A 57,353-nucleotide genomic window follows, 5' to 3' on the forward strand; every position below is an offset into this window, starting at 1 on the left:
TCCTGGTAGGTGTCCTGGTCATGGTCTTCATCGACTCGCCCCTGACCATGATGGTCACAGCCATCGCCTCAGTCCTGATGGTCTTCGGCTGGTACGCCTGCCGCAAACGCATCCACGAAATCGCCGAAACCCGCGAAGGCCACACCGGCGTCGCGCCGGTGGTTGCCAATCCTCCGGCAGGCACTTTCAAGAAGTAGCGCTTCTTAACGTCCGACGGCGGCACCTGGGTTCTGGAACTACAGAACCCGGGTGCCGCCGTCGGGGTTTAGGGGCAGCTGCCTGGCGGCAGCCGCGATCACCTGGCGGGTTTGACCACCATGGCCGATCCGCCACCGCGCCTTTCCGGTTCGGCGACCGCTGTCACGCGGCCGTCCCCATGGAACTCGATGGCCGTTGCGGCGCCGATTTCAGCCGCCGACGTGCCGGGAGTTCCGGCGGCGGTGAAGGTGTGCCCATACTGGGACTTAAGATCTGTCCCGTATTGGTCGATAAACGCCTGTTCCGCGATGACGCTGGCCGTATTGCGCTGCGTAGCTCTCGGTGCCGCGACGGCCTCTTCAACACTCATGCCGAAATCGATTCTGTTGATCAGCGTCTGCAGCACCGTGGTGATGATGGTCGATCCACCCGGGGAGCCGAGGGCCAGGAACGGGTCACCATCCTTCAGTACGATGGTGGGCGACATCGAGGAACGTGGCCGCTTGCCGGGCTGGATGCGGTTGGGGTCGGCTTCGTCGTACACCGTGGAGAAGTCAGTGAGTTCGTTGTTCAGGATGAAGCCACGGCCGGGAACCACGATGCCCGAGCCACCGGTCTGCTCGATAGTTAGCGTGTACTCCACCACGTTGCCCCACTTGTCCGAGACGGTGAGGTTGGTGGTGTTGATGTTCTCGGTGTCCGGCCCTTCGCTGGCCGCTGCCGGTGCCACATCGCAGGTGCCGTCGTAGTTTTCCACGTCACCGGCTTTAACAGGCTTTGACGCTGCCTTCAGGGGATCGATTTTGCAGGCGCGTTCCTTGCCGAAGACGTCATCAAGGAGGGCTTCGGTGGGAACGTCCACAAATTTCGGATCGCCCACATACTTGGCACGGTCAGCGAACGCCAGGGCGGTGGCTTCAAGATAGTGGTGCAAGGCCGCGGGCCGGTCAGTGGCGGCCAAATCGGGCAGTTCGAACGGGGCCAGGATGTTCAGGGCCTCGCCCACCGTGGTGCCGCCACTGCTGGACGGTGCCATGCCGTAGACGTCGTAACCGCGGTAGCTGACGTGGGTGGGATCCTGGTTCAGGACTTTGTACTTGGCCAGGTCCTTAGTCGTCATGAAACCCTTGGGCACCGGAAGCGCAGTGTCAGCCGTCTTCGGTGGTTGCTGGACGGTGGCGGCAATCTCCTCGGCGAGGGGCCCCTTGTAGAAGGCGTCAGTGCCCTCGTCGCCGAGCAACCGGTAGGTGTCGGCGAGGTCGGGGTTCTTCAGGACCGACCCCACGGCGGGGGCTGCCCCTCCCGGAAGATAGAGCTCGCTGGTGGACGGGAAAGCTGAGAAGCGCACCCTGTTTTCTTCGGTCTGGAGGTTGAAGGTGCTGTCCACGGTGAACCCGTTGTCCGCCACCTCAGTGGCAGGCTTCAGGGCATCGCCCAGGCTCAGGCTGCCCCAGCGCTTCAGTGCCCGCTCCCACGTGGCCGCCGTGCCGGGGACGCCGACGGAAACGCCGCTGGTGACGAGTTCCGGGGAGAAGTTGTACGGCTTCCCTGTGGCGGGATCGATGAACGCATCGTTCGGCACCGCCGCGGGTGCGGTCTCGCGGCCGTCGAGCGTGTGCACCTCGCCGCTCTTCGCGTCGTAATACACGAAGTATCCGCCTCCGCCGATGCCGGCAGAGTAGGGCTCCGTTACCCCCAGGGTTGCCGCTGCTGCGACGGCGGCGTCAACGGCGTTGCCGCCCTTGCGGAGCACCGTGATGGCGGCAGCGGAAGCATCGGCGTCCACCGTGCTGACCGCTCCCCCGTATCCGGTGGCGGTGGCTTTCTTCTCGGGTTCGTCGTCCCACTTGTGGGCCGAGGCCGGACTCATGATGGCTCCGGACGTCACGCTCATCGCCAGCGCAGCCGTTATGGCTCCTACCCGGCGTCCCAGATGTGGCATGGTTGCTCCTAGGGGTTTGGGTGATGTCCATCACACGCTACTCTTCGGGCCACACAGGCTCAACGCCCCCGGCTACCCTGCGGAGCACCCTGGAGCTGCTTGGCGCCAAGCAACCGCTGCCGGCAGCACGTCATGCAACGGGACCGCAACGGGCAACATCCATCCCATCGCTTATGCTCGCTGCAGTAGAGACCATGGGCAGTTCAACGGGGAACCAACGGGAGTGACGGCATGACCAACTGGCGGATCAGGGATTTCCATTCGGCGGACCTGGACGGGATCCTGCACCTGTGGGAGACGCTGAAGGCAACCAACGTGGAACCGGTGTACGCGCTGTCCGAGGTCCTTGCCTCCTGCGAAAAGGACCACGCCGTGGTGGCGGTGCTGGGTGACCAGGTGGTGGGCGCCGCCGTGGGGCGTGCCGCGCACGACCAGGGCTGGATCGTCTTCCTGGCCACCCTGCCGGAGTACCGCGGCCGGGGCATCGGCACCTCACTGCTGGCCGCCGTCGAAACCCGGATGGCACCGCACGGGCTGAACAAGCTCTCGGCCCTGATGCCTGAATCCGAAACCCGGGTGGAAGCGTTCCTGGGCCGCGGCTTCGCGCTGAAGAAGAACCTGCGCTACTTCGAACGCACCATCCCCGTGCAGCGGCAGGAACTCGGTGCGCTCGGCCAGCTCGGCGGCCGCGTCCTCGCCCGCGACCTCTGGGAAAACGTCGCCGGCATGCGGAAGGAAAAGGAACTCCTGGAACGGCGCCTGGTGCTGCCGCTGGCCGAGGCGGACCTCGCGGATGAATTCGGCGTGGTGCCGCCGCGCGCCGTCGTACTTTTTGGCCCTCCCGGCACCGGCAAGACCACCTTCGCCAAGGCCATCGCCTCCCGCCTGGAATGGCCGTTCGTGGAGGTGTTCCCGTCCCGCCTCGCCGCGGATCCCCAGGGCCTGGCAGGGGCACTGCGGGAAACGTTCCTGGAGATCGCCGAACTCGAGCACGCGGTGGTCTTCATCGACGAGGTGGAGGAGATCGCCTCCCAGCGCGCCGGCGACCCGCCCTCACCCCTGCAGGGCGTCACCAACGAACTGCTCAAGATCATTCCGGCGTTCCGGGAACAGCCCGGCCGGCTCCTGGTCTGCGCCACCAACTTCATCCGCGCCCTGGACACCGCGTTCCTGCGGCACGGCCGGTTCGACTACGTCATCCCCATCGGCCTCCCGGACCGGCAGGCCCGCGAGGCTATGTGGCAGCGCTTCATCCCCGCCCCCGTGGTGGATGACGTGGACGTGGAACTCCTCGTGGAGCGGACCGAGGGCTTCTCCCCGGCGGATATCGAATACGCGGCTCGGAGCGCCTCCCAGCGTGCGCTGGAAAAAGCGGTGTACGACGACGGCGGGCTGGCCTCCGATGCGCGGCCGTCCGTCCGGGAGGCGGTCCGGAAGGGGCCCTCCACAGAGGACTACCTCGCCGCGATCGCCGAAACCCGCACCACCGTCAGCGCTGAAGTGCACCAGGACTTCCTCGAAGACATCGACGCCTTGGGAAGGGTCTGAGCGGGTCCCATCCGGTTATCTTTGAGGCATGTCCTCAAACCCCCTCCGGCATGCGTTCGCGCGCATGGGCGGCCGCGATCCGCATGAGAAACACCGGGCAGCCACCCCGCTGGAGCTCTTCTTCGACCTGACCTTCGTGATTGCCTTCGGCGTCGCGGGAAGCCAGTTCGCCCATGAAATCGCGGAGGCCCACGTGCTGCCCGGGCTGATCGGGTTCGCCTTCGCGATGTTCGCCGTGATCTGGGCCTGGATCAATTTCACCTGGTTCGCCAGCGCCTACGACACGGACGATTGGGTGTTCCGCGTGGTCACCATGGTCCAGATCGTGGGCGTCCTGATCCTCACCATGGGAATCGAACCGATGTTCCACTCGATCGTCGAGGGGCAGCATGTGGACAACCGGGTCATTGTGGGCGGCTACATCCTGATGCGCCTGGCCCTGGTGGCGCAGTGGATGCGGGCTGCGCGCCAGGATCCTGCCCGCCGCGAGACCTGCCTGCGTTACGCCCGGTACCTGGCCATCGTCCAGCTGGGCTGGGTGGCGGTGCTGATCCTCGACACCGGCGTCGCAGCCACGCTCCTGATGGTGGTTCCGCTCGTGGCGCTGGAAATGGCCACGCCTTATTTTGCCGAGCGCAGGGCAACAACGCCGTGGCATGCCCACCACATCGCCGAACGGTACGGGCTGCTCGCCATCATTGCCCTGGGCGAGTGCCTGATCGGTGCCATCGAGACGTTGCGCGCGTTTGTAGCCAACAGCGGCTGGACCATGGACGCGGCCCTGGTGGGATTCGGTGGAACGGCACTGGCCTTCGGAATGTGGTGGGTGTACTTCATGCTGCCTGCCGGGCGGGCCCTGCACCTGCGGCGGCACCGGTCCTACCTGTTCGGCTACGGCCACATCCCCATCTTCGCGGCCATCGCCGCCACCGGTGCCGGCCTCCATGTGGCCGCCTACTACATCGACCACGAGGCCCACATCAGCGCCGCGGCGGCCGTGGCGAGCATCGCTATTCCGGTGGCAGTCTTCAAGGCAACCCTCACCTGGCTGTACAGCGTGATGATGGGAACCGACCGCATGGTCGTCGCGGTCGCAGCGGGCGTCATCGCTGTCCAGGGCGGCGCGGTAGCCCTCGCGGCAGCAGGCGCCTCCGTCCCCGTGTGCCTGCTGGTCATTGTGGCCGCCCTGGCCGCCTCGATCGTCATCGACGAGAAGCGCGGCAGCGACCGGGTGCACGCGGCCCTGTCGAAGCTGGAGACAGCGGAGCCTGAACTGCCTGCCTAAGGCTTACTGTTTGCCGTACTTCCGGTGCACGGCCTGCTTGGTGACGCCCAGGCACAGCGCAATGGCTTCCCAGGACAAGCCGGCCTGCCTGGCGCCGCGCACCAGGGCCGCCTCCGCCCGGCCGACTTCCTTCTGCAGCTCGGCAACGGCATACAGGGCCTCGGCAGGGCCCTTGCCGTCCATTGATCCAACGAGGGTCTTCATCCGTTCCACCTCCATGGCGTCAACATTAGTTGACACCATGAAGGCCGTCAATGATTGTTGACGATGCCTTTCCAGGCCCAGGGCGCGGTGGGCAGTCCGGCGGGATGGAAGGCCGCCAGCGCCTCGCTTAGCGTCCCGGGCGGCAGTCCGAGCGATGCCAGCAGCAGGTTCCGAACCTCACCCGCCGGAATACCCGCAGCGTCAAGGTCACCGAGCGTCACGGCGCCGTCCCGCTTGGCCAGCCGGACGCCGTCGGAATTCACCACCAGCGGGACGTGGGCATATTCCGGAACCGGAATATTCAAGAGGGAGGCAAGATATGCCTGCCGGGGTGTCGAGGAAAGCAGGTCGTCGCCGCGGACCACCTGGTCAACCCCCTGCTCGGCATCGTCCACCACCACTGCCAGGTTGTATGCGGTGACACCGTCGTTGCGGCGGAGCACAAAGTCATCCACGATGCCGGTGTAGGCGCCGTGCAGGACATCCCGGACCGTGAACTTTGCAACGTCGGCGCGCAGCCGGATGGCCGCCGGCCGGGTGGATCGCTTGTACTCCAGTTCCGCCAGTCCAAGGTTCCGGCAGGTGCCCGGATAGGCGCCCTGTGGAGCATGCGGGGCGGAGGGGGCTTCCTGGATTTCACGCCGGGTGCAGAAGCACTCGTAGGTCAGGCCTGCGGACTGCAGGCGCCCGATGGCCTCCTCATACAAGGCTCCGCGGGCGGTCTGCCGGACCACCGCACCGTCCCAGTCCACCCCTATCGCGGCGAGGTCACGCAACTGGACGGCCTCGGCTCCGGCGCGGGCCCTGTCCAGGTCCTCAACGCGCAGGAGGAAGCTGCGGCCGGTGGAGCGGGCGAAGAGCCAGGCGAGGATGGCGGTACGGAGGTTGCCCACGTGCAGTTCGCCGGAGGGGCTGGGGGCGAAGCGTCCGGCCGAAGTCATGCCTCCAGCCTATGCGGAACAGCACAAGAGCCCCTCAGCCACCGATATGACCGGATATCCGGCGGATCGGTAGCCCAGGGGCTCTCGTCAGTGGGTGCGGAAAGACGATGCGTGAACAAGAGTCAATCAGCGGCGGCCTCCTTGCGGGAAGCTGTGCGCGGCGCCCGGGTGGTGTGCCGGAGGCCGGTGGCCTGAGGGCAGTGGCGGTAGCCGCTGCCGTGTTGCCAACATTTCAGCACCAGCCATACAGTTGGTGCAACCGGCTCCCCATCCTTTAGTCAATCTGACTAATCCATGTGCGCCGTGTCAGCAGAAAGTAGGCAAATTGCAGGAACTCGACGCCACGGACCGGCGGATACTCCGCGCGCTGGACGAGGACCCCCGGGTGCCCATCATGGTGCTGGCGCAGCGGCTGGGGCTGGCGCGCGGCACGGTGCAGTCGCGCCTGGAGCGGATGACGGCGGCCGGCGCGCTCCGGCCCAACAGCAGCAGGGTCCTTCCCGCGGCATTGGGCCGCGGTGTGGCAGCGTCGGTGAGCGCAGAACTGGACCAAAGCCACCTCAATGAAGCCATCGCCGCCCTGCGGAACATTCCGGAGGTCCTCGAATGCCACGCACCCGCCGGCGACACGGACCTCCTGATCCGGGTGGTGGCCACCAGTCCGGATGACCTCTACCGGGTATCGGAGGAAATCCGGCTGTGCCCGGGAATCGTCCGAACCTCCACCAGCATGTTCCTGCGCGAAGTCATTCCCTACCGCACCACGGGGCTGCTGGACGGATAGCCCTCCCCATCGCCCGGCCTTACCTTCCCGGCTAGGCTGGCACGGTACATCCACACAGGGGGAATCATCATGGCGGGTACCTTTTACGGCGGCGACGTGGCCCAGCTCCGGCGGCTCGCCAAGGACCTCGCCGGCGGCGCCAACCGGCTCAACGCCCTGGGCCAGCAGCTCAACAGCACCATCAGCTCCGGCCTGTGGAAGGGGCATGACGGCGACAGGTTCCGCAGCGAATGGACCTCCTCCCACATCAAGCTGCTGAGGTCCGCCACGGCCGGGCTCGAAACGGCGTCCAAGGCGTTGCTGGCCAACGCGGACGAACAGGAACGGGCCAGCAACGGCGGCGGCGGTGGCGGCGGGGGCGCAGGCCAATCAGGCGGAGGCGGCGGAACGGCCCAGGACCTGACCGACACCCTGAACTCGATGACGCCGGACGAGCGCCGGGACTACCTGCAGAGCGAAGAGTTCCGGCAGTGGGCCCTGGCCAACCCGGAAGCCGCCAAGGCCGCCATGGACGCTGCCGCAGACTCCGGCCTGATCGACAAGAACTCCCCGGAGTACGCCGATTTCCTCAGCGATTACTGGAACAACCAGGCCATGCTGGACATGGGCATCGATCCGGCTACCTGGGACACCGCCAACGGCACCGAAGCCAACTGGGACACCATCCGCAGCGTCTATGACTTCTACGGCCAGGCCTACCTCGCCAACCCGGACCTGCAATGGGCCGGCATGGCCAACATGATCGGACCGTCCTTCGCGGGCGGCTTCCGCGACATGGCCATGATGCGGGACCTCGCGCAGCAGATCGCCAACAATCCGGCATCCAACATCCCGCTGCCCATCCTGGACCAGATCGAACAGCTGGCCGGAATGACCGATGACGAGATCCGCTTCTACGAAACCAGCATGCTGGACATGAACAAGGAGATCTTCCTGGACCAGGCGCGCCAGCACCAGGCGTACCTCAACGGCGGCCTGGACGAGATCAACCGGCTCCATGATTCCGGTGCCATCGATGCCGGAACGGCGGAGGCCTGGGCCAATATTGATTCCGGCGACCCGGACCGCGTCCAGGAAGGCAACACAGCCCTCCTGTACCGCGAGCAGAACGAAATCATCGCCGACGATTACGACAACATGCGCAGCCACCCCGGCGGCGAAGCCGTGACCTACATGGTGACCCTGGCCGGCGAGCCCTCCATTCCCGGGGCCAGGAGCTACGCCGAGGTGTTTCCCTACACCTTCAGCGTGGAAAGCCCCGGGCCGCAGAACGTGCCGTTCACCAACTGGGACAACCCCACGCAGTTCCGCACCGACTTCACCACAGGTTTCCCGGACGGCAACATTGCCAACGCGGACCAGCGCTGGGAACTCATCCGGCAGGACACCCTGCCCGCCTACCAGGACCTGCTGGCCTCAGACCCGGACCGGGCGGCCCAGATCATCGGCTCCGACTTTGACACTCGGGTGGACCAGTACCGGCCCACCAACAACATCCCCCAGATCATGGACCGCTTCCTGGACGGCTTCGACGCGGAGGTCCACCAGTGACGACCACCCGCACGGCCGCAGCCGGGAAGCGAAGGCGCGCATCCGGCGTCGTACTCCTCCTGCCGGTCCTGGCCGCCAGCCTGGCCCTGGGCGGCTGCCAGCTGTCCGCACCCGATCCCGCCACTCCGTCCTCCGCCACATCACCTTCTGCAGGGAGCACCGTGAAAACCTCTGAATTTTCCACCCTTGATGCCGCCGGCGTAGAGACCATCCGCAGCACCGGTGCCGCACGGCTGGACATGAGCTCCGGCACGCTGGACAAGGCAGCCGTCCAGGTGACGCCGGACAGCTACGGACCCGAGATCAACACCCGCGGCGCCGGAAAGATCAACCTGACCATCGTGGCACCGAGCGGCGAAATCACGGGCGAATCGGACCGCATCCGGTTCAACACCACTGACAAGCGCACGGACTTCAGCGAGGTCACCTACTTCCTCACCGCACAATCCGCCGAGGAGTACTTCGCCCTGATCCGTGAGGGCGTGCAGCGTTACGGCATCGACGGGGACTCCGCCGAGCGGTGGATCAGCAGCACCGAAAGCGCCCCGGAGGGAAAGAGCGATTTCTCCATCACCTCCGGAACGGCCACCGGCCTGGACGTGAACTACGACCTGAGGTACGACGGCGGCAAGGACACCCAGGTGATCATCGTCCACGTCCGCCCGGTCGCCTAAGGCAACGGGCGGCCGCTACACCGGCGGCCCGGCGTTGGATTTGAGGTTCTTCATCACCAGGGTGGAGGTCAGCCGTTCCACGCCCGGCAGGGATGTCAGCTCCGCGTCGTAAAAGCGCTGGTACGCGGGCAGGTCCTCCGCGATGACCTTCAGCAGGTAGTCCGGCGAACCGAAGAGCCGTTGCGCCTCCACGATGTTCGGGTTGTCCGCCACCCGGCTCTCGAAAATCTCCATGGTGGGCCGGTCCACCTGGCGCAGGGTGACGAAGACGATTGCCTCAAACCCGAGTCCCACCGCCCCGGGATCGATGTCCGCCTTGTAGCCGCGTATCACCCCTGACTGCTCCAGGTCGCGCAGCCGGCGGTGGCACGGTGCCACCGTCAGCCCCACCTTGGCGGCAAGCGCCGTAGCGGTCATCCGCCCATCCTCTTTCAGGTGGCGCAAGATATTCCTGTCAATAGCGTCTATCACGCAAAAATCCTACTGCCTGCCGAGCGTGCCGCGCGAAAACCGGACAGCACTTCCGGCCTGAAAGTTCCTACAGTTACTCCTGAAAGATCCCCTGACAGGAGGAACCATGAATCCGGAGCTGTTCCTGGCCTTTGTGCTGGTGGCCGCGGCCCTCGCCTGCACCCCCGGCGTGGACTGGGCCTACTCCATCACGGCAGGGCTTGGACAGCGCAGTTTCGTGCCAGCCGTGGCCGGGCTGTGCGGCGGCTACGTCCTGCACACCGCGTTGCTGGTGGCTGGCCTCGCCGCGGTGCTGACCGGCATGCCCGGCGTTCTGGGCTGGCTGACGCTTGTGGGCGCCGGCTACCTGATGTGGCTGGGCATCAGCACGCTCCGCTCGTGGCGCGGGGCGTCCTTCAGTGCGGCAGGCGCCGTCGGACGTCCCGGCGCAACGCGGCTGCGGACCTTCCTGCAAGGCATGGGCACCAGCGGCATCAACCCGAAGGGCCTGCTGTTCTACGTCGCCCTGATCCCGCAGTTCGTCAGCGCGGACGCCTCACTGCCGGTTCCGGTGCAATCCGGACTGCTGGGCATGACCTTCGTGGCGCTGGCCGGGCTGGTCTACACGGCCGTGGCACTGCTGTCCCGCACGCTGCTGCAGAGCAGGCCCGGGGCAGCGCGGGCCGTGACCCTGGCCAGCGGGATCATCATGGTCCTGCTGGGGACAGTGCTGCTCGGCGAACAGCTTGTTCCCTTTGTGGCGGGCCGCGCCTAGTCCTCGCTGAGGTTCTTCCAGTCCTGTTCCCAGATGCGGCGCATCTCTTCGTCCTTGCGGATGGGGACCGGAGCGGCGATTTCACGCAGCGGCACGGGATCCTCGTGCCGCCGGCCCCAGTCGCGCGGATTGAGCGAGCGCCGGCTGGAGTCCAGCAGGAGCAGCGCCTTATCCGTCAGGGCATCGTTCCGGAGCGCGAGGTGCGTCTTGCGGCGCCGCAGCACTTCGGTGATGGCCTGCTGCGCGGCGTCGAGCCGGCCTTCCCGGCGAAGGGCGCGGGCGCGGACCAGGAGCAGCGCGGCGGACAGGTCATCGGCGTTCAGGAGCCCCTCGGTCCAGTCGATCACGGTGCGGCTCCGGCCCAGGCTGAGCGCCAGGGAGCACCGGGCAAGGGCCATGGGGAGCGACGGCGGCAGCCCGGTGAGGGCGTCCAGCGCCGCCTCGGTCCGGCCGGTCTCGCGCAGCGCGTGGGCCAGTGCCAGGAACACCGATTCCTCGCTGAACAGGACTGGAACCTCCACCCGTTCGGCCAGTTCGATCCGGGTGACGATGCGCCGCAGGTACGTGGCGGAGTAGCGGTTCGCGTCCTCATCGTTCCGGGTGGTGAGCCCGCGCTGCAGCAGCTCCGAGGCGCGGAGGTACCCGCCGTGCTGGTACACCAGCAGCCCGGACATCAGGTAGCACAGGCCTGCCCAGCCCGGGTAGGTGCGGGCCAGGGCGATGAGCCGTTCGGGTTCACGGCTGGAGAAGACGGCGTCGTGCACCTCTTTGGCCGGCCGGGGCATCCGCCGGAGCCGCGGCACCTCGCCGTTGATCGCGAGCAGCGACGGGTTGCGGGCGCCCAGCACTCCGGTCAGCAGGCCGCCCACTCCCCCGGCAAGGTCGTGGACAGGCGTGCGCAGGTGCGCCTGGCCGAACGGCGTCAGGTCACGGCTGTCCCAGTAGATCGGTGCGCTGTCCCCGGCAGTCATCTTTCCATGCTAACGAACGCCGGGCCGCGGCCGGACGGGGGAAGGAAACCTACCCATTCACCGCGGCAATCCATACCCCGATGACCCAGGCGCTGGCGGCCAGGCACGCCAGTCCGAATTCGGCGAGCATCCCGATGCCGGTGGCTTTGAGGGCGGCCCAGCTGGACCGGGCCGCGGTGGGCAGGTTGCGGGTGCGCAGGACTTCGCTGAGCAGCAGGCCTGCGGCGAACCCAACGAACAGGCCCACCACCGGGATGATGAACATGCCGGCCACACCGGCCACCAGGCCCACCACGATGCTGCGGCTGGGAATGGCATGCTCCTTGAGCTTCCGCCCGGTGAGCACGGCGCCGGCGGCCATCCCGGCGGCCACGAAGATGATGCCGATGGCGAACACCACCCATCCGGCGGGACCTGCGCCGCCCCAGATGGCCCACGCCAGCAGGCTGGCCCCGATCAGGATGCTGCCCGGCAGGACGGGGATGATGGTCCCCGCCACACCCACCAGGATCGCAAGGCCGCACAGGATGGTCACCACGGTCTCGGAAGTCATGGCACCCAGTCTAGGGTGGCGCGGAGGCCGGTCCGGACCGCGTTAACGCCCGACGGCGGTGCCTCCTTTCGGGGAAGGAGGCACCGCCGTCGGGCGTAATCAAGGGGTGGACTACTCCGCTTCCACCGCCGCGGCGACGGCCGCGGTCACCGCGGGGGCAACCCGGGGATCGAGCGGGCTGGGCACGATGTAGTCGGCGGCCAGGTCCTCGGCGGCGAGCTCGGCGATGGCGTTGGCCGCCGCCAGCTTCATGGCCGGGGTGATCCGGCGTGCGCCGGCGTCCAGGGCGCCCCGGAAGATGCCGGGGAACGCCAGGACGTTGTTGATCTGGTTGGGGAAGTCGCTGCGGCCGGTGGCCACCACGGCGGCGTACTTGGCGGCGACCTCAGGAAGGACCTCGGGGTCCGGGTTGGAGAGGGCGAACACGATGGCGTCCTGGTTCATCAGGGCAAGGTGTGCCTCGTCCAGCTTGGAGGAGGAAACTCCGATGAAGACGTCGGCTCCGGCGAGGGCCTCGGCCGGGCCGCCTTCCACACCGCGGGGGTTGCTGCGGCCCGCGATGTCGGCCTTCTTGCTGGACGTGTCAGCGGCGAGGTCGGCGCGGGTGCTGTTGATGACACCGCGGGAATCCAGCAGGACGACATCCGGGATGCCGGCAGCAAGGAGGATTTCGGCGACGGCGATGCCCGCGGCACCGGCACCGGAAACCACAACCTTCAGGCTGTCCAGGCTGCGGCCGGTCACCTTGGCGGCGTTGGTCAGGGCGGCCAGCGCCACCACTGCGGTGCCGTGCTGGTCATCATGCATGACCGGGCAGTCCAGGGCCTCGATCAGCTTTTCCTCGAGCTCGAAGCAGCGCGGAGCGGCGATGTCCTCGAGGTTGACGGCGCCGAAACTGGGACGCAGGCGGACCAGGGTCTCCACGATTTCGTCGACGTCGCTGGTGTTCAGGACCAGGGGGATGGAATCAAGGTCGCCGAAGCTCTTGAACAGTGCGGACTTGCCCTCCATTACGGGCAGGGAGGCGCTGGCGCCGATGTTGCCCAGGCCCAGGACTGCTGTGCCGTCGCTGACCACGACCACCAGGCGCTCGGCCCAGGTCAGGGTGCGGGCGAGCTCCGGCTGCTTGTGGATGGCGCGGCTGACCTCGGCCACACCGGGGGTGTAGGCGATGGACAGGTCGCGCTTGTTGGACAGCGGGACGGTGCTGGCGATGGAGAGCTTTCCGCCCTGGTGGGCGTCGAAGATCTCGGCTTCGGTCAGAGCGGTGGCTGCGGAATTGTCAGTGGCTGTAGCTGCGTCAATGGACACGTCGTTGTCTCCTGGTGCTCGCCGTGCACGCACGGCACATGGGGCCGGACCCGTGCGGGCTCCGGCAGGGAAAATGGTGCGACAGGAAACCCAGGGGTGGCGGGTCCGTAGGAGCCCCCGGGGATGTTCACTCCCTGCTGCTCCGCTGGATCCATCGTAGGCAAGCTCCGGAGCCCGCAACGGCGGTCTTGACAGCGAAAATGGCTGCCAAATCGTTTATTCAGCGCTCCTTGTGACTCACGCCACGCTATAAAGGCGTATTTAATGCCAGATTGGTCTAGACCGGTTACGCCGACTGGTGGAGTGTGAACCGGGCATCCGCGGCTGGAGAGAGCCGGGCGCAGGCCTTTTTGAGGTCTTCTTCGGCCTCGAAGAGGGACAGGCGGCGGTTCCGGACGGACTGGACCAGACCAGTGACAGACAGCAGCAGGACCCTGGCCGCCACGGCATCACCGGCGGCGGCCTCCACGGCCTTCTCGCCCAGGGCGTCAATGTCGCGCAGCAGGGACGTGGTGTCCCGGTCCGGAAGATAGACGCCGCGGCTCAGGCACTGTTCCACGGCAGGCTGCATGACCCGCATGTGGAAGATTTCCATCACGACACCGGGGAGGGCGCGGCCGCGGAACCGGTCAGACTCGCGCCGCGAAGCAGCCTCCAGCTCTTCCAGCTGGTGGCGGTACAGCGCCAGGACCAGGTGCGTCGGCGACGGAAAATAGCGGTACACCGTGCCCAGCGGAACGTCTGCCTTCTCGGCGATCTCGGACAGGTCCACGGAGTCCAGGCCCTTCCGGGCAAAGGAAGCAGCGGCTTCTAGCATGCGTGCGTAGCGAAGGCGCTGGCGTGGTGCAGTGGGCCGGGGGGCCATGGGCGGATGGTCTGAAACAGTCTCGGTCATCAGCATTTTCCGGGGTTGTGTTCTGGGGTTACTGCTGCCGGAGCTCCCCCATCCATACAGCCCCGCAGCCGGCTCAACTATACGTCACCAGCCGGCGCTGCAACTCGTCAGTGGCCTTACCAACGGCCGCCGGAAGGGTCAGTCCACGCCCTTGATCTTGACGACGAACACAGCGCCCAGCAGCCCGATAACGGCCGCCGTGGTGAAGAGGGTGCCGTACCCGCCGAAGAACTTCAGGGAGAGGAACGCGAGCAGGGGCGCGATCACCTGCGGCAGGGAGCTGGCGATGTTGATGACACCGAGGTCCTTGCCCCGGTCCGCGGCCTTCGGGAGTACCTGGGTCAGCAGGGCAAAGTCCACTGCAAGGTAGGCCCCGAAGCCGATGCCCAGGACGGCAGCGCCGGCCAGGGCGCCCTGCCAGACCGGGAAGAAGGCCATGATCAGTGCCGCCATGGCGATCGTGGCCGAGGAACCGATGACAAACGGCTTCCGTTTTCCCACCCTGTCGCTCCATGGCCCGGCGATCACAGCGGTGATCATCACCATCACCGCATAGATTCCGGTGAGTACCAGTACCCCGAATGCCGGGTCCTCGTGCTTGATGATGTCCCGGAGGAAGAAGAGCAGGTAGACGATGGTGAGCTGGTTGCCCACGTTGACCAGCAGGCGGGTAAGCCATGCCCAGCCGAAGTCCGGATACCGGACAGGGCTGATGTAGAAACCCTTGGCAAAGGCCCGCAGGTTGAAAGCACCCAGTTCGGACTTGGGCAGGGCGGGGTCGTTGCGGTGGAACAGGTAGGGCAGCACAGAGACCAGAAGAGCGGCCGCACACAGCCAGTACCCCACCATGAAGTTGCCGGACACCACCGCGCCGAAGACGGCGCCGGTGAGGACGCCCAGGGTCTGGCCCATGGCCGCCAGCCCGCCCACGCCGCCGCGCTGCGGCACCGGAACCCGGTCCGGGACGGCGGCGAAAATGGCTGCGTAGGCCGCGTTGGCCCCCAGCTGTACCAGGCACCAGAACAGCACCATAAGGGCCACCGACGCCGAGAAGGACATCGCCAGCAGAGCAACTGTCGCCAGGACCGCTCCCGCCAGCACCCAGGGGGCTCGGCGGCCAAAGCGCGACGTGGTGCGGTCAGACAAGGCACCGAACAGCGGGTTGGCCACCAGGGAGACTGCGGCGCCGCAGGCCGTGACCAGGGACAGGATGGCTTCCTTGCTGGGCGAATCAATACTGATGGCCTGCTGGCCGATGAAGACATTGATGGGTCCAAAGAACGCGGCGTTGATGCCCACGTTGACCAGCACCAGCCCGGTGACCCAGCGCGCGGTGACCTTCTGCGTCGGCTCGGCGAGCGCCGCGGCCGTGGTCCGCGGAACGTCCGGCGGGACCGGTGTGTTGGACATGCTCATTGCTGGTTCCCCCCGGGGCAGGTGCTGATGCTGGAAATCAGACTATCGTGGGCCTTGCCCGGCGTCTGTGCCGCACGCCGGGGCAGTTGCGAGCGCGCGGCACCCCGAGGCTCGAAGGAGAACCACATGAACGCTGCTACCACCCCTGCCATCAACACGGCGGACCTCTATGACGAGCGCGGCGATGAGCTGGCGTCCGTGGCGCTGCAGTTCCAGTCCCTGGGCGGCCGCACGCACTTCTCCGGGCAGGCCCGGACCATCCGCTGCTTCCAGGACAACGCCCTGGTGAAGTCCACGCTGGCAACCCCCGGTAACGGCAGCGTGCTGGTGGTGGACGGCGGCGGCTCGCTGGGGACCGCCCTGATGGGGGACATGATCGCCGAAAGCGCCGTGGCGAACGGCTGGGCCGGCGTCGTGATCAATGGCGCAATCCGTGACCGCGAAGCCATCGCCAAGCTCGACCTCGGCGTGAAGGCGCTGGGCAGCAACCCCCGGAAGAGTGCCAAGGCCGGCGCGGGCGAAGTGGACGTTGACGTAGTGATCGACGGCGTCACCATCCGCACGGGCGCCCAGATCTGGTGCGACCCGGACGGCATCCTCGTGGAGCCGTAACCCGGCGGCCTAAAAAGTTTCCCGCGACGGGGAATGGAACTGCAGGTAAGATAGTTACTGAAAGCAACTATCAAATGCTTACTTCCCTTTTCTTCCCCTGGAGCACCTATGTCCAAAGCCACTGCCGCGCCCGGCGCCGGAGATACCCTGACGCAGCGCCAAATCGTCACCGTGATGGTGGGCCTGATGCTGGGCATGTTCCTGGCCTCGCTGGACCAGACCATCGTGTCCACGTCCATCTACACCATCGCCAACGACCTGGACGGCCTCTCGCTCCAGGCGTGGGCCACCACGGCGTACCTGATTACGTCCACTGTCAGCACCCCGCTGTACGGCAAGCTGAGCGATATCTTCGGCCGCCGGCCCCTGTACCTGAGCGCCATCGTGATCTTCCTGGCGGGCTCGGTCTATGCCGGTTCCGTCCACTCCATGACGGAACTTGCCCTGGCCCGCGGTGTCCAGGGCCTCGGCGCCGGCGGCCTGCTGGCCCTGGCGCTGACCATCATCGGCGACATTGTCTCGCTCAAGGACAGGGCCAAGTACCAGGGCTACTTCATGTCCGTGTTCGGCATCTCCTCAGTGCTGGGGCCCGTGGTGGGCGGTGCCTTCGCCGGAACGTCCAACATCCTGGGCTTTGACGGCTGGCGCTGGGTGTTCTTCATCAACGTGCCCATCGGCCTCGCCGCCCTGGTGGTGGTGTTCCTGTTCCTGCACCTGCCGGCCAAGCACCTGAAGCAGAAGATCGACTACTGGGGCGCGGCAGCCATCACCGTTGCCATCGTCCCGCTGCTCCTCGTGGCCGAGCAGGGCCGCGCGTGGGGCTGGGCGTCCACCAACTCCTTCCTCTGCTACGGCCTGGGCGTGGTGGGCATCGCGTGGTTCCTGCTGGCCGAGAAGCGGGCCGGGGACTACGCGCTGATCCCGCTGCGGCTCTTCAGCAACATCACCTTCGGGCTTTCCTCGCTGCTGAACTTCATCATCGGCATCGGCATGTTCGGCGCCATTGCCATGCTTCCCATGTACCTCCAGCTCGTGAAGGGCCTGACTCCCACCGAGGCCGGCCTGATGATGATCACCTTCACCGTGGGCATCCTGTTCGGGTCCATCACTGCCGGGCGGACCATCTCCGCGTCCGGCACCTTCCGGATCTTCCCCATCATGGGCACGGGAATCCTGACGGCCGCAGCACTGGTCATGGGGTTGTCTCTTCGTGTGGACACGGCCCTGTGGGTTCCCGGACTGATCGCCGTGTTCTTCGGCGTGGGCCTGGGCTTCTGCATGCAGCCGCTCACCCTGGCCATGCAGACCTCCGTCCCCCCGCGTGACATGGGCGTGGGAACGTCCTCCGCCGCCTTCTTCCGCTCCATGGGCGGCGCCGTGGGAACCGCTGTCTTCATCTCCATGCTGTTCAGCCTGGCGGCAGACAAGATCGCCGACGGCATGAAGGCAGCCACCACCGACGCCGCGTACCTTGCCGTCCTGAAGGACCCGGCGGTGGCGGCGGACCCGGCCAACGCCAAGCTGTACGACTTCTTCAAGAACGGCGCGTCCAACGATTCGCTCAACGACACCAGCTGGCTGCACACCGCCAACAGCACCCTGACCCGGCCCATCACCGAGGGCTTCGCCGGTTCGATCGACGCCGTGATGCTGACCGCCGCGGTGCTGACCGGAATCGCGTTCCTCATCAGCCTCGCGCTGCCGAAGAAGAAGCTGACGGACCCCAACGCCACTCCCCCGCAGGACAACGACACCCTGCAGGTCCCCGCCCACTGAACGCCCGCTCACTCGTGGCGGCCTAAACACCAACGCGCGCTCACTCGTGGCGGCAATATCCGGAACCCTTTCGCACACCGTGCGGGAGGGTTCCGGCGTTTCTCCCTAAGTGCTTCGCGCCCGGGGCGAGGTGTACGACGGCGGCGCGCACCGTCGTCGTCCGCGTTCGCTGCGGGAGGGGAGCCGGTGCCGGCCGGCCTCAACTGGAACGGTTCGCCGTGGCATGGAACACTACGGTAAGTACGCTGGCCATTTAGCCGGTACGCAGCCGACGACGTCCGCGCGAACTCCACCACACCCCAAACCCAGGGAGAACCATGCCCACTGCACAGGAGCAGACCAAGACCCGCATACCGCAGCGGGTGATCTGGCTGGCCCTTGCGGGAGCGGTGGGCGGATTCCTCTTCGGTTTCGATTCGTCCGTGGTGAACGGTGCCGTGGACGCCATGAAGGGCGAGTTCGCGCTCTCCGAAGCGGTGACCGGGTTTGCCGTCGCTGTTGCGCTGCTGGGCTGCGCTGCCGGCGCCTACCTGGCCGGGAAGGTGGCCGACAAATACGGCCGCATCCCCGCCATGAAGCTCGGGGCGCTGCTCTTCCTGGTCAGCGCCATAGGCACCGGCTTCGCGTTCAGCGTGTGGGACCTCATCTTCTGGCGGCTGGTGGGTGGGCTCGGCATTGGCCTCGCCTCCGTGATTGCGCCCGCCTATATCTCCGAGATCTCGCCGCGGCAGGTCCGCGGGCGGCTCGCCTCCCTGCAGCAGCTGGCCATCACCACCGGTATTTTCGCGGCCCTGCTGTCGGACGCCCTCCTGGCAACCAGCGCCCGCGGCGCGGACCAGTCCTTCTGGCTGGGCATCGAGGCGTGGCGCTGGATGTTCCTGGCCGCCGCTGTTCCGGCCCTGGTTTACGGCTGGATTGCCTTCACGCTCCCGGAGTCCCCGCGGTTCCTGGTGTTCCAGGGCAAGGAAGAAGAAGCACGCAAGATCTTCGACAGCATCGCCCCGGCCGATGACACCGAGCGCCACATCCGGGAAATCCGGGATGCCATCGAGGAAGACAAGATCGCCGGTCAGAAGGGCTCGCTGCGCGGCAAGACCTTTGGCCTGCAGGCGGTGGTCTGGGTGGGCATCATCCTCTCCATGCTGCAGCAGTTCGTGGGCATCAACGTGATCTTCTATTACTCCACCACCCTGTGGAAGGCCGTAGGTTTCCGGGAAGAGGATTCCCTGACCATCTCGGTGGCCACGTCCGTCACCAACATCCTGGTCACCCTGGTGGCCATCGCCCTGGTGGACCGGATTGGCCGCCGCCCCATCCTGCTGGTTGGTTCCGTGGGCATGGCCGTATCCCTGGGCGCCATGGCCCTGGCGTTCTCCTCCGCAACCGGATCCGGCGAAGACATCACCCTCCCGGGCGCCTGGGGGCCGGTGGCCCTGGTGGCGGCCAACGTGTTCGTGGTCAGCTTCGGCGCCTCCTGGGGCCCGCTGGTGTGGGTGCTGCTCGGCGAGATTTTCCCGTCCCGCATCCGTGCCCGCGCCCTGGGACTCGCAGCGGCGGCACAATGGGTGGCCAACTTCGCCATCACCCTCAGCTTCCCGGTGATGTCCGCCGTGTCCCTGCCGCTGACCTACGCCATGTACGCGCTGTTCGCCGCGGCATCCTTCTTCTTCGTGATGTTCAAGGTGCCGGAGACCAACGGCATGTCCCTCGAGCAGGCAGAGACCCTGTTCGTGGCGAAGGGCTCGGCGAAGGGCTGACCGCCGGTCCGGCTGAACCCGGCCACACAAAAAGGAACCTCCCGCACATGCTGTGCGGGAGGTTCCTTCCGTTCTGCAGTAGCCGCTCCTAGACCAGGTGCGGTTCGTGCGCTGTGAGGTACTTGCGGCCGCTGAACGCCACCAGGATGGCAATTCCCATGGCCACGGCACCTGCGAAGAACGGCACCTGGGGACCGAAGTGCTCACCCAGTTGCGCGGCCATGAACGGAGCCAGCGCGCCGCCCATCCAGCGGACGAAGTTGTAGCCGGAGGAAGCCACCGGCCGCGGGGAATCGGAGACGCCCATGGCAAGTTCGGTGTAGACGGTGTTGTTGATGCCCAGCAGGGCGCCCGCCACGATGACGAGTACGACGACGGCAGCCACCGAGTGCCCGGCCGCCAGTCCCAGCCCGGCCAGGTCCAGCAGCAGGACGAACAGGGTGCCGGTCAGCACCTTGACGGCACCGAAGCGGCGCTGCAGGACCGGCGCGACGAACACGGAGAACACGGCCACGGCCACGCCCCAGCCGAAGAAGACGGCGCCGATTCCGTAGGCGTCCATGCCCAGGATGAAGGGGGTGAAAGCCAGGATGGTGAAGAAGCCGTAGTTGTAGAACAAGCCGCTTGCCGCCGTCGTACGCAATCCCTTGTGGCCAAGTGCCAGCAGCGGGTCGCGGAGGCGGACCTTGCGCTCCGGCAGCGGCGTCTTGGGCAGCAGCGTCAGCAAGGCGATGAATGCGGCGGCCATCAGGACGGCCGTGCCGAAGAACGGGGCACGCCACTGCCAGCCGCCCAGCAGGGCGCCCAGGAGCGGGCCGAGCGAGATGCCAAGGCCCAGTGCGGCCTCGTAGAGGATGATGGCGATGCCGGCGCCGCCGCTGGCCACACCCACGATGACCGCGAGGGCGGTGGCGACGAAGAGGGCGTTACCCAGGCCCCAGCCGGCGCGGAAGCCCACCAGCTCATCCACGCTGCCGGACAGTCCGGAGAGCGAAGAGAACACCACGATGATGGCCAGGCCGATCAGCAGGGTTTTCTTGCCGCCGATCCGGGATGAGACGAAGCCGGTGATCAGCATCGCCAGGGCGGTGACCAGGAAGTAGCTGGTGAACAGCAGCGAAACCTCGCTGGGGCTGGCGTCCAGGTTGGTGGCGATCGCGGGGAGGATGGGGTCCACTAGGCCGATGCCCATGAACGCGAAGACCGCGGCCAGGGCGGTGGCCCACACAGCTTTTGGCTGTTTGAGGAAGGAGGCCTTTTCGGCCTGCAGGGTGTTCCCGGGTGCCTGCAGGGTGTCTGCTTGGCGGTTCATGGAGGGTGCTCCTAAAGGGGGTGCGGTGCGTCAGTTCTGGAGGGACGCGTTGATTTTGTCGATGACGGGCAGCGCCGCCGCCAGCGCTTCACGGTCCTGCTCGGTGAGTTCGCCGAGGAGTTCGGCCATGACGGCGTTGCGCCGCTGGTTTGCGGACTCGACGGCGGCGCGGCCTTCGGCGGTCAGGATGACGCGGACGGCGCGGGAGTCGGCGGGGTCGGGTTCGCGGCGGGCCAGCCCGGCGCGTTCGAGCTTGATGATCTGCTCGGTGGCGCTGGGTACCCTGACGCCGAGGTTGCGGGCGATCTCACCTACGCGGACGCCGTCGTCCAGCAGCATCTTGAGGGTGCTGAGCTGGGCGGCGCTGAGGTCTCCGTCCGCGTCGAGGCGGCGGACCAGGTAGACGCTGTGGCGCAGGGCTTCGCGGAAGCCTGCGGCGAGTTCCTGGAGCTTGTTCTCGTTCATCATTAGGCAGCCTAACATTTAGGCTACCTAACAGTCAAAGATCCTTGATTAGAGCGTGAGCTTCATGCCCTCGTGTGAGCCTTCAAACCCGAGGCGCTGGTAGAACCGCTGGGCAGCCGTCCGCGTCTTGTGCGTGGTCAGCTGCACCAGCGAACAGCCCTGGCGCCTGGACTCGCCGATGGCCCACTGGATCATCAGGTTGCCGATGCCCTGGCCCCGGAGAGTGCCGGCCACCCGCACGCCCTCGATCTGCGAGCGCCACGACCCTTGCCGCGAGATGCCGGGGAGGAAGCTCAGCTGGAACGTGGCAACCACCGGCCCAGAGGCTTCGCCGAGTGGCACCAGCTCGCCTACAACGAGCATGTGGCGGGGGTCGCCGTCGATCGCGTCAAAGGCCCGTTCGTAGGGCGCCATGTCCTGGCCCGCCTCGCGGCCCGCGCCCAGGGCGTCGTCGGCGAGGAGCTGCACGACGGCGGGCAGGTCCGCCCGCGTGGCGTGGCGGAGGCGGAAAGTCCCGCGCTCGACGTCGGCGGTCAGTAAAGGTTCCGGGGCACCAGCGGTTTCACTCACCTGCCCAGCCTTGCACGGGTGAGCGCGCGTTGCAGGAATACCCACCACAAGTGAGCGCGCGTCAGGTGAAGTAGACGCCGATCCGGTGCGCGCCGATCTCCTCGATGCGGATGTCGATGTCGTAGACGTCGCGGAGCATGGCCTGCTGCATGATCTGCCGCGGGCTGCCCTGGTGGATCAGCCTGCCGTCCTTCATGGCCAGGATGGTGTCCGAGTAGCAGGAGGCGAAGTTGATGTCGTGGACCACGATCACGATGGTCTTGCCGAAGTCGTCGGCGAGGCGCCGCAGGAGCCGCATCATCTCCACCGAGTGCTTCATGTCCAGGTTGTTCAGGGGCTCGTCCAGGAGCAGGTACTGCGTGTCCTGGGCCAGCACCATGGCAATGAAGGCCCGCTGCCGCTGGCCGCCGGAGAGCTCGTCCACGAACTTGTCCGCCATGGGCGTCAGGTCCAGGTGCGCGATGGCCTCTTCCACCTTGGCGAGGTCCTCCACCGTAGGCCGCCCGCCGGAGTGGGGGAACCGGCCGAAGGCCACCAGGTCGCGGACGGTGAGCCGCATGGTGAGGTGGTTCTCCTGGCGGAGGATGGCCATGGTCCGGGCCAGCTGGCGGCTGTCCGTGGACGCGATGTCCAGGCCGCCCACGGAAACCTCACCTGAGCCCAGCGGCTGCAGCCGGCTGATCAGTGAGAGCAGGGTGGATTTGCCCGCGCCGTTGGGTCCGATGATCGAGGTGATGCCGCCCTGCGGAATCTCGCAGCTGACGTCGTCGAGGACCGTCTGGCCGCCGTAGCTTTTGGAGACGTTGCGGACCGCGATGGTCATTTGAGCGAGCCTTTCAGCAGGAGGTAGAGGAAGAGGATGCCGCCCGTGAACTCGATGACCACGCTGAGCGCCGTGCCAAAGCCGAAGACTTTCTCCAGGACCAGCTGGCCGCCCACCAGCGCGATGGCGCCGATCAGCACCACAATGGGGAGCAGCCAGGCGTGGCTGAACCCGCGGCACAGCTGGTAGCCCAGGCTCACCACCAGGAGTCCGAAGAAGGTCACCGGGCCTACCAGGGCGGTGGAGACGGCCACCAGCAGCGAGCAGGCCAGCAGCACGCGCATCACCACCTTGCGGTGGTCCACGCCCACGTTGATGGCCACGTCCCGGCCCAGCGCCAGGACGTCAAGGGTGTGCCGGGCCCGCCAGACGGCAGCGCAGACGGCGGCGACGATCACCGCGGCGACGCCCAGCAGGGCGGGGTCCACATTGTTGAAGGACGCGAAGAACAGGTCCTGCAGGATGATGAATTCGCTGGGTTCCATCAGCCGCTGCAGGAGTGAGGAGAAGCCGCGGAACAGGCTGCCGAGGATCACTCCCACCAGCAGGAGCAGGTGCAGCGACCGCGTGGCGCCGGTGAACATCCAGCGGTACAGCAGTGCGCTGAAGGCCACCATCAGCACCACCTCGACACCGAACTGCAGCGTGGGCGGGGCCGTCACCACGGCGGCGGCACCGAGGGCGAAGGCCATGACGGTCTGCACCAGGATGTACAGCGAGTCGAAGCCCATGATGGACGGCGTCAGGATGCGGTTGGCCGTCACGGTCTGGAACAGCAGCGTGGATACGCCCACGGCAACGGCCACCAGCAGCATCGCGGAGACCTTGATGGCGCGGCGCGGCAGGATGTAGCCAACGTTGCCCTTGAGTTCGAAGAACAGGAAGAAGAGGACGACGGCGGCCGTCGCCGCGAGCAGGACGCCCAGCACGAGTTGGGGCGGGGCATTGCGGAGCCGGCGCCGGGCCGGGCCGCGGGACGGGGCCACGGCGGAGTCCACGGGAGCCGGGGAGGTCAGGGCGGGCGCCTTAGGCATTGCGTTTCCTCAGGATCAGGGCGAGGAAGAGGATGGCGCCCAGCACGGACATCACCATCCCCACGGGAACCTCGTAGGGGTACCGGATGGTCCGGCCGATGATGTCGCAGACCAGCACGAATGCGGCCCCGAACAGGGCGGTCCACGGGACGGCGCGGCGGAGGTTGTCACCGAAGATGAGGGAGACGATGTTGGGCACCACCAGACCCAGGAAGGGTACGGCGCCCACGGTGGTGACCACCACGGCGGAGATCAGCGAGACGATCAGCAGTCCCAGCCGCATGGTGCGGGCATAGTTCAGGCCCAGGTTGGTGGTGAAGTCCTGTCCCATCCCGGCGACGGTGAACCGATCGGCGGCGAGCAGGCCCACCAGCATGAGCGCCGCGACGATCCAGAGCAGCTCGTACCGGCCGCGGAGGACGCCCGAGAAATCGCCGATCATCCAGTTGCTGAGCGTCTGCAGCAGGTCGTACCGGTAGGCGAAGAAGGTGGTGACGGCGGCGATGATGCCGCCCAGCATGATGCCCACCAGCGGAATGAGCAGGGTGTTCCTGGCGGGCAGCCGCCGCAGGATGGCCAGGAACAGGGCGGTGCCCAGCATCGCGAAAACGCTGGCTACCAGCATCTTGGCCAGCATCGGCGCGCCCGGGGCGAGGACGGTGACCACCAGGATGCCCAGCGTGGCGGACTCGACGGTGCCCACGGTGGAGGGTTCCACGAAGCGGTTCCGGGCCATGAGCTGCATGATCAGCCCGGCCACGGCCACCGCCATGCCTGCCAGCAGCACGGCCAACGTTCGGGGCACCCGGGAGATCCAGAAAATGTCGACTGTGTCCGCGTCCCCCGCGAGCAGTGCCGGGAGTGAGACGTCGCTGACGCCCACGAACATGCTTCCTGCGGCGAGGACCAGGACGGCACCTGCGGCCGCAGCCAGGCCCGCGTACTGGCGGGCCTGGCTGCGGGTTGCCGGCGCCTGGGGGCGCGCGGCGGTGATGGTCATGCTGTAGCCCGTTGGGGGTTAGGCGACGGAGCCGGCCACGGCGTCCACCATGGCCTTGACGTTGTTCAGGCCGTATCCCACGATGTACCAGCCTGCGGGGTCCAGGTTGATGACCTCGCCGTTCTTGGCGGCATTGGTGGACTGGACGAGCTCGTTGTCCAGGATGGCGTTGGCGGCGCCTTCGGTTCCGATGGCGGTGTCGCGGTTGATCACGTAGAGGAGGTCCGGGTTGGCCTGCTTGATGTACTCGAAGGAGATGGCCTCGCCGTGGGATCCCTCGGACTTCACGTCCGCCGCAGTGGGGACGCCCAGGACGTCGTGGATGATGCCGAAGCGGGACCCTGCGCCGTAGGCGGTCACTTCGCCTCCGGAGGTGAGAACGATCAGGCCCTTGCCGGCGGTTGCGGCCTTTGCTTTGGTGTCCGCCACGGTGGTGTCCACGGCGGCGAGCTTCTCCTCAACCTCGGCTGACTTGTTGAAGATGGTCCCCAGCTTTCCGGCCTGCTCCTTGAAGCTGTCCATGGGCTTGGCGGCATCGATGGAGAGGTCGATGGTGGGGGCGATCTTGCTCAGCTCTTCGTAGGCGCCGGCGGTGCGGCCGGAGATGATGATGAGGTCCGGGCTTCCCGCGCTGACGGCTTCGAAGTCGGGCTCCTTCAGGGAGCCGATCTTGGCGTACTTGGCATCGGAGTACTTCTTCAGCGCGTCCGGGTAGGCAGCTTCCGGCACACCGGCAGGTTCAACGCCCAGGGCGTCCATGGTGTCCAGGACGCCGAGGTCGAACGTGAAGACCTTTTCCGGGTTGACCGGGACGTTGGCGGTGCTTCCCTGGGCGTGCTCGACGGTGATGGTGGAGGTTTCCGCTGCGGGGGTTGCCGTGGCGCTGCCGCCGCACGCAGTCAACGTCAGGAGGGCCGCCCCTGCCGCCATTGCCCCCAAATAGCCCTGCAGCCTCTTCTTCACGATGTTCTCCACTCGGTAATAACGTCACAACTTCGTTGCCTAATAGAGCAGAGCCTATAAGTAAGGGCAGGCTAACCAAAGCGCTTTTAGGCTGTTTGTGGGCGACATCACAGAAGAACGACGCCGGCACTGGGGTCAGTGCCGGCGTCGTCCTTGTGCATTACGTCGATGCAGTCATACGTCGGATGGTGCGGCAGGCAGCGTGCCGCCGGCTGCGGAGATCAGGCGGAGGTGGTGGCCACCTCTGCCTGCCGTTCCTCCACGAGGGTGGACACGGCGTTGAAGAGCGGGTGGTCCGGTTCCAGGCCGGTGATCCTGGCGGTGGCGTCCGCCGCACTGCCCGACGCGAGGATGCCGGCCAGTTCGGTGGCCTCGGCGTCGGCGGGATCAGTGAACCGCAGCGCCGCTGAGATGGCTCCGAGCAGGGCCTCGGGCACCACGCCGCGTTCGGCCAGCTCGGCCGCGGGGCCGATGAACCGCTCGTTCCGGCTGAGCTTGCGCAGCGGGGCGCGGCCCACCCGGTTCACGGTGTCCGGCAGGTGCGGGTTGGTGAACCGGACCAGGATCTTCTGGACGTAGGCTTCCTGCTCGTCGTTGCTGAACCCGTGCTTGGCCACCAGGAGCTGCTTGGTTTCCTCCAGCACTGCCCGCACGTCTTCCGCCACGTCCTGGTCCGCCATGGCGTCGGAAATCTTTTCGATTCCGGCTTCGAAACCCAGGTAAGCGGCCGAGGCGTGGCCGGTGTTCACCGTGAACAGCTTGCGCTCAATGTAGGGCGCGAGTTCGTCCACGAAGGTGGCACCGGGGATCTCCGGCTCCGATCCGGCGAAGGCCGTCCGGTCGATGACCCACTCGTAAAAGGATTCCACGGTGACGTCCAGGCCCTGCCCGGCCTCCTGGTTGGGCACGATCCGGTCCACGGCGGTGTTGGCGAACACTGCTTGGCCGTCCAGCGCCCCGCCGGCGGCCTCCGGGCGGGAGGCCACCTCCCGGGCCAGGATGTCCGTGGCGTTGATGGCGTTCTCGCAGGCCATGACCTGCAGCGGCGCCATCCCGGCCCCGCGCGCGGCAATGCCCCGTGCGATCACCGGTGCCACGAACTTCAGGATGTGCGGCCCCACCGCTGTGGTGACGATGTCCGCCGTCGCGATTTCCGTGATGAGTTCCGCTTCCTGGGTGTTCGAATTCAGGGCGCGGAAGTTGTCAACGGTCTGCACGGCGGGGTTCTCCCCCACTTCATGGACGGCGTAGCTGTCCGCCGCCGCCAGCTGGGCAATGAGCGCGTCGGCGACGTCGGCGAACACCACCTCGTAGCCGGCGTTGTGCAGGAGAAGCCCCACGAAGCCGCGGCCGATGTTGCCGGCACCAAAATGTACAGCCTTCACTATGCGTTGACCTTCCCGAAGAGCTCCAGGACTTCATCCACGGAGCTGGCCGCCTCAAGGCGGGCCACCTGCTCCTTGTTGGTAAAGACCTTGGCAATGGAGGACAGGATGTGCAGGTGTTCGTTGTTGACGCCGGCGACGCCCACCACAAATTTGACCTCCTTGCCGTTCCAGTCGATGCCCTGCGGGTAGCGGATCACCGAGACTGCCGACTTCCGGATGTGGTCCTTGGCGGCGTTGGTGCCGTGCGGGATGGCCAGGAAGCTGCCCATGTAGGTGGACACGGATTCCTCACGCTCGTGCATGGCGTCGATGTAGCCCTGGTCCACCGCGCCGCGGGCCAGCAGGAGCCGGCCGGCTTCGTCGATGGCGGCGTCGCGCGTGGTGGCTGTTCCGGTCAGGATGACGCTTTCACGGGCCAGGATCTCTGCCCCTCCCGCGGCCGGGGCGTCGGCGGCGTGCGCACCCTGGCCTGCGGCTGCACCAGCCGCGGCGCCAACTCCTGCACCGCCCGCTGCGGCGGCACCGCCGGAAGTTCCGGCACCCGCCTCGGCCGTGGCGCCGGCGTCGGCCGATCCGCCTTCGGTGTTGCTCTCCCGGACCAGGTCAACGATCTCGTCGTAGCGCGGGCTGTTCATGAAGTTGTCCACCGAGAAGTGCGCGGCGCTGGACGTAGCGGGCTTGGCCCGCTCGGTGAGGTCCTGGTGCGTGACCACAACGTCGTACGTGTCGCTGAGGTTGGCGATTGCCGAGTTGGTGACCTTGACATCCGGGAAACCGGCGGCCTTGATCTTGTTGCGGAGCACGGAGGCGCCCATCGCGCTGGAGCCCATGCCGGCGTCGCATGCGAACACGATGTTCTTGATGGGACCGGCCATCACGGCGGTTCCCACACCACCCGCACCGGTCAGGTGGGAGGACACAGAGCTCTTCTTGCCCTTCATCTCCTCCATGCGAGAGGTTGCGGCGTTGAGGTCGCCTTCGTCGCTGTGCTTGGTGGTCTTCATGATCACCGAGGCCACCAGGAAGGACGCGGCCGTGGCGAGCAGGACCGCGAGGATCACCCCGAGGTAGCTGTCACGGGACGTCTGGGCGAGTACGGCGAAGATGGAACCCGGCGCTGCCGGTGCAACAAGGCCGGCACCGGTGACCGCCAGGGTGGCGATGCCGGTCATGCCGCCGGCGATGGCAGCCAGGACGAGCAGCGGGCGCATCAGGACGTACGGGAAGTAGATCTCGTGGATGCCGCCGAGGAAGTGGATGATTGCGGCACCCGGGGCAGAGGCCTTGGCCGCGCCCTTGCCGAAGAACATGTACGCCAGCAGGATGCCCAGGCCCGGGCCGGGGTTGGCTTCGAGCAGGAAGAGGATGGACTTGCCCTGCTCCAGCGACTGCTGGACGCCCAGCGGGGTGAGCACGCCGTGGTTGATGGCGTTGTTCAGGAAGAGGATCTTGGCGGGCTCAATGAAGATGCTGGTGAGCGGCAGCAGGCCGTTGTTGACCAGGAACTGCACCACATTTCCGGCACCGGCGCTGAACGCTGAAACCACCGGAGCCACCGCATAGAAGCCCAGCATGGCGAGCAGGCCGCCCCAGATACCGGCGGAGAAGTTGTTGACCAGCATCTCGAAGCCGGGCCGGATCTTGCCGTCCCAGAGCGAATCGATCTTCTTCATGGTCCAGCCGCCCAGCGGGCCCATGATCATGGCGCCGATGAACATCGGGATGCCGGCGCCCACAATTACGCCCATGGTGCCGATGGCGCCCACCACGCCGCCGCGGACGTCGTAGACCATCTTGCCGCCGGTGTAACCGATCAGCAGCGGCAGCAGGTAGGTGATCATCGGCCCCACGAGGCCGAGGTTCGGCTTCCCGTCGGTTTCACCGAAGCCGCCAAGCTGGGGAACCGGCAGCCAGCCCTTTTCGATGAAGAGGGCCGTGATGATGCCCCAGGCGATGAAGGCGCCGATGTTGGGCATGATCATTCCGGACAGGAACGTCCCGAATTTCTGGACGTGTACCCGAGCGCTGGTACGTGGCTTTGCAACTGTTTCTGTTGCCATGTGATTTCCTAACCGTTCGTCCTGCTGCTCCGCAGGATGGTCCGATACTGACGACGACGTACTGCTGGTGGAACCGGGTGGGGCAGGTTGGTGCCGGCCTAGCCGGCGGGAGTGGTGGAGATCCGGTGCAGCCACTCGAGGAAGAGCTTGAGCTCGGAGCTCGAGAGCTGGTCTGAGTGCGAGGCCTGAAGTGCGGCGTTCAGGGCAATCGCTGCCACCACCACCGAAGACTTTCCGGCGTTGCCCGGGGCCGCACCACTGGCGGGCTCGGCGGATACCGCAAAGATCATGGCATCCCGGGTCATGGTGGACAGTTCAAGGTTCCGGTCCGGGGCGGGCTCCGCAATCAGCATCAGCGTCACACCCACGTTGGCCGCCAGGATGGACCTGGCCGCTTCCCTGGGCTGGACGTTGAGCTGGCCCGCCACCGCGGCCTTATTCAGCATCTCCTCCATCAGCGCCTCAGCATCGGCAACGATGGCGGGGCGGCTTTCCGGACGGATGTTGCCGAACATCACCAGGTACAGCTCAGGCTGGTTAAGCCCGAACTGCACGTGGTTGTCCCACATTCTCCGGATGTCCTCGAGAGGCTGCCCGGAGGGGGCGAAATCCCTTTCGCCTGCGACATATTCTTCGAATCCTGCAGCCACCACGGCGTCGAAAAGGCCTTCCTTGTCGCCGAAGTGGTGGTACAGGGTGGGTGCAGATACCCCTGCCAGCTGCGTGATCTGGCGGGTGGAGACCGGCGCTCCCGCGGATTTTGCCAGCAGCTCCGCCGCTGCACGGAGCAGCCGCATTTTGGGGGGAAGCTGGCCATCCAAACTCATAACCGCTACCCTAGCACCTATAGCGTTGCTATATGAACTGAATCACATACAATTTTTTCAGGCTCGTTTCCATCTCCTGACGTGACGCGTTGCGGCGGTGCGGAGGTGTTCCGGCATGGCGCCGGAACTGCTTGGCGGGCCTGGCTACCGGCAGAGAATGAGGACCTTCAGTGCAGAACTTCCCAGGAGTAGGCGTCAGTCCAGGCCGCGTCATCGGCACCGTGCGGCAGATGCCCAAACCGATCAGCGAACCCCCCGCCGGTGACCAGCTGGCGCCGGGTACCACCGCCGAGGAAGCCACCGCAGCACTGAAGGCGGCCTCGCAGGCCGTGCATGACGAACTGAAGGCGCGCGCGGCGCACGCCAGCGGTGACGGCAAGGCCGTCCTGGAGGCCACGGCGCTGATGGCCAAGGACACCATGCTGATTAAGGGCGCCGCCAAGCTGGTGGCCCGGGGCACGTCCGCCGAGCGGGCCATCTGGGAATCGGGATCCTCCGTTTCGGAGATGCTGCATAACCTGGGCGGCTACATGGCTGAGCGCGCCACCGACGTCCTGGACGTGCGGGCCCGCATCGTGGCCGAGCTCCGCGGCGTGGCAGCGCCCGGCATTCCCGCGTCCGAGAATCCCTTCGTCCTGGTGGCAGACGACCTCGCCCCGGCCGATACCGCCACCCTGGACCCAAACAAGGTCCTCGCCCTGGTGACGTCCGGCGGCGGCCCGCAGTCGCACACCGCCATCATCGCCCGCTCGCTCGGCCTTCCCGCCGTCGTGGCCGCCGTCGGGGTGGACCACATCGCTGACGGAACCGAGGTCTACGTGGACGGCGCCGCCGGCTCCGTCACGTCCGAGCCGGACGGGTCCCTGCGCGAGGCCGCGGAAAACTGGGCCGCAACGGCGTCGCTGCTGGCGGAGTTCACCGGCACGGGCGCGACGGCGGACGGCCACCAGGTCCCGCTGCTCGCCAACGTGGGCGGCGGCAAGGACGCGGTGGCTGCCGCGAAGCTGGGCGCCCAGGGCGTTGGCCTGTTCCGCACCGAGTTCTGCTTCCTGGAGCGCGACACCGAGCCCTCCGTGGAAGAACAGGCCGCAGCGTACAAGAGCGTCTTCGATGCTTTCCCCGGCAAGAAGGTGGTGCTGCGCACGCTGGATGCCGGCGCCGACAAGCCGCTGCCGTTCCTGACTGACTCCACCGAGCCCAACCCCGCCCTCGGCGTCCGCGGCTACCGCACCGATTTCACCACCCCGGGGGTGCTGGACCGGCAACTGGAGGCCATCGCCCTGGCCGCCAACGCGTCCGAGGCGGACGTGTGGGTGATGGCACCGATGATTTCCACGGCCGAAGAGGCAGCCCGCTTTGCCTCGATGTGCGCGGATGCCGGCCTGCAGACCCCCGGCGTGATGGTGGAGGTCCCCTCGGCCGCCCTGACCGCCGAGGCCATCCTCCGCGAGGTGGGCTTTGCCAGCCTGGGCACCAACGACCTCACCCAGTACGCCATGGCAGCGGACCGCCAGCTCGGTCCCCTGGCCAACCTGAACACCCCGTGGCAGCCGGCCGTCCTGCGCCTGGTGGGCCTGACGGTGGAAGGCTCCCGGGCCGAAGGCAACAGCAAGCCCGTAGGCGTCTGCGGCGAGGCGGCGGCGGACCCCGCCCTGGCCGTCGTCCTGACCGGCCTGGGCGTGAACACACTGTCCATGACCGCCCGCTCCCTCGCCGCCGTCGCCGCCGTCCTCAAGACCGTGACCCTCCAGGAAGCCCAGGAACTGGCCAAGCTGGCGCTCTCCGCCCCGAGCGCCTCGGAGGCCCGCGACCGGGTGCGGGAGAAGCTGCCCGTGCTGGCGGAACTGGGCCTGTAACCAGCCCCGCCAGCCCGGCAAACCTGCCCTACGGCAGGGCCGTCACCAGCACATCCTGGTACGCGGCCCTGCCGTCGAACACGTTGACGCCCACCCGTCCGGCGGCCAGGGGCGCCGTGTCTGCCACGTCGATCAGCTGCGTCCCGTCCACTGCCACCGTGATCCGGTTGCCACTGACGGCGGCGTCCAGGGCGTAGCTGACCCCGTGGCCCAGGTTCGAGGGCACACTGGCCAAAACGGTGAACACGCCGCCGGACAGCTTGAACACCCGCACCACGCGCAAGTTCGGGTCCAGGTTCACGTAGTAGGCGGTGGACCCGTCGGCCGAGGACCGAAGCAGCACCGAGCCGGCACCGCCGTACCCCTTTTCGGGGGCCAGGTCCCGGTTCAGGAGCTCACCCGCGAAGGGCTCGCCGCCGAACCTGACGGTGGCCTGCACCCGGACGTTGCCGTAGGTGGCAGGGCCCATGGCGGTGGAGTCCTTGTCGAACGTGCCGGCCAGGCCTGCGCCCGTGCCCTCCCAGCGTCCGCCCGGAACCACCGCGTAGGCGCCCAGGTTGTGCCGGGCGTTGCCGGCGGCCGGCGGAAGGATGGCCGACGGCGGAGCACCGGTCAGGCGCGCGGTGTCGCCGAGCTGGTGTACTTTGACGGACACCAGCCGGGCAGTGCCTCCGGCAGCCGTGAAGGACAGCCCTGTGGAGGACGGGTCCGGGAAGACCAGCGAGGTGATGGCAGCCGTGCCGTCACCGCCGAACACCTCCACAGAGGACGCGTCCACCAGGATCCGGACCTTCATGCGACGCTCAGTGCCCACCACGGTGGAACTCCACGGGGCCGTGGCATTGTCCGCGGCCGAACCTGCGAAGTAGCGGGTGAAGTCCCTGCGCCCGGCGGCACCGCGGTCCACCGTGAGGGCGGCAGCACCGGCGTCGTACGTCACCAGTGTCTGCTGCGCGCCGGTGGAGCCGTTCCCTTTCCGGACCCCGAACGCGAAGGACGCGGCCCCGCCCGACAACGGGATCCCCACCTCGGCTTCCAGTTCGAACGAACGCCCGGAGGCGGCGGCCAGCGGGTTGCCGGAGGTTGGCGAGACCGCTACGTCCGAGGCCTGCCACGTGGAGGTCCGCAGCGACTCTTCCTCCACCACCGGGGACTGCGTCAGCCTCAGCCCGGCACCCGGCACGTCCACCAGCCTGACCTCGCGGGGCACTGACAGCTGCCCGTTCCACCGGCCCGTGGGCGGGCTGAAGGCGTAATCCCAGTTGCTCATCCAGCCGATCATGATCCGCCGGCCGTCCGGGGTGCCGTAGAAGCTCATGGCCGCGTAGTAATCGCGGCCATGGTCCGCCTGCAGCACCGTGGCGGCGGGGGTGTCGGGGGTGAAGGCTGTGCCGTTCCACGTTCCCGTCACGTACTGTGCCGCCGAGCCGTTGGTTGCCCGGACGGCGCCCGTGCTCCACCACAGTACCCAGCGCTTCACCCCGGGCTGCCCCTCCACGGGCAGTTCGAAGAAGTCCGGGCATTCCCACACCCCGCCGCGGACCCAGCTGCCGTAGCCGAAGGTGCTGGCGAAGGTCCAGTGGAGCAGGTCTGTGGAGGAATAGAAGCGGAGGTGGTCCCCGCCTGCCACCACCATGATCCATTTACCGGACGCTTCATCGCGGGTGACTTTGGGGTCGCGGAAGTCCCAGCCGCCGTCCGCGCCGCCCGGGTTCTCCACCACCGGCGCGGCCTGGACGGTCTGCCAGCTGCGGCCCTTGTCCTTGCTGTACGCGGCGCGGACGGACTGGTTTCCGTTCGGGGTGTCGTGGTTGAAGCTCGTGTAGTAGGCGATCAGCCCGGAGCCGCCGCCGAAGAGCCCGCTGGCGTCGGTGGCATCCACCACCGCCGAGCCGGACCAGGACTCCCCTGCGGCCATGTGCGGCAGGGCGATGGGCAGTTGCTTCCAGTGCAGCAGGTCGGTGCTGACCGCGTGCGCCCAGCGGCCGCGGTCCTGGTGGAAGAGGTGGTACTCGCCATCGAAGAACACCAGGCCGTTGGGGTCGGAGCTGTTTCCGGAGTTCTGCGTGTAGTGGAAGCCCGGCTGGTAGAGGCCGTTCAGGTACTGGTCCACTGCATCTCCACGGACATTCTGGAACCAGGCGGTGCCGGTGGCAAGGAGCGCGAACCCGGAACCGGAGGCGCTCGGAACCGTGCCGTTCAGGACGGAGGTCCCGTTGATGAGGACGGACGCTTCCGTTCCCCGGGCCGTGAACTGGACGCGGTTGAGCTGCCCGGCCTTGAAGCTGGTGGCGGGCAGGCTGCCGCTGTGCAGGAGTGTGGACCCTGCCCGGTTGTACAGCTTCGCCGTGCCGGCGCCGGGGTCGATCCGCAGTTCGAGGCCGCCGGAGCCGTCGGCACCGCTGCGGACCACCACCGAGGCCGTTGCCGGGGAGGTGACGGTCAGGTCCAGGGAGGCGACGACGTCGGACGCCACAGCCGGGATGAACCTCGCCGCGGTGCCGCCCGCCGGTGCGGCGCGGAGGCCGGCGGCATCGGGTTCCCACAAGCCGGACACCGTGCGCCAGCCCTGGAGGGAGCTCTCCAGGCCGCGGAGGGTCATGCTTTGGAACGCGGCGGTTCCGTTGTAGGAGCCGAGCCCGATGTGGCCCGCGCCGGCCGTGGAGTCGGTGGCCGTCATGGCAGGCGTGGCGCCGTTGGGGTCCAGGAAGTCCGTTTGCCAGTAGACGGCCAGCTCGCTGCCAACGGCGGTGACCCGCAGGCGGTAGACCTGGTTGACCGTGATGGCCGCGGGAAAGGTGCCCAGCGTGGCGTTGTCGGAAACCCGGTAGAGGCGCAGCCTGCCCGCGTTGGGGTCCACTTCGGCGGCGTACCCGGTGGTCCCGGCGGCATTGGTCCGGAAGAGGACAGTTCCCACGCCGTAGGGGGACGCCACCTGGATGTCGGTGGAGAAATCGACGTCGGTGGGTGACTGACCGGTGGCGATGGCGCGGATGTTGGCGTTTGCCGGAGCGGCGCCACGGAATCCGGTGGCCGTGGCGGACCAGCCCTCACCGGCACTCCAGCCGGAGACATTCGCATCGATGGTCCGGACCCCGGGGGTTCCGAAGGCAACGGTTCCGTTGAACGCGTGGAGCCCCACGCGGCCGGATCCGTAGCGGTAGTCCGTGGCGTCGATCCTGGAGGTCCCGTCCACGGCGACGTAGATCCGCGGCCCGTCAACGTGGACGTCCACGTTGTAGGGCTGTCCCGTGTTCAGCGCGAGGGCCACCGGGGCCACCACGTCCTGGCCGGTGGCGAGGTCGAACAGCCGCACCCGGTCCAGGTTGGGATCGATGGTGGCTGCGTAGCCGGCGCCGGCGTCCGGGGTTGCCCGGAACACCAGGGCACCCACACCGTAGGGGCTTCCGGAATCGACCGTCACGCTGGCCGTGTAGCGGGCAGTGCCCGCGATGACTTGTTCGCTGGTGGCGGCCGCGTTCTGCCCGGAGGGGGCGACGGCGGTGTACCCGCCCTGGGCCGTCCGGGTCCACGTGCCGCTGGTGCCGGCGACGTCCGGGATGGGGCTGGTGGTGCTGTTGAGGGTGACGGGCGCGGTGCCGAGGGCCGCCGCCGGAGCAGCGGCCCCCGTTCCCGCGAGGCCGGCACCAAGGACCGCTGCCGTGAGGCCCGCGGCTAGTCTCTTGTGCATGCAGATCGCCTTTGATCTCGGAGGTGGGTTTGGGGCTACGGGAAGAGGGTGCGGCCACCTCCCGAAATGTCGGCCATCGTCCAGGCATCGAAGGCGTTCAGGCGCACGGCTCCCGCCGTTGAGAGGGTGACGAGGCCGCCGCCGCGGGTGGGGTAGACGCGGGCGGTGAGCGGCTTGCCGTTGGCGAAGACCTCGACGGCGGACCGGTCCACCAGGACGCGCAGGTGCACCTGACCGCCGGTCATCGGGAGGGGTCCGGACCTGTCCTCCACATCCACTGACGAGTCCAGGGAACTGCGGGTGCGGTCGAGGCGGAGGGTTCCTTCGGTGTCACCGGCAGTGCGTGCGGGACGGGACACTTCGATGACGGTGTCCTCCGCGCCGTCGCCCGATCCCAGCACGCCCAGCCGCAGCATGGCACCCGGTGCCAGGTGGATGTCCAGTTCCAGGTCCAGCTGGTTGCCCCGGACTCCGGTATCCAGGGTCCCGGTCAGTACCCTGCCCGGCAGGCTGGTGTGGTTGCCGCGCAGCTTTTCAAGTTCGGGGACCGGCGCGAACCGCAGCGTTCCGTCTTCCGCCAGTGTGGTGATCCGCGGCAGGCTCATCACGCCGGACCAGCCGGCTTCCACCATTGCGGCATCCGTGCGGCCTTCCTGGAGCCAGCCGAACATGATGCGCCGGCCGGCGTCGTCGAGGAAGGACTGCGGCGCGTAAAAGTACCTGCCGCCGTAGTCCAGGCGGTGTAGCGCGGCCGGCTCGAAGGAGTCCCCGGAGTACCGGCCCGTCCAGTACAGCGGATGGCGCGTGTCGCCGTCGTTCCAGGCGGAGAAGACCAGCACGTCGGGTGAGCCGTCCGCGGGTTCGGTACCCAGGGTGCCGGTACCGGCGCGGAACAGATCCACGCATTCCCACATGGTGCCGGTCCAGTCCGTGCCCTCAGGGTCACCTTGTGAGGCATCGCCAATGAAGAGCGGACCCACGTAATCCCAGGAGCGCAGGTCCGCCGACTCGTACAGGAACGCCGTTCCGCCGCGGCCGCGGACACCCGATCCCACCAGCTGCCGCCACCTGTTGCCTTCGCGCCACACGCAGTGGTCACGGTAGGCGGTGATGTCCACGCCGACCGGCGGGGCTGCGATGACGGGGTTCTCCGGGGCTTTGGTCCAGGTGGACAGGTCCGGGGAGCCCACGGCGACGCACGGAAGTTCGCGTTCCCCGAGCCTGCCCGAATAGACCAGGGTGGGCGTGCCGGCGTCGTTCACCAGCACGCCGGACCAGCAGCCGTCGGCGTCCGGCCCCGGCGAAGGTTCCAGGGCCACGGGCAGGTCGGTCCAGGTGACCAGGTCAGTGCTGGTGGCGTGCCCCCATTGAATGCGGTGGTGGAAGGCGCCCTCAGGGTTGTACTGGTAGAAGAGGTGGTACAGGCCGTCCCACTGGGCCACGCCGTTGGGATCGTTGAGCCACCCGGCGGGCGAGACGAAATGGAAGCGGGGCCGCAGCGGATCGGCTTCGGCGCGGGCAACCAGCTCGCCGCGCGGGACGGTGGCGAGCGGGTGGGTCAGTTCAGTCATGCCGAAGCCTTCCGGGGATTGTTCGACGCCGGTGGGCCGGCGTGCGCGGAGGTCCCCGCATGTGCGGATGGGCCGGCTGCCGGGTCTGCAGCGAGGGCGTGGCCGCCGGCGCCGGCACGCGGGCGGTAAAGGTGGCAGCGGACCCAGTGCCGGTTGCCGGGCTCGCCCACCTGGTGCCGGACGGGCTGGTCGGCTGAGCAAGGCTGGTCCGGGTCGCCGTCGAACGCGCAGCTGGTGGAAGCCATCACGGCCTGCCGCAGTTCGGCCCGCCGGACGGGATCGTAGGAACCGGCACGGGCCGGATCCGGAACGGCGGAAACCAGGAGCTGTGTGTAGGGGTGGGCCGGATTGGCCAGCAGGTCCAGGGACTCGCCCTCCTCCACGAGTTCGCCGGCGAACATCACGGCCGTGCGGTCCGCGAGGTAGCGGGCCGAGGCGAGGTCGTGGGTGATGTAGAGCATCGAGATGCCCTGCTCGTCCCGGAGCCTGCGCATCAGGTTGAGCACGCCGATCCGGACGGAGACGTCCAGCATGGAGGTTGGTTCATCCGCGAGGATCACCTGCGGTTCCACGGCGAGCGCCCGGGCGATGGCGACGCGCTGGCGCTGGCCGCCGGAGAGCTCGTGAGGGTAGGAATCCAGCATGTCCGCCTGCAGCCCCACGGTGTCCATGAGCTGTTCGAGGCGGGCCTGGGTTTCCGTTTCCGAACGTCCGCCCTTCCCGTGGATCGCCAGGGAACGCCGCAGGAAATGGCCGATCCTGTGTGCCGGGTTCAGCGACCCGAAGGGGTCCTGGAACACCATCTGCAGCTGGGAGCGGAACGCCCGCGAGGCCTGGAAGCGGTCCCGTTTGAGGACGTCGGTACCGTCAAGCAGGATGGAGCCTTCGCTGGGACGCTCAAGGCGGGCAACACAGCGGGCCAGGGTGCTCTTGCCGGAACCGGATTCGCCCACCAGCGCAACGATTTCGCCGCGGCCGATGGCCAGGTCCACACCGTGGAGGGCCCGCACCGAGTCTCTCGAGAACAATCCGCCGATGGGGAAGGACTTGCCCAGGCCGCGGACCTCCAGTGCGGGGGTATCCGTCCGGGCGGGGCCTGGGCTGGTGGGGCCCGAACCGGTGGTGGTGGAAAGCGTTGAATGGCTCATCGGATGGCTCCTTCCAGGGCTGCCGCTTCATCCCCGGTGGCGTGGGCTCCGTGCGCGATGGACAGGTCGTCGGCACCGAACGGCGCCACGAGGTGGCCGGGCGCCACCTCGGCGAGGTCCGGAATGTTCCGGAACTTCACGCCGTCGGGCAATCCCGAAAGTGGAACCCGCGGACCGGTGAGCGGCGGGAACGCGCCCATCAGCGCCTGCGTGTAGGGGTGGCGGGGATCCGCGTAGACGTCGTGGGCCCTGGCGGTTTCCACGATGCGCCCGCCGTACATCACTGCCATCCGGTGCGACAGTTCCACCATGAGGGACATGTCGTGGGTGATGAACAGGACGGAGAAGCCGAGCTCGCGCTGGAGTTCCTTGATCTGGGCCATGATCTCCTGCTGCACCACCACGTCCAGGGCGGTGGTGGGCTCATCCAGGATCAGGAGGGAAGGCTTGAGCGCCACGGCCATGGCAATGACGGCGCGTTGCCGCATCCCGCCGGAGAGCTGGTGCGGGTAGGACTTCAGCCGTGCGGGGTCGATCCGGACCAGCTCCAGCAACTCGCCCGCCCGCCGCAGCGATTCCCTGCGGGACAGCCCGGCGTGGGTGGTGAAGATGTCCACGATCTGCTCGCCGATGGTCAGCACCGGGTTGAGCGAGTTCATGGCTGACTGAAACACCATGGCCACGTCCTGCCAGCGAAAGCGCCGCAGTTCCTCGGGGCTCATGGCCAGGACATCCCTGCCGCCGAAGGAGATGCTGCCGCCGGCGATCTTCGCGGGGTCCTTGAGCAGGCGCATGATCGAGTTGGCGATGGTGGACTTGCCGCAGCCGGACTCGCCCGCCAGGCCGAAGACCTCGCCGGTGCCGATGTTGAAGGAAACACGGTCCACGGCGGTGGTGGAGCGGGTATCGCCGATGTACTTCACGGTGAGGTCCTGCACGTCCAGGACAGGTTCGTGGGACCCGAAGGAGGTCTGGGAGACGGTCACTTCGCGGCGCTCCTTTCGGTAGTGGCAGGGGTTTCAACCGTGGCCGGCTTGGGGGCTTTGATTTTCCGCAGGCGGGGGTTGGTGACCTCGTCCACGGCGTAATTGATGAGGGCCAGCGCGAAGGCCACCAGGGCGATGCACACGCCCGACGGCACGAAGACCCACCAGCTTCCGGTGAGCAGCGCGCCCTCGTTGCCGGCCCAGAAGAGGTTGTTGCCCCACGAGACGGTACTGACATCGCCCAGGCCCAGGAACTCAAGGCCCGCCTGGGCGCCGATTCCGTAGATCACGCAGGCCAGCAGGGTGCCCATCACGATCGAGGCCATGTTGGGCAGGATTTCCCGGAACATGATCCGGCCCGCCCGTTCGCCGGACACCACCGCCGCGGCCACAAAGTCCTTGGACCGGATGGACAGGGCCTGGCTGCGCAGGACGCGCGCCGATCCTGCCCAACCGGTGACGATGAGCACCAGGATCACCGTTCCCAGGCCCGGCGGGAGGAACGCGGCGAGGATGACGAGCAGCGGCAGCCCGGGAAGGAGGAGGAAGACGTTGGTTACCAGGGACAGCGCCTCATCGATGAACCGGCCGAAGTAGGCCGAGGCCAGGCCCACCAGGATGCCGATGAACGTGGAGGCGAAGCCCACCGTGAGGCCTACCAGCAGCGAACTCCGGGCGCCGTGCACGGTCAGTGCCAGCACGTCCTGTCCCTTCGCAGTGGTGCCCAGCCAGTGGTCGGCATCCGGTTCCAGGGAGGCCATCGCGGTGATCCGGGAGGGATCGCCGGGGAACAGTACGGGGGCCAGCAGGGCCAGCCCGATGAAGACGGCCATGACGGCCATGCCCACCAGGGCCTTCTTGTTGGTGGCCAGCCCGTGGATGAAGCTGCGGTTGGGTTTGGTTTTGGGTTTCGCGGCAGGGGTCTTACCGGCCGTGGTGCCGGGTTGCTGGAGGATTGCGGTTGCCATGATGGGTCCTTTGTCTGCGGCCGGTCAGTTGCTGCGCACGCGGGGGTCGAGGCGGACGTACAGGATGTCCACCAGGAAGTTCGCCAGCAGCACGGCGGCGGTGATGGTCAGGAACAGGCCCTGCATGAGCGGGTAGTCCAGGCCCTGGACGGCGTTGAGGAGCTGGTAGCCCACGCCGGGGTAGGCGAACACCACTTCGGTGAGCAGCGCCCCTCCCACCACGAAGCCCAGTCCCATGCCGAAGCTGGTCACGGACGGCAGCATGGCGTTGCGGGCCGCGTACCGGAGCATGATGCGGCCCGGGCGCAGGCCCTTGGCCTCGGCCATGGTGATGTAGTCCTCCGAGTTGGTGGCGATCATGGTGTTCCGCATGCCCAGCATCCAGCCGCCGATGGACACCAGCACGATGGTCAGCGCCGGGAGCACGAGGTGCGCGCCGACGTCGCCGATGAACTCCCAGGTGAACGCGGGCTCCAGGCCGGCCGTGAACGCGTGCCGGATGGGGAACCAGCCCAGCACCACGCCGAACAGGTAGAGGGCGCCCATGGCCAGCCAGAAGTAGGGGAACGATCCGATGAACACCAGCACGGGAGGCAGCGCCGAATCGATCGCGCCGCCGCGCCGCCACGCCGCCACGATGCCCAGCAGGTTACCCACGACGGCGGCAATCACCAGGGCGGTTCCGCCCAGCAGGAGGGTCCAGCCGATCTGGGACGAGATGACCTCCGTGACCGGCGCCGGGAAGCGCGAGATGGAGACGCCCATCTGGCCGGTGAAGATGTTCTGCAGGTAGCCGGCGTACTGCTCCCACAGGGGCCGGTCATCCACACCCAGGAGCCTGCGCAGCGCCTCGATCTGTTCGGGCTGCATTCTGTCCTGGGAGCGGGCGAACATGCGGGAAACGGGGTCCCCCGGCATGAAGCGCGGGAGCAGGAAATTCAGGGTGATGGATGCCCAGAAGGCGACCAGGTAGAAACCCAGCCGGCGCAGGATGAAGCGCACGGGTTCCCTCCAATTCGGGAGTGGTGAAAGGTGTGGGGGCTGGCCGCCGGAGATTCCGGCGGCCAGCGGTGGAACTCTTGCGGATGGACTACTTGCGCGGTTCCAGGGAGGTCAGCACCAGCACCGTGGTGGGTGCGCGGACCGAGAGGGTGGCGTAGGGGTTGTCCTGGGTGGGCCAGCCGGTGAACCGGGTGTCATTGAAGGCGCCCCATTCCGGGCCGGAGAAGAGCGGCACCAGCGGCGCGGCGTCGCTGTACTCCTGCTGGAGCTTGTTGGCGATGTCCTTCTGCTTGGACTGGTCCGATTCCGCTGCGAACTGGGCCAGCAGGGCGTCCGCCTTCGTGTCGCCGAAGCGGTGGTAGTTGTCGAACGTCTTGGTTCCCACGGGCTTCACGGTTGCCGAGCCCATGGCGGTGTTGAAGTACTTGTACGGGCTGGGGTCGTTGGCGCTCCAGACGATGCCTGAATCAAAGGTGCCCGTTTCGTAGCCGGCCACCACGGCGGCCCAGTCGGGCGAGTCCACCTTGGCGGTCACGCCTACCTCGGCCAGGTTCTGGGCGATCACGTTGGCGACGGACAGCCAGTCGGAGGAGGAGGCCCCCACGGAAATCTTGAACTCGAACGGGGAGCCGTCCTTGAGGGTGCGCTTGCCGTCCGCGCCCTTGGCGTAGCCGGCCTTGTCCAGGAGCTCGTTGGCCTTCTGCACATCGTGGTTGGTCCAGGTGCAGTTGTCCTTGACGGCGCTGTTTTTCCAGGTTTCGTAGTTGCCGGACAGGCCTGTGCAGTCTCCCGGCTGGGCGTAGCCGCTCATGCCGATTTTGGTGACCTGGTCCCGGTCAACGGCCATGCTCAGTGCCTTGCGGACGTCAACGTCGTTGAACGGCGCCTTGGTGGTGTTGAGCTGCCAGTTGATCATGGCCCCCGTGGGCGGGAACCAGTACTGGCGGTGGTCCTTGTCCTTGGAGACGAACGTCTTTTCGATGTTGGGGATGTACTGCGGCGCCCAGTCCACATCACCGTTGGCCGCCGCGAGGTTGGCACCGTCGTTGCCGGCGAAGGCGAGCATCTTGATGCCGGCGATCTTCTGTTTCTCCGGCTGCCAGTAGTTGGGGTTCTTCTTCAGCACGAAGGACTGCGCCTGGAAGCTGTCCACCTCGGTGTAGGGCCCGGTTCCGACCGGCTTGGCGTTTGCTTCCTTTTCGGGGTCGGCGAGCGTGGACCAGATGTGCTTGGGCAGGATGGTGAGCTGGCCGACGTCGTACAGCGCCGGGGACCATGGCTTGTTGAAGTTGAAGGTGACCTTGTTGCCTTCGGCGGTGACGCCGTCGAGGTACTCGAAGCCGCCCTTGATCTTTTTCTGCAACTCGAAGGTGTAGGCCACGTCGTCGGCAACCAGCGGCTGCCCGTCGGACCACTTCACGCCGTCACGCAGCGTGAACGTGACGGATTTGCCGTCGTCGGCGGCCTTCCACTCGGTGGCGAGCCACGGCACCGTGTCTCCGTTGGCCGGGTTGAAGATCAGCAGCGATTCGTAGATGGCCTGCTGGACCATGGGGTTCACGGTGGGGGCGAACGGGTTGAAGTTCTGCACGAACGTGCCCATGTCTTCCCGCGGGATGGTGAGCAGCGCACTCGCGTTGGAGCCGGCGTCGTTGCTGTTGGCCTTGTTGACGTTGGCCGCGCAGCCGGTCAGCAGCATCGCTCCCACGGCCAGGCCCGCGGCCGTGATCCGGGCAGCCCTGAAGAATCGGGGTTGTGTCATGATGGTTATCTCTTTCCTGTCTTCATCAGCGAGGTGAAGGGTGGGTTAGGGGTTTTGCTCTTCGGAACTTGATTTCGCGGTCAGACCGAAGAGCGTTCTAGCAGCGGACAGTCGACCAGTTGCTGGTCGGCAATGATCGGCTGTCCTGCTGTAAGAGCGGCGAGCGTCTGGACTCCCAGGGCGCCCATTTTTTCGAACGGCAACGCAACGGTGGTCAGTTTGGGCCGCAGGTAGGCCGCAATCAGTTCCTGGTTGTCGAAGCCGATCACGGCGATGTCTCCGGGGATGGTCAGGCCCCGTTCCTTGATGGCGTCATAGGCGCCCATCGCCATGCGGTCATTGAGGCAGAACAGTGCCGTTGGCCTGCGCTCCCCCTCGTACCTGTCCAGGATCCGGCCGGCGGCCTCGTAGCCGCCGTCGGCCGTCGCGTAGCCGGACACCACCAGTTCCGGGTCCAGGTCCAGTCCGGCGGCGGCCAGTGCTTCGCGTGCACCTTCCAACCGCCCCACTGCAGCAGGGATCACCGGGTCAAGGTTGATGACTCCTATCCGGGTGTGGCCGGCCTGGAGCAATCGTTCGACGGCGACCCGGCCACCCGCACGCTCGTCAGGGACGATCGAGGGCAACTTTCCGTCAGCGTCGAAGCAGTTGATCAGGACAGTGGGTACTTCATTGGCGCTGGCCGGTACGTGGACGCCCCGGTGGAAGGTGGCTGCGTACAGAAGTCCTTCCACGCGTTGTTCCAACAGCTTCTCCGTTGCAGCATCTTCCAGGCCCTGGTTGGGTCCTACTGCATCGGCCTGGTCGGAGGGCGCGATGAGCAGGAACCGGCGGTCAAGCCAGGCCTGGTCCTGGGCACCTTTGATGATGTCGACGGCGAACGGGGCCGTGACGATCTCGGTGACAATGCCGTACCAGCCACTGCGCTGGGATGCCAGTGCACGGGCACCGGCGTTGGGCCGGTAGCCCAACTCCTGGACGGCCTCGTTGATCCGGGTGCGGGTTTCCTCGGAGATGCTGGCGTTTTCGCGGTTGCTCAGGACGAACGAAACTGCGGTCCGGGAGACGCCGGCGTGCTTGGCGACGTCATTCATGGTGACGCCCCGCTGCCGCACGGAGGCGGCTTGGTGGGGTGTGGTGCTTTTCGCCATTGAATGCTCCGGGTCTTCGTCGACTGGGCCATGCCAGCTTCTGCGTGGTGAGGTGTTTCCTGTCCCGCGGCCGCCTTGTGGGTAACGCGCGTTACTTGGATCGTGTGATTGAGGTTACGCGCGTTACTAACTCCGTGTCAACGGCTTCTTTTGGCCGTGCCCGCACTTCCCGTTACGACGGTTCCGCGCACCGGCGACGTGCGCGGATATCTGGCCCGCAGGGAACGGGCGGAGCGGGGCGTTAGGCTTCCTGTATGGCACTGATAGCCCCCCGCGTGACCGCCGGACTGCCCGCCGATGATGCCGGCGGCCTCGCCCGCGCCCTCCGGGACAGCAACGACATCACCGTATTCGTGGACGGCACTGTCCACCGGCTGCCCGCCCAGGCGAGGGACGCCGTCGTGGACCTCCTGGCGCGGCTCAGCCGCGGCGAGGCGGTGACCGTGAGCAGCGTCGAGGAAATGCTGACCACCTCCCGCGCCGCCGAACTGGCAGGCATTTCCCACACCTACCTGCGCAACATGACGGACCGCGGCGAAATCCCGGTGGAATACCGGGGCACCCACCGGCGGATCCGGCAGAGCGCCATCCTGGCCTGGCTGGAGACCCAGCGGCGGAAGGAACGCGAGGCCGCGGCGGACGGCGGCACACATGCAGCCGGAACGAACGATGCGGGTTCAGACGGCGTGGTTGCGGGCAGCGCGGTGACGGAGAGCGCCGGCGGTTCCGGTGCTGCCGACGGCGGCGCGGGGCTCCGATGACGGTCCGCCTGCGGTCCTCGGCGGTGGAAGCCCGCGGCCTGTCCGGCCGGATCCTCTGGGCGGACGGCACCCCGCCGCCTTCGCCGGGCGCAGTGCCGGGCGATGCGGGGCCGGCGTATGTCCTGGTCCACGGAATCGGCGTCTCGCACCGGTACCTTCGGCGGCTGCACCAGGTGCTGGCCGCCACTACCCCCACCTATTCACTGGACCTGCCCGGATTCGGCGGAACGCCCCGGCCCGGCCAGCAGGTGTCCGCCGAGGAGTACGGCGCCTTCATCGGCGAGGCCCTGGCATCCAGCGGCATCGAATCCTATATTTTGGTGGGCCATTCGATGGGCGCCCAGTTCACCATCGAGGCCACCCATCACGCCCCGGACCGCGTGCAGCAGCTGGTGCTGATGGGCCCCGTGGTTGATGAACGGCACCGGACGGTCCCCCGCCAGAGCGTCGCCCTGTTCCTGGATGCCCTCCTGCGGGAGAGTGCGTCGTCCAACTGGGCCGTCCTCAGTGACTATTTCCGCTGCGGCCCGCGCTGGTACTTCACCGAACTGCCCGTCATGATGAACTACCGCACCGAGGAACGGCTGGCCGGTATCGACCTGCCTGTCCTGGTGCTGCGCGGCGGCCAGGACCAGGTTGCCGGCCCCGAGTGGTCACGGCGCCTGGCTGCCACGGCGAGGCACGGGCACTTCGCGGAAATCCCGGGAGCGGGACATGTGGCCCAGCACCTCCGGCCGCAGCAGGTGGCCGAGGCGATCAGGTCCTTCGTGACGGCAACATCGGGCCGGGCCCGCCGCTAGATCCTCGGCCGGCCAGCCCACCGGCGCATCTTCAGGGCGGCGTGAAGCTCCAGACGGGGCAGCCCCTTTAGCGGATCCACGCCCAGCAGTTGGCGGATCCTGCCCAGCCGGTTGTAGATGCTGCTCCGGTGCAGATGGAGCTTCGTGGCCACGTCCTGGACCGAACCGTCGTTGTCGTAGAGGAGCTCCAGCACCGGAATGAGTTCGCCGTTCCGGTCATGGTCTTCGAGCATCCGGAAGTACACGGACCCCGAGTCGGCCCAGGCCCCGACGCCGCCTCCGGCGGATGCCAGCAGCTGGTACACGCCGGTGGACCTGCAGTCCACCAGCTCACCCAGTTGGGAGTCGACGGCGGCCGCTTGGGCTGCGAGTTTCGACTGCCGGTACGCCTCGCCCAGTTGGCGGGTGCGGGTGAACCCTTCGCTGATGCCGAGGATGATGCGGTGCACCGGCCGGCCGGACCGCTTGGCCAGCTCCAGCTGGTAATGCACCAGGACCTGCGCATGGTTGGCCCGGCCGGACAGCTCGCGGAACAGCACCACCGAGTGGGTCTCCGTACCGGCACTGAACAGCGCCGCGTCCACGCCCACGGTGGCCTGCAGCGCGGTGGACCGGTGGATCAGGGTGGATGCGATGGGGTCCGGACCGCTGGCCCAGCCGTCGGCATCCAGCACGGTGACCATCTGCCACGGGCCGCGGCCCTGGACTTCCTTCCAGCCGGCAACTGCGGCCACGGCGTTCGGTTCGCCGGCGCAGGCGGACAGGAACTCGCGTTCGCGGCCGCGCCGGAACTCCGACTCGGCCGTATTGGAATCCAGCAGGAGCCCGGACAGCAGCTCCAGCTCATGGTTGACCGCCGGCAACTGGGTGAGGATCGCCGTCGGGCTCTCCTCCGCCGAGTCCTGCTGCACCCAGAGATAACCCACGCGGAAGCCGCGCACCATCAGCGGCACACAGACGCGGCCCAGCATGCCCAGGTCCGGATTGGCCGGCACCACCACGGGCCGCACGGCAGTGGCGATGCCCTGCGAGAGCTGCCACGCGCTCACGTCCGCCGGCACCTTCTTGCTGAGCAGGAAGTTCACGCGCACTCGGTCCGCATGGGACTGGTTGGAGCTGTAGGCAAGGAGCAGGCCGTCCAGGTCTTCCAGCGAAAGGCCGCGGCCCAGCTTCTGCGCCACTTGCTCCACGAGCTGTTCCACACCCTGCTGCTGCATGCGCCAACATTACTGCCCGGCAGCCCGTGGGCACGAACGGACAACAGGCGACACCTGACGCCCCCACCCTCGACAAATGTCTACCCGAGACGGATGGATTTCCCGGAATTCCGGGGATCTTGGCGGCAGCCCATTCCGCCGCCAATGTCGGCTGGCTCACAGCGGATTTATCGTGGAAACACGAAATCCTTCCGCACTTTCCGGCTTATCCGCCGAGAACCTGGAGCCCACGATGATCATCGGTGTCCCCAAAGAAATCAAGAACAACGAGTTCCGCGTCGCCATCACCGCCGCCGGCGTGCACGAATTCCGCACCCACGGCCACTCGGTGCTGGTGGAACGCGGCGCGGGCCTGGGCTCCGGCATCACCGATGAGGAATACGCCATTGCCGGCGCCGAGATCGTCACCGAGGCCGATGACGTCTGGTCCCGCGCGGACATGGTCATGAAGGTCAAGGAACCCGTCAAGGCCGAGTACCACCGGTTCCGCAAGGGCCTGATCCTCTTCACGTACCTGCACCTGGCCGCCGAGCCCGAACTGACCCAGGAACTGATCAACTCCGGCGTCACCGCCATCGCCTACGAGACCGTCCAGGAGGGCCGCACCCTCCCGCTGCTCGCCCCCATGTCAGAGGTTGCCGGCCGGCTGTCCGTCCAGGTGGGCGCGTCCTCCCTGATGGCCCCCGCCGGCGGCAAAGGCGTCCTGCTGGGCGGCGTTCCCGGCGTCCGCCCCGCCAAGGTTGTTGTCCTCGGCGCAGGCGTGGCCGGCACCAACGCCGCCGCCATGGCCCTGGGCCTGGGCGCCGACGTCACCATCCTGGACATCAACATCAACCGCCTCCGCGAACTGGACGCCCAGTACCAGGGCCGGCTGAAGACCGTGGCCTCCAACGCCTACGAGATCGAAAAGTCCGTAGTGGATGCAGACCTGGTGATTGGTTCCGTCCTGATCCCCGGCGCCAAGGCCCCCAAGCTGGTCACCAACGATCTCGTGGCCCGGATGAAGCCCGGCTCGGTACTGGTGGACATCGCCGTGGACCAGGGTGGCTGCTTCGAGGACACCCACCCCACCACGCACCAGGAACCCACCTACAAGGTGCACAACACCATCTTCTACTGCGTGGCCAACATGCCGGGTGCGGTGCCGAACACCTCCACCTACGCCCTGACCAACGTCACCCTGCGCTACGCCGTGTCCCTCGCGAACCTGGGCGTCAAGGCTGCTTTCGACCGCGACCCCGCCCTCGCCGCAGGCCTCAACATCGCCGCCGGCCACGTGGCACACCACTCCGTGTCCGAGGCACACAACCTGCCCCTTGTTTCCGACTGGCACGAGCTCGTTTCGGCCTAGGCCTAACTCGTCGTTTTGCGCAGGACGACACGCATCCTCTGCGGGCTGGCTCCTTCGTCGCCTCTGACGCCCGCTGCCGGATGCCTGTCGTCCTGCGTTGCCGTTTAAGTCCTGCCGCCGACGAGCTCCCGCGCTTTTTCTATGATTCTTAGGACCTCCACCGCGTCCTCTGGGTTTACCGGGAGGGGCAGGGGTGACTCTGTTCCGCCGTCGAGGATCTTGTCCGCCAGGAGGCGGTAGAACTCGGGGTAGTTGCCCCGTTCGGTGGGGAGCCGGTCCAGGTGGCCGTCGCGCCCCAGGACGCCTGCCCAATCGGGCGCCTCCACGCCGTACTCCTGGTCCAGGGGGCTGCCGCCGGCCACGATGAACGGTTCCTGCGGGTCCACGCCGTGCTTGGTGAAGCCACCCACGGAGCCCAGCACGCGGAACCGCGGGGCCTGCTGCGCGCACAACATGTTCATGCTGAGGTGGCTGAGCACCCCCGAGTGGTGGCGGAGCACCAGGAAGACGTCGTCGTCGGCCCGCTCGTCGGAGCGGCGGGCCTGCAGCTCGGCGTGGGCTACGTCGGCCGGGCCGAAGAGCTGGATGGCTTGGTCGATCAGGTGGCTGCCGAGGTCGAAAAGTGCGCCGCCGCCGTCGGACGCTGTTGCCCTGGCCTTCCAGGCCTTGGCGATCGACGGCGTCCACCGCTCGAAGCGGGACTCGAAGCGCAGCACCGTGCCCAGCGCCTCGGCGGCCAGCAGCTTTTGCAGGGTGAGGTAGTCGCCGTCCCAGCGCCGGTTGTGGAACACCGTCAGGGTCCGGCCCAGGTCCCGGGCCAGCGAGACCAGCTCCTCCCCTTCTTCGCTGGAGATGACGAACGGCTTGTCCACCACCACGTCCAGCCCGGCCTCCAGGGCCGCCTTGGCCAGCGGGTAGTGGGTTGCCGGCGGCGTGCCCAGGACCACGAGGTCCAGGCTGTCCGCCCGCTCGAGGACGGCGCGCCCGTCCGGCACGGTCCGCACGCCCGGGTAGCGGCCCGTCGCCGCCGCCTGCCGGTCTGCGTTTGAGGTGGCCACGATATCCAGCGAATACCTGCTGTCCGCGTCCAGCAGGGGCGCGTGGAAGACGCTGCCGGAGAGTCCGAAGCCGACGACGGCGGTACGGATGGTGCGTGGCTCAGCTTCAGTTCCGGTCATGCAACCAACGCTACTCCGGAGCGCCCTCCTGCACCTTTTAAACCAAAAGCCCTCCCACTGTCCGCCGCCGAAGCGGAGGAACAGTGGGAGGGCTTTTGGAACGCTATCCGCAGAATGCGGGAAAGCGCCTAAAAGGTGTTACTTCTTTTCCCAGCCGAGGGTGGTCCAGTCCGGAACCTGGGACAGGCTCTGGAACAATGACGGGCCGTAGTTGGCCAGGCCGGCGCGAACGAAGGAGATCTGCGGGCCGTTCATGACCACGCCCATGGAGAAGTACTTCGCCATGTGCTCCTTTTCGACCTCCATGGCCGCCTTGTTGCGCTCTGCGTTGTCCTCGATGGAGGCGAGGTCCGCGATCTTCTTGTCCAGTTCGGCGTCGCCCAGCTGGTTCTCGTTGGTCTTGGAGTCGTAGTACTGCTTCACGGCATCTGTGGCGTCCGGGCCTACGGTGTAGCCCGAGACGCTCATGTCGAAGTCGCGGCCGCCGATGACCTTGCCGAAGTCGGCAGAAGCTCGCTGGTCGATGCCAACGTCCATGCCACCGGCCTGAAGCTGCTTCTGCAGGGTCTGCGTGAAGGCAAGGGTGGTGGGGTCGTCACCGAAGTTGCTGATCTTGAAAGCGGCAGGCTTGCCGTCCTTCTCCATGACACCACTGGCGTTGGCCGTGTAGCCGGCGTCGGTCAGGACCTTCTTGGCGGCGTCCGGACCGGTTTCCTTCACCGGGTAGTTGTCCTGGTAGTACTCAGAGAACGGCAGGAGCATCATGGAGCCGGAGCTCGGCTCTTCCCAGTTCAGGCCGTTGAAGCGGACCTTGCGGAGCGCTTCGCGGTCGACGGCGGCGAAGATGGCTTTGCGGACGGCGACGTCAGTGATCTTCTGGGCGTTGATGTTCATGCCGCCGGCGAAGAGGCGCTGGCCGCGGCGGACATCGGAGTCCTTGGTGCCTTCCAGCTGCTTGTAAAGGGCGATGGTGTTGGCGGACATCGCGTCGATTTCGCCGTTCTTGAACGCGGCGATCTGGGCGCTGGTCTCAAGCTGGCGGAAGGTGACGTTGGCCAGGACCGGCTTCTTGCCCCACCACTTGTCGTTGGGGACCATGGTGACGGTCTTCGCCGCGGGGTCATACTGGTCCAGCTTGAACGGTCCGGCCATCCACTCGGCGTGCATGTTGCCGTTGAAGCCTTCGTTGAACACCTCCGGGCTGTTCACGGCCGGGTGGATCAGGCCGAAGAAGAGCGAGTCAATGGGGTAGACCGGCTGCGTGGTCTTGACGATGACTTCCTTGTCGCTGCTGCCGGCCTCAACCGACTCGACGAACTGGTAGGCGCCGGAGCTGACGATGTCGTAGCCGTTGTCCGGGCTCTTGAGGATGTTCCAGGTGTTCTGGAACGCCTTCACGTCGATGGGGGTGCCGTCGTTGTAGGTGGCCTTGTCATTGACCTTGATGGTGATGGTCTGCTTGCCGTCCTTGACCTCGCTGTCCACAGACTCGCAGAAGTCAGTGTTGGGCGTGACCTTTCCGGTGAAGTCGACCTTCCAGCAGCCACCCATGCCGCCGCTGTTCATGGCGACCGGGTTGATGGGGACCTGCAGGGCGGAGTTGTCCGCGCTGTTGCCGTTGTTGGAGAAGCCATTGAAGTCCGGGCCGATGTTGCCCAGCGGAAGGGTGACCTTGCCGCCCTGCTCAAGATCGGCTGCCGGCTTCTCGTTGATGCTGATCAGCTTGGACAGGTCGCTGCCTGCCTCCTGCCCCTTGGCTGTCTCCGGCCCCGTGGAGCCGCCACTGCCGCAGGCGGTCAGCGCCAGAGCCGCAGCAATGGCTGCAGCTCCGCCGATCCTGTTCAGATTCCTCATGGTTTTCCCTTCATTGATGCGAATGGTGCGGGTGGGTCGGCTAAATCTAGGGTGCATGGTGTTCCGCCTGGTCGTGGGTCACCAGCATGTCTTCGTCCAGTTCCCCGTCAGGGAAGAAGCAGGCGAAACGCTGATCCGGTGCGGGCGCCGCGGGTTCCAGCGCCTGCGCCGCCGACGACGGTGCCACAGCTTCCAGCGGCGGTTCCAGGGTTAGGCACTTTTCCTGCTTCGCGGCAGGCAGGGCGGCAAACACCGGGCAGCGGGTGGCAAAGTTGCAGCCCTTGGGGGCATCCAGCGGCGACGGGAGGTCGCCCTTGAGGATGATGCGTTCCCGGGTGCGTTCCACGTGCGGGTCCGGCACCGGGATGGCGGAGAGCAGGGCGCGGGTATACGGGTGGCGCGGGTTGTCGAACACGCGGTCCACCTCGCCGATCTCCACGATCTTGCCCAGGTACATCACCGCCACGCGGTTGGAAATGTGCCGGACAACGGAGAGGTCGTGGGCCACCAGGAGGTAGCTCAGCCCCAGTTCCGCGCGGAGCTTGTCCAGGAGGTTGATGACCCCGGCCTGCACCGACACATCCAGTGCCGAGACGGGCTCGTCCAGGACCACCAGCTTGGGGTTGACCGCAAGTGCGCGGGCGATGCCGATGCGCTGGCGCTGGCCGCCGGAGAACTGGTTGGGGAACCGGTTCACGTGGTCCGGCTGCAGGCCCACGAGCTTCATCAGCTCCATGATCCGCTTCCTGATGGCCGGGCGGTCCATGCCGGCGTTCTGCAGCGGTTCCGCGAGGACCTCGTACACGGTGAACCGCGGGTCCAGGGCGCCGGTGGGGTCCTGGAACACCATCTGCAGTTCGCGCCGCATGGCGTTCTTGGTCTTGGTGTCAGCGGCCTGCTTGTTGCTGATGCCGCCAATCACCACCTCGCCGTCCTGGTCCTTGTGGAACTCCATGATTTCCAGCAGGGTGGTGGTTTTTCCGGAGCCCGATTCGCCCACGATGGAGAAGCATTCGCCCTCGCGGACGTCGAAGCTCAGTCCATCCACGGCTTTGACCGTACCGATTCGCTTCTTGAGCAGCGCACCCTTGGTCAACGGGAAGTGCTTGCGCACGTCCTTAAGCTGGAGGACGGTGGAGCGGTCCTCCCGCGGGATGGCGTCGAAGCGTGACTCCGGTACCGGCGGGGCGGCGAAGATGTCGTGGACGTCCACGTCACCGCCGAGGGCCGCCGACTTGATGCAGGCGGCGTGGTGCAGGGCGCCTCCGGGGACCGGGGCCAGCGCAGGTTCCCCGTCGAGGCAGGCATCGGTGGCCAGCGGACAGCGCGGCGCGAAGGAGCATCCGGTGGGGGTGTGCAGGAGGTTCGGCGGTATGCCGTCGATGGGTACCAGCGAGGATTTTTCGGATACATCCACGCGCGGGACGGCTCCGAGCAGGCCCAGCGTGTAGGGCATCCGCGGGTTGTAGTAGATATCGTCCACCGCGCCGGTTTCCACGGGCTTTCCGGCGTACATCACCATGATGTCGTCGGCCATGCCCGCCACCACGCCAAGGTCGTGCGTGATCATGACGACGGCGGCGCCGGTTTCCTCCTGCGCGGTGTGCAGCACCTCGAGGACCTGGGCCTGGATGGTGACGTCCAGGGCCGTCGTCGGCTCATCCGCAATGAGCACCCGGGGGTTGTTGGCAATGGCGATGGCGATCATCACGCGCTGGCGCATGCCGCCGGAGAATTCGTGCGGGAAGGCCTTCAGCCGGTCCTTCGGGCTGGGAATTCCCACCATGGCCAGGAGCTCGACGGCGCGGGCTTCCTTGGCCTGCTTGCTCATGGTGGGGTTGTGGATGGTCAGCGCTTCGATGATCTGGGTGCCCACGGTGTACACGGGCGTCAGGGAGGACAACGGGTCCTGGAAGACCATGGCCAGTTCATTGCCGCGGTATTCGCACATGGCCTTGTCGCTGAGCCCCAGCAGTTCGCGGCCCTTGAGCCGTACCGAACCGGTGACCTCGGCGGCTTCCGGAAGCAGGCCCATAATGGCCAGTGATGTCACTGACTTCCCGGAGCCTGATTCGCCCACGATGCCCAGGGTCTTGCCCGGCAGGAGGTCGAAGTCCACTCCACGGACGGCATGGACCACGCCGTTCTCGGAGTTGAACCGGACGTTGAGGTCCCGCACGGACAGCACAGCGTCAGTGGGCGCGTGGAGCCCCGCTATGTGCAGCCGCTCGACGGCGTCGGCGGTGGAATTGACCGACGCCGTGGTGCCGGACCCGGTAGTGGTTTCGCTGCTCATTTACTCTTCTCCGCCCGGATTTTCCTGGCCTTTCGGGCCTTGCCCGTGGAACTGGAACTGGGGTCGAACGCGTCCCGCAGGCCGTCGTTCATCATGGCCAGGGAGCCGGTGAGCAGGAACATCACCGTCAGCGGCACCCAGAACATCCACGGGAAGGTCTGTACCTGTGAGGTGGCACCGCCGATCAGGACGCCCAGGCTGACGTCCGGAACCTTGATGCCGATGCCGATGAACGAGAACGCCACCTCGGCGAGGATGGCGCCGGTGACGCCGCGGGTGATGTCCAGGACCAGCAGGGACCCGATGTTGGGGACCAGGTGCCGCCAGACGATCCGCCGCGGCGGGACGCCCATGTACTGGGCTGCCTTGACGAAGTCCCGCTGCATCAGGGACATGGACAGGGACCGGATCAGCCTGGCGGTGCCCATCCAGCTGAAGACGAGCAAAACGATGATCAGCAGCAGCCAGGACGGAAGGTCGCGCTTGAGGCCGGCGCCGCCGCCGCTGGTGGCCACTGCCACCACCAGGAGTGCGGGCATCATGATGAGCGCTTCGAGGACGAAGAGCATCACCTTGTCCACCTTGCCCCCGAAGTAGGCCATGGTGCAGCCATAGACCGCAGCGATCAGCACCGAGACCAGGCCGACGATCAAGCCGATCAGGATGGAGATGCGGGTGCCTTCAACGGTCATCGCGTAGAGGTCGATCCCCGCCTGGGAGGTGCCCAGGTAATGCTCGGCCGAGGGCGGCATCCCGATGTTGAAGGGGTCGATGGTTTCTTTGTCCCAGGTAGTGAGGAATCCGCCCACGAAGGAGAAAACGGTAAGGGCCAGGAAGATGACCAGGCCGGCCACGGCGGTCTTGTTCCGCATGAAGCGGCGGAAGATGATGGTGGACTTGGCGATGACGACGTCGGCGCTTTCCAGGTGCGCGTCCTGCGCTACTGCCGCGGGGTCCACTGCGTTCAGGTTGGTCATGGTTACTGCACCCGCACTCTCGGGTCAACCAGGGTGGTTGCGAAGTCGGCCAGGATGGCGCCCAGGGCGAAAATGACCGAACCGTACGCCAGGGTGGCGGTGGCGGCATTGACGTCCTGGAGGGAAATGGCGTCGATGCTCCAGGAACCAACGCCGGGCCAGGCGAAGATCTTTTCGGCAAAGAAACCGCCGGCGAAGATGGCCGGGATGGTGAAGGCGATGCTCTGGGCCACCGGGATGAAGGACACGCGGAGTGCGTGCCGTGCAATGGCCTGGTTCCTGCTGAGGCCCTTGGCGCGGGCGGTCCGGACAAAGTCGGCGTTGACGTTGTCCAGCAGGTATTGGCGCTGGGCAATCTGGTAGGCGCCCCAGCCCACCAGCGTGATGGCCACTGTGGGGACGGCGTAGTGGGCCGCCATGTCCACTACTTGTGGCCAGCCGGCTTCCATCCCGGGGGTGGAGATGCCGGTGACGAAGAAGATGCGGTTCCCCACCGTCTCGTTGATATTGATGGCACCGAGCTGCACCAGGAAGTAGGCGATGGGCGCCGGGACGATGTAGGCGAGGTAGCTGTAGGACGTGATGACCCGGTCCTGGAACTTGTACTGCCGGGCTGCCGAATACACGCCAAGGGCCACGCCGATGATGAGGGTGAGGATGATCGAGGCCAGGAACAGCCGGGTGGAAATCCACACGCGGTCACCGAACTCGGCATTGATAAAGGCGCCGTTGGGGCTCCTGCCCCAGTCCCAGCGGGTAACGACGCCGGTGAGCCACTGGACGTAGCGGTCCCACGCGCTCATATCCGGGTCGAGGCCCTTCAGGCGCATCGAGTTGGCCACCTGTTCAGGGGTGGGCCGGGGAATGCGTTCCTGCTCCAGCAGCGCCGGTTTTAGTGAGCTGACCGCCAGGAAATATCCGGCGGACGTGGTCAGGAAGATCATCACCACATACGTGATGCCGCGCTTGGCAAGGTACTTGAGCATGGGACGGCTACTTTTGCTTCGCCGCCACGTGCTGCTGCGGCGGACACAGCCAGGCCCGCCGGTGTGCCGGAATGCGGGGCAAAACAACAATCACGCGATGGTCCTTCCGTCTTCCCCGGCTGGGCGGGGGTTGTGCCGCGTCGCCGGAGTTCGTTGCCAGCGGATAGCTGGCTCCCGCAGCCCTTGCGGGCTGGTCCTGATGGACTATGTTGCGGGTCACATTCCAGAGGAAACTATCACAGCCGTAAACGCAAGATGCCCGCCAATGCCCGGAAAAGCACACGCCCGTATCAGATCGTTATGAATAACTCTGTGGAGTTGATTTGACTGGACGGATCCTCCACAGGGGGCTAATCTAGCGGGCCCGCACCACGCGTGTGACAAGATCCCTCCAGGAATCCACCAGCCGCTCCGGCGGAACGCCGTGCCGGCGGACCAGGTCGAGCAGGCGCTCGGGGTCCAGGGCTGCGCTGAGCGACCCCGCCATGAGCCAGGGGTCGGCGTCGAACCCTTCATCCCGCAGCAGCACCTCGATATGCCGGAGCCAGAGCGCCGCGGCAGGCACCTCAAACCGCCCCCGCGAGGCATTCTCGGCGGCGAGGACCAGGTCGCCGAACTCCACCACGTAGGCAATGCGCTCAGCCCCGAAGGCGATGAGCCGGTCCAGGCCCGGAGCCCCGGGGCCAAGCGGTGGCGGCCCGAACATGAACCGTGCCTGGAAATCTGCTTCGGAGTCGTTGAGCAGTGTCAGCATCAGCCCAGCCCGGCTGCCGAAGCGGCGGAATACCGTCCCCTTGCCCACCCCGGCGCGCTCGGCGAGGCGGTCCATGGTGAGGCCCTCGGTGCCGCAGTCGGCAATCAGCTCCCTCGCGGCAAGCAGGAGGCGCTCCCGGTTCCTTGCGGCATCGCTGCGTTCGGCCGCTGCCGGAGTCGGCTCGGGGCGCAGTGGGATGGAGGTCACAGGATCCAGTTTAGACCCCGGGAATAATAAACGGACCATAGTCCGTTTAGTCTGGTGAAGGCATCAAATGCCCCAGCTTTGAAAAGGCCGACGGCCCTCCCGCGGCCCCTACCAAGGAGTTTCCATGACGAAGAGCACCATTCTTACCCTTGTTGGCAGCCTGCGCGCCGGGTCCACCAACCAGCAGCTGGCCGAGGCCATCCAGGCCAACGCCCCCGAGCAGGTTGACGTTGTCATCCACGAGAGCCTGGGCAACATCCCGTTCTACAACGAAGACATCGACGTCGAGGGCCAGGTTCCCGCCGCCGCCGCCGCTCTGCGCGCCGCCGCCAACGAAGCCGACACCATCCTGCTGGTCACCCCGGAGTACAACGGCACTGTCCCCGCTCCCCTGAAGAACGCCATCGACTGGCTGTCCCGCCCCTTCGGCGCCGGCGCCCTCGCCGGCAAGCCCACCGCCGTCGTCGGCACCGCCTTTGGCCAGTTCGGCGGGGTCTGGGCGCAGGACGAAGCCCGCAAGGCCGCCGGCATTGCCGGCGCCCAGGTCATTGAGGACGCCAAGCTCGCCGTCCCCGGCTCCATGGTGCGCTTCGCCGAGATCCACCCCAAGGACGACGCCGAGGTTGTAGAGCAGATCAAGGGCGTCTTCGACGCACTGGCCGCGGCCGCCCCGGCAGCCTAGCCTCCCGAGCGGACCATCCGCGCAGTTCCTGCCGCGCCCGGCACGCCACCTCGCGTGCCGGGCGCAGCTG

47 protein-coding genes and 2 pseudogenes are annotated in these 57,353 nt (G+C 67.0%); 15 read left to right on the plus strand and 34 right to left on the minus strand.

The features are described from left to right. Positions 1-197, plus strand: a pseudogene (locus AC1DBN_RS08890) (amino acid permease); the annotation flags it as partial. 98 nt (positions 198-295) lie between these two features. Here AC1DBN_RS08890 and ggt read toward each other — a convergent pair. After that, positions 296-2,140: a gamma-glutamyltransferase gene (ggt, locus tag AC1DBN_RS08895; protein ID WP_314216549.1), complete on the minus strand. Its 1,845-nt coding sequence runs from the start codon at positions 2,138-2,140 to the stop codon at positions 296-298. A 231-nt stretch (positions 2,141-2,371) separates the two neighbouring features. On the opposite strand from ggt, the gene AC1DBN_RS08900 reads away from it, so the two are divergent. Both AC1DBN_RS08900 and AC1DBN_RS08905 read left to right on the plus strand, forming a co-directional pair. Beyond that, positions 2,372-3,688 (plus strand): ATP-binding protein, encoded by a 1,317-nt coding sequence (locus AC1DBN_RS08900; protein WP_091716674.1) that lies wholly within the window; start codon positions 2,372-2,374, stop codon positions 3,686-3,688. Between the two features lie 28 nt (positions 3,689-3,716). Beyond that, complete coding sequence (locus AC1DBN_RS08905; protein ID WP_091716676.1) at positions 3,717-4,973, plus strand: low temperature requirement protein A; 1,257 nt, start codon at positions 3,717-3,719, stop codon at positions 4,971-4,973. Between the two features lie 3 nt (positions 4,974-4,976). On the opposite strand, the gene AC1DBN_RS08910 is transcribed toward AC1DBN_RS08905, so the two are convergent. Both AC1DBN_RS08910 and gluQRS read right to left on the minus strand, forming a co-directional pair. Next, positions 4,977-5,192, minus strand: coding sequence for a transcriptional regulator (locus tag AC1DBN_RS08910; RefSeq protein WP_091723703.1), 216 nt, complete (start codon positions 5,190-5,192; stop codon positions 4,977-4,979). 32 nt (positions 5,193-5,224) lie between these two features. Further along, a complete protein-coding gene (gene gluQRS, locus AC1DBN_RS08915; RefSeq protein ID WP_091716678.1) occupies positions 5,225-6,118 on the minus strand; it encodes a tRNA glutamyl-Q(34) synthetase GluQRS in 894 nt (297 codons plus the stop codon). Positions 6,119-6,443: 325 nt separating this feature from the next. On the opposite strand from gluQRS, the gene AC1DBN_RS08920 reads away from it, so the two are divergent. The 3 genes from AC1DBN_RS08920 to AC1DBN_RS08930 all read left to right on the plus strand — a co-directional run bounded on the left by AC1DBN_RS08920 (position 6,444) and on the right by AC1DBN_RS08930 (position 9,127). Further along, complete coding sequence (locus tag AC1DBN_RS08920) at positions 6,444-6,902, plus strand: Lrp/AsnC family transcriptional regulator (protein WP_015938912.1); 459 nt, start codon at positions 6,444-6,446, stop codon at positions 6,900-6,902. Positions 6,903-6,971: 69 nt separating this feature from the next. Then, the gene (locus tag AC1DBN_RS08925) at positions 6,972-8,453 is read left to right on the plus strand and encodes a WXG100 family type VII secretion target (protein WP_477723034.1); all 1,482 of its coding nucleotides are present in this window, start codon (positions 6,972-6,974) and stop codon (positions 8,451-8,453) included. After that, complete coding sequence (locus AC1DBN_RS08930; RefSeq protein ID WP_314216555.1) at positions 8,450-9,127, plus strand: hypothetical protein; 678 nt, start codon at positions 8,450-8,452, stop codon at positions 9,125-9,127. The genes AC1DBN_RS08925 and AC1DBN_RS08930 overlap by 4 nt, the downstream gene beginning before the upstream one ends. A gap of 15 nt (positions 9,128-9,142) precedes the next feature. Here AC1DBN_RS08930 and AC1DBN_RS08935 read toward each other — a convergent pair whose 3' ends face one another. Beyond that, complete coding sequence (locus tag AC1DBN_RS08935; protein ID WP_314216556.1) at positions 9,143-9,598, minus strand: Lrp/AsnC family transcriptional regulator; 456 nt, start codon at positions 9,596-9,598, stop codon at positions 9,143-9,145. 106 nt (positions 9,599-9,704) lie between these two features. Here AC1DBN_RS08935 and AC1DBN_RS08940 point away from each other — a divergent pair, with 106 nt between their 5' ends. Further along, entirely contained in the window at positions 9,705-10,352 is a 648-nt protein-coding gene (locus AC1DBN_RS08940; RefSeq protein WP_314216557.1) for a LysE family translocator, read from the plus strand. On the opposite strand, the gene AC1DBN_RS08945 is transcribed toward AC1DBN_RS08940, so the two are convergent. The 5 genes from AC1DBN_RS08945 to AC1DBN_RS08965 form a co-directional block, all read right to left on the minus strand. Then, the gene (locus AC1DBN_RS08945) at positions 10,349-11,323 is read right to left on the minus strand and encodes a hypothetical protein (protein WP_314216559.1); all 975 of its coding nucleotides are present in this window, start codon (positions 11,321-11,323) and stop codon (positions 10,349-10,351) included. The genes AC1DBN_RS08940 and AC1DBN_RS08945 overlap by 4 nt on opposite strands. A gap of 49 nt (positions 11,324-11,372) precedes the next feature. Then, on the minus strand, positions 11,373-11,876 hold the full coding sequence (locus AC1DBN_RS08950; protein WP_314216560.1) for a DUF456 domain-containing protein: 504 nt from the start codon (positions 11,874-11,876) through the stop codon (positions 11,373-11,375). Positions 11,877-11,987: 111 nt separating this feature from the next. Beyond that, positions 11,988-13,187, minus strand: a complete 1,200-nt coding sequence (locus tag AC1DBN_RS08955; RefSeq protein ID WP_091716690.1) for an NAD(P)-dependent malic enzyme — start codon at positions 13,185-13,187, stop codon at positions 11,988-11,990. A gap of 286 nt (positions 13,188-13,473) precedes the next feature. Further along, positions 13,474-14,082, minus strand: coding sequence for a TetR/AcrR family transcriptional regulator (locus AC1DBN_RS08960; protein WP_477723035.1), 609 nt, complete (start codon positions 14,080-14,082; stop codon positions 13,474-13,476). Positions 14,083-14,220: 138 nt separating this feature from the next. Further along, positions 14,221-15,498, minus strand: a complete 1,278-nt coding sequence (locus tag AC1DBN_RS08965) for an MFS transporter (protein ID WP_477723036.1) — start codon at positions 15,496-15,498, stop codon at positions 14,221-14,223. Between the two features lie 126 nt (positions 15,499-15,624). Here AC1DBN_RS08965 and rraA point away from each other — a divergent pair, with 126 nt between their 5' ends. The 3 genes from rraA (at position 15,625) to AC1DBN_RS08980 (ending at position 19,643) form a co-directional block, all read left to right on the plus strand. Then, positions 15,625-16,110, plus strand: coding sequence for a ribonuclease E activity regulator RraA (gene rraA / locus AC1DBN_RS08970; RefSeq protein WP_091716694.1), 486 nt, complete (start codon positions 15,625-15,627; stop codon positions 16,108-16,110). 108 nt (positions 16,111-16,218) lie between these two features. Next, positions 16,219-17,886, plus strand: a complete 1,668-nt coding sequence (locus AC1DBN_RS08975; protein WP_477723037.1) for an MDR family MFS transporter — start codon at positions 16,219-16,221, stop codon at positions 17,884-17,886. A 317-nt stretch (positions 17,887-18,203) separates the two neighbouring features. Continuing rightward, on the plus strand, positions 18,204-19,643 hold the full coding sequence (locus tag AC1DBN_RS08980; RefSeq protein ID WP_091716698.1) for a sugar porter family MFS transporter: 1,440 nt from the start codon (positions 18,204-18,206) through the stop codon (positions 19,641-19,643). Positions 19,644-19,731: 88 nt separating this feature from the next. Here AC1DBN_RS08980 and AC1DBN_RS08985 read toward each other — a convergent pair whose 3' ends face one another. From AC1DBN_RS08985 to AC1DBN_RS09030, 10 genes are all read right to left on the minus strand, one after another. Then, positions 19,732-20,955 carry an MFS transporter gene (locus AC1DBN_RS08985; RefSeq protein ID WP_091716700.1) on the minus strand — a complete coding sequence of 408 codons (1,224 nt, stop codon included), beginning with the start codon at positions 20,953-20,955 and terminating at the stop codon, positions 19,732-19,734. 30 nt (positions 20,956-20,985) lie between these two features. Further along, the gene (locus tag AC1DBN_RS08990; protein WP_082497403.1) at positions 20,986-21,423 is read right to left on the minus strand and encodes a MarR family winged helix-turn-helix transcriptional regulator; all 438 of its coding nucleotides are present in this window, start codon (positions 21,421-21,423) and stop codon (positions 20,986-20,988) included. 45 nt (positions 21,424-21,468) lie between these two features. Beyond that, entirely contained in the window at positions 21,469-21,990 is a 522-nt protein-coding gene (locus AC1DBN_RS08995; RefSeq protein WP_091716704.1) for a GNAT family N-acetyltransferase, read from the minus strand. 61 nt (positions 21,991-22,051) lie between these two features. Beyond that, on the minus strand, positions 22,052-22,813 hold the full coding sequence (locus AC1DBN_RS09000) for an iron ABC transporter ATP-binding protein (RefSeq protein WP_091716706.1): 762 nt from the start codon (positions 22,811-22,813) through the stop codon (positions 22,052-22,054). Further along, entirely contained in the window at positions 22,810-23,847 is a 1,038-nt protein-coding gene (locus tag AC1DBN_RS09005) for an iron chelate uptake ABC transporter family permease subunit (protein ID WP_091716708.1), read from the minus strand. The genes AC1DBN_RS09000 and AC1DBN_RS09005 overlap by 4 nt, the downstream gene beginning before the upstream one ends. Next, positions 23,840-24,847, minus strand: a complete 1,008-nt coding sequence (locus AC1DBN_RS09010) for an ABC transporter permease (RefSeq protein ID WP_091716710.1) — start codon at positions 24,845-24,847, stop codon at positions 23,840-23,842. Before AC1DBN_RS09010 ends, AC1DBN_RS09005 begins: the two co-directional genes overlap by 8 nt. An 18-nt stretch (positions 24,848-24,865) precedes the next feature. Then, entirely contained in the window at positions 24,866-25,810 is a 945-nt protein-coding gene (locus tag AC1DBN_RS09015; RefSeq protein ID WP_477723038.1) for a siderophore ABC transporter substrate-binding protein, read from the minus strand. 221 nt (positions 25,811-26,031) lie between these two features. Further along, positions 26,032-27,195 carry a mannitol-1-phosphate 5-dehydrogenase gene (locus AC1DBN_RS09020; protein WP_091716712.1) on the minus strand — a complete coding sequence of 388 codons (1,164 nt, stop codon included), beginning with the start codon at positions 27,193-27,195 and terminating at the stop codon, positions 26,032-26,034. Continuing rightward, positions 27,195-29,258, minus strand: a complete 2,064-nt coding sequence (locus tag AC1DBN_RS09025; protein ID WP_091716714.1) for a PTS mannitol transporter subunit IICBA — start codon at positions 29,256-29,258, stop codon at positions 27,195-27,197. The genes AC1DBN_RS09020 and AC1DBN_RS09025 overlap by 1 nt, the downstream gene beginning before the upstream one ends. Positions 29,259-29,356: 98 nt before the next feature. Further along, positions 29,357-30,085, minus strand: coding sequence for a TetR/AcrR family transcriptional regulator (locus AC1DBN_RS09030; RefSeq protein ID WP_314212917.1), 729 nt, complete (start codon positions 30,083-30,085; stop codon positions 29,357-29,359). Positions 30,086-30,255: 170 nt separating this feature from the next. On the opposite strand from AC1DBN_RS09030, the gene ptsP reads away from it, so the two are divergent. Beyond that, positions 30,256-31,941, plus strand: a complete 1,686-nt coding sequence (gene ptsP, locus AC1DBN_RS09035; RefSeq protein ID WP_091716718.1) for a phosphoenolpyruvate--protein phosphotransferase — start codon at positions 30,256-30,258, stop codon at positions 31,939-31,941. A gap of 28 nt (positions 31,942-31,969) precedes the next feature. Here ptsP and AC1DBN_RS09040 read toward each other — a convergent pair whose 3' ends face one another. From AC1DBN_RS09040 to AC1DBN_RS09075, 8 genes are all read right to left on the minus strand, one after another. Next, complete coding sequence (locus tag AC1DBN_RS09040; protein ID WP_477723039.1) at positions 31,970-35,632, minus strand: glycoside hydrolase family 32 protein; 3,663 nt, start codon at positions 35,630-35,632, stop codon at positions 31,970-31,972. A gap of 35 nt (positions 35,633-35,667) precedes the next feature. Then, on the minus strand, positions 35,668-37,203 hold the full coding sequence (locus AC1DBN_RS09045; protein WP_314212910.1) for a glycoside hydrolase family 32 protein: 1,536 nt from the start codon (positions 37,201-37,203) through the stop codon (positions 35,668-35,670). Further along, a complete protein-coding gene (locus AC1DBN_RS09050) occupies positions 37,200-38,351 on the minus strand; it encodes an ATP-binding cassette domain-containing protein (protein WP_477723040.1) in 1,152 nt (383 codons plus the stop codon). Before AC1DBN_RS09050 ends, AC1DBN_RS09045 begins: the two co-directional genes overlap by 4 nt. Beyond that, positions 38,348-39,337: an ABC transporter ATP-binding protein gene (locus AC1DBN_RS09055; RefSeq protein ID WP_314212906.1), complete on the minus strand. Its 990-nt coding sequence runs from the start codon at positions 39,335-39,337 to the stop codon at positions 38,348-38,350. The genes AC1DBN_RS09050 and AC1DBN_RS09055 overlap by 4 nt, the downstream gene beginning before the upstream one ends. After that, positions 39,334-40,305 (minus strand): ABC transporter permease, encoded by a 972-nt coding sequence (locus AC1DBN_RS09060; protein ID WP_091716727.1) that lies wholly within the window; start codon positions 40,303-40,305, stop codon positions 39,334-39,336. Before AC1DBN_RS09060 ends, AC1DBN_RS09055 begins: the two co-directional genes overlap by 4 nt. Positions 40,306-40,329: 24 nt before the next feature. Continuing rightward, a complete protein-coding gene (locus AC1DBN_RS09065) occupies positions 40,330-41,307 on the minus strand; it encodes an ABC transporter permease (protein WP_091716729.1) in 978 nt (325 codons plus the stop codon). 88 nt (positions 41,308-41,395) lie between these two features. Beyond that, the gene (locus tag AC1DBN_RS09070) at positions 41,396-43,069 is read right to left on the minus strand and encodes an ABC transporter substrate-binding protein (RefSeq protein ID WP_091716730.1); all 1,674 of its coding nucleotides are present in this window, start codon (positions 43,067-43,069) and stop codon (positions 41,396-41,398) included. Between the two features lie 80 nt (positions 43,070-43,149). Continuing rightward, entirely contained in the window at positions 43,150-44,220 is a 1,071-nt protein-coding gene (locus AC1DBN_RS09075; RefSeq protein WP_477723041.1) for a LacI family DNA-binding transcriptional regulator, read from the minus strand. Between the two features lie 254 nt (positions 44,221-44,474). Between AC1DBN_RS09075 and AC1DBN_RS09080 the strand changes: the two are divergent. Together AC1DBN_RS09080 and AC1DBN_RS09085 are read left to right on the plus strand one after the other, a co-directional pair. Continuing rightward, positions 44,475-44,864: pseudogene (locus AC1DBN_RS09080) on the plus strand (helix-turn-helix domain-containing protein); the annotation flags it as partial. Between the two features lie 113 nt (positions 44,865-44,977). After that, entirely contained in the window at positions 44,978-45,781 is an 804-nt protein-coding gene (locus tag AC1DBN_RS09085) for an alpha/beta fold hydrolase (RefSeq protein ID WP_477723042.1), read from the plus strand. Here AC1DBN_RS09085 and AC1DBN_RS09090 read toward each other — a convergent pair. After that, on the minus strand, positions 45,778-46,998 hold the full coding sequence (locus AC1DBN_RS09090) for a PucR family transcriptional regulator (protein ID WP_091716739.1): 1,221 nt from the start codon (positions 46,996-46,998) through the stop codon (positions 45,778-45,780). The two genes, AC1DBN_RS09085 and AC1DBN_RS09090, sit on opposite strands and share 4 nt — an antisense overlap. Positions 46,999-47,230: 232 nt before the next feature. On the opposite strand from AC1DBN_RS09090, the gene ald reads away from it, so the two are divergent. After that, positions 47,231-48,349, plus strand: coding sequence for an alanine dehydrogenase (ald, locus tag AC1DBN_RS09095; RefSeq protein WP_015938949.1), 1,119 nt, complete (start codon positions 47,231-47,233; stop codon positions 48,347-48,349). Positions 48,350-48,453: 104 nt separating this feature from the next. On the opposite strand, the gene AC1DBN_RS09100 is transcribed toward ald, so the two are convergent. The 6 genes from AC1DBN_RS09100 to AC1DBN_RS09125 form a co-directional block, all read right to left on the minus strand. Next, on the minus strand, positions 48,454-49,527 hold the full coding sequence (locus AC1DBN_RS09100) for a Gfo/Idh/MocA family protein (protein WP_091716740.1): 1,074 nt from the start codon (positions 49,525-49,527) through the stop codon (positions 48,454-48,456). Positions 49,528-49,665: 138 nt separating this feature from the next. Then, complete coding sequence (locus tag AC1DBN_RS09105; RefSeq protein WP_091716742.1) at positions 49,666-51,381, minus strand: ABC transporter family substrate-binding protein; 1,716 nt, start codon at positions 51,379-51,381, stop codon at positions 49,666-49,668. A 46-nt stretch (positions 51,382-51,427) separates the two neighbouring features. After that, positions 51,428-53,677 (minus strand): ABC transporter ATP-binding protein, encoded by a 2,250-nt coding sequence (locus tag AC1DBN_RS09110; protein ID WP_091716744.1) that lies wholly within the window; start codon positions 53,675-53,677, stop codon positions 51,428-51,430. Beyond that, positions 53,674-54,654, minus strand: coding sequence for an ABC transporter permease (locus AC1DBN_RS09115; RefSeq protein WP_056080531.1), 981 nt, complete (start codon positions 54,652-54,654; stop codon positions 53,674-53,676). Before AC1DBN_RS09115 ends, AC1DBN_RS09110 begins: the two co-directional genes overlap by 4 nt. A gap of 2 nt (positions 54,655-54,656) precedes the next feature. Next, the gene (locus tag AC1DBN_RS09120) at positions 54,657-55,640 is read right to left on the minus strand and encodes an ABC transporter permease (RefSeq protein ID WP_091716746.1); all 984 of its coding nucleotides are present in this window, start codon (positions 55,638-55,640) and stop codon (positions 54,657-54,659) included. Positions 55,641-55,995: 355 nt separating this feature from the next. Beyond that, positions 55,996-56,601: a TetR/AcrR family transcriptional regulator gene (locus AC1DBN_RS09125; protein ID WP_231994396.1), complete on the minus strand. Its 606-nt coding sequence runs from the start codon at positions 56,599-56,601 to the stop codon at positions 55,996-55,998. 124 nt (positions 56,602-56,725) lie between these two features. Here AC1DBN_RS09125 and AC1DBN_RS09130 point away from each other — a divergent pair, with 124 nt between their 5' ends. Further along, positions 56,726-57,283: an NAD(P)H-dependent oxidoreductase gene (locus tag AC1DBN_RS09130; protein ID WP_091716750.1), complete on the plus strand. Its 558-nt coding sequence runs from the start codon at positions 56,726-56,728 to the stop codon at positions 57,281-57,283. Positions 57,284-57,353 lie beyond the last annotated feature (70 nt).

The sequence above is a fragment of the Pseudarthrobacter sp. 10T415 genome (genome assembly GCF_056394175.1).

Excerpts from the sequence above, each read along its gene's own strand:
- gluQRS (WP_091716678.1), bottom strand. The coding sequence starts at position 6,118 with ATGACTTCGGCCGGACGCTTCGCCCCCAGCCCCTCCGGCGAACTGCAC.
- AC1DBN_RS09130 (WP_091716750.1), top strand. The coding sequence starts at position 56,726 with ATGACGAAGAGCACCATTCTTACCCTTGTTGGCAGCCTGCGCGCCGGG.
- rraA (WP_091716694.1), top strand. The coding sequence starts at position 15,625 with ATGAACGCTGCTACCACCCCTGCCATCAACACGGCGGACCTCTATGAC.
- AC1DBN_RS08925 (WP_477723034.1), top strand. The coding sequence starts at position 6,972 with ATGGCGGGTACCTTTTACGGCGGCGACGTGGCCCAGCTCCGGCGGCTC.
- AC1DBN_RS09120 (WP_091716746.1), bottom strand. The coding sequence starts at position 55,640 with ATGCTCAAGTACCTTGCCAAGCGCGGCATCACGTATGTGGTGATGATC.
- AC1DBN_RS09075 (WP_477723041.1), bottom strand. The coding sequence starts at position 44,220 with ATGGCGAAAAGCACCACACCCCACCAAGCCGCCTCCGTGCGGCAGCGG.
- AC1DBN_RS09085 (WP_477723042.1), top strand. The coding sequence starts at position 44,978 with ATGACGGTCCGCCTGCGGTCCTCGGCGGTGGAAGCCCGCGGCCTGTCC.
- AC1DBN_RS09090 (WP_091716739.1), bottom strand. The coding sequence starts at position 46,998 with ATGCAGCAGCAGGGTGTGGAACAGCTCGTGGAGCAAGTGGCGCAGAAG.
- AC1DBN_RS09070 (WP_091716730.1), bottom strand. The coding sequence starts at position 43,069 with ATGACACAACCCCGATTCTTCAGGGCTGCCCGGATCACGGCCGCGGGC.
- AC1DBN_RS09045 (WP_314212910.1), bottom strand. The coding sequence starts at position 37,203 with ATGACTGAACTGACCCACCCGCTCGCCACCGTCCCGCGCGGCGAGCTG.
- AC1DBN_RS08985 (WP_091716700.1), bottom strand. The coding sequence starts at position 20,955 with ATGAACCGCCAAGCAGACACCCTGCAGGCACCCGGGAACACCCTGCAG.
- AC1DBN_RS09010 (WP_091716710.1), bottom strand. The coding sequence starts at position 24,847 with ATGACCATCACCGCCGCGCGCCCCCAGGCGCCGGCAACCCGCAGCCAG.
- AC1DBN_RS08950 (WP_314216560.1), bottom strand. The coding sequence starts at position 11,876 with ATGACTTCCGAGACCGTGGTGACCATCCTGTGCGGCCTTGCGATCCTG.
- AC1DBN_RS08960 (WP_477723035.1), bottom strand. The coding sequence starts at position 14,082 with ATGACCGAGACTGTTTCAGACCATCCGCCCATGGCCCCCCGGCCCACT.
- AC1DBN_RS09050 (WP_477723040.1), bottom strand. The coding sequence starts at position 38,351 with ATGAGCCATTCAACGCTTTCCACCACCACCGGTTCGGGCCCCACCAGC.
- AC1DBN_RS08965 (WP_477723036.1), bottom strand. The coding sequence starts at position 15,498 with ATGAGCATGTCCAACACACCGGTCCCGCCGGACGTTCCGCGGACCACG.
- AC1DBN_RS08905 (WP_091716676.1), top strand. The coding sequence starts at position 3,717 with ATGTCCTCAAACCCCCTCCGGCATGCGTTCGCGCGCATGGGCGGCCGC.
- AC1DBN_RS09040 (WP_477723039.1), bottom strand. The coding sequence starts at position 35,632 with ATGCACAAGAGACTAGCCGCGGGCCTCACGGCAGCGGTCCTTGGTGCC.
- AC1DBN_RS09105 (WP_091716742.1), bottom strand. The coding sequence starts at position 51,381 with ATGAGGAATCTGAACAGGATCGGCGGAGCTGCAGCCATTGCTGCGGCT.
- AC1DBN_RS08940 (WP_314216557.1), top strand. The coding sequence starts at position 9,705 with ATGAATCCGGAGCTGTTCCTGGCCTTTGTGCTGGTGGCCGCGGCCCTC.
- AC1DBN_RS09100 (WP_091716740.1), bottom strand. The coding sequence starts at position 49,527 with ATGACCGGAACTGAAGCTGAGCCACGCACCATCCGTACCGCCGTCGTC.
- AC1DBN_RS08990 (WP_082497403.1), bottom strand. The coding sequence starts at position 21,423 with ATGATGAACGAGAACAAGCTCCAGGAACTCGCCGCAGGCTTCCGCGAA.
- AC1DBN_RS09060 (WP_091716727.1), bottom strand. The coding sequence starts at position 40,305 with ATGGCAACCGCAATCCTCCAGCAACCCGGCACCACGGCCGGTAAGACC.
- AC1DBN_RS09115 (WP_056080531.1), bottom strand. The coding sequence starts at position 54,654 with ATGACCAACCTGAACGCAGTGGACCCCGCGGCAGTAGCGCAGGACGCG.
- AC1DBN_RS08900 (WP_091716674.1), top strand. The coding sequence starts at position 2,372 with ATGACCAACTGGCGGATCAGGGATTTCCATTCGGCGGACCTGGACGGG.
- AC1DBN_RS08910 (WP_091723703.1), bottom strand. The coding sequence starts at position 5,192 with ATGGAGGTGGAACGGATGAAGACCCTCGTTGGATCAATGGACGGCAAG.
- AC1DBN_RS09110 (WP_091716744.1), bottom strand. The coding sequence starts at position 53,677 with ATGAGCAGCGAAACCACTACCGGGTCCGGCACCACGGCGTCGGTCAAT.
- ald (WP_015938949.1), top strand. The coding sequence starts at position 47,231 with ATGATCATCGGTGTCCCCAAAGAAATCAAGAACAACGAGTTCCGCGTC.
- ggt (WP_314216549.1), bottom strand. The coding sequence starts at position 2,140 with ATGCCACATCTGGGACGCCGGGTAGGAGCCATAACGGCTGCGCTGGCG.
- AC1DBN_RS08980 (WP_091716698.1), top strand. The coding sequence starts at position 18,204 with ATGCCCACTGCACAGGAGCAGACCAAGACCCGCATACCGCAGCGGGTG.
- AC1DBN_RS09030 (WP_314212917.1), bottom strand. The coding sequence starts at position 30,085 with ATGAGTTTGGATGGCCAGCTTCCCCCCAAAATGCGGCTGCTCCGTGCA.
- AC1DBN_RS08945 (WP_314216559.1), bottom strand. The coding sequence starts at position 11,323 with ATGACTGCCGGGGACAGCGCACCGATCTACTGGGACAGCCGTGACCTG.
- AC1DBN_RS08975 (WP_477723037.1), top strand. The coding sequence starts at position 16,219 with ATGTCCAAAGCCACTGCCGCGCCCGGCGCCGGAGATACCCTGACGCAG.
- AC1DBN_RS09025 (WP_091716714.1), bottom strand. The coding sequence starts at position 29,258 with ATGGCAACAGAAACAGTTGCAAAGCCACGTACCAGCGCTCGGGTACAC.
- AC1DBN_RS09000 (WP_091716706.1), bottom strand. The coding sequence starts at position 22,813 with ATGACCATCGCGGTCCGCAACGTCTCCAAAAGCTACGGCGGCCAGACG.
- AC1DBN_RS09005 (WP_091716708.1), bottom strand. The coding sequence starts at position 23,847 with ATGCCTAAGGCGCCCGCCCTGACCTCCCCGGCTCCCGTGGACTCCGCC.